The following is a 55,375-nucleotide window of genomic DNA, read 5'->3' as shown; positions in this document are numbered from 1 at the left end:
CCTCTCCGCCCGGCCCGACGAGCTCATCGGCACGGCCGCGCACCTCACGGGCCTCCTCGCCGGGTACGGGATCCTCGTCATGCTCTTCCTGATGGCGCGCGTACCGGCCGTCGAGCACGGAGTGGGCGCCGACCGCCTCGCCCGCTGGCACGCCTTCGGCGGCCGCTGGGTCCTGCTCCTGTGCGGTGCCCACGGGCTCTTCGCCCTCGTCGTGTACGCCCTGCGCACCGGCACCGACGTGCTGACCGCCACGGCGGCCCTCTTCGGGTACCCGGCCCTCGCGGCCGCGTTCATCGGGGCCGCCCTGCTCGCGGCCGCGGGCCTGTGCTCGGTCCGGGCCGTACGCCGCCGGGTCTCGCACGAAACGTGGCGCGGGGTGCACCTGCTCACCTACCTCGGCGCAGCACTGGGCTTCGCCCACCAGATCGCCGGCCCCGACGTGTGCACCACCGGGTTCACCACCTGGTTCTGGGCCCTCCTCCACACGGCCGTCGGCGTCCTGCTCGCCTGGTACCGCGGCATCGTCCCGGTCCGCCAGGCCCTGCGGCACGGGCTGCGCGTCGCCACCGTCGAACAGGAGGGCCCCGGCGTGGTGTCGGTCACCATCGAGGGGGGCCGGCTGCGAGAACTGCGGGCCGAACCCGGCCAGTTCTTCCGGTGGCGCTTCCTGGCGGGCGGCCTGTGGCACACCGCCCTGCCGTTCTCGCTCTCCGCGCCCGCCCGCGACGACCGCCTGCGCATCACCGTGAAGGCGCTCGGCGGCCATACCCGCCGGATCCGCGGGCTGCGCCCCGGGACCAGGGTCCTCGCGACCGGCCCGTTCGGCGCACTCACCCAGCGGCGGCGCACCCGCCCCAAGGTGCTGCTGATCGCCGGCGGCATCGGGATCACCCCGATGCGCGCGCTGTTCGAGTCCCTGCCGGCCGCCCCGGGCGACCTCACGCTGCTCTACCGCGCCGGCGAGGCCGACCAACTCGTGCTGCGCGACGAGCTGGAGTCCATCGCGGCGGACCGCCGGGCCGCACTGCACTACCTGGTGGGGCGTTCGGACGCCGCGTACGACCCGCTCGCACCCCAGGCCCTGCGCCGGCTCGTCCCCGACCTGTCCGACCACGACGTGTACCTCTGCGGGCCGCCGGGCATGGCCGAGGCGACGACCGCGTCGCTCATCAGGGCGGGCGTCCCCGCTGCCCGCATCCACACCGAGTGCTTCACCTACTGAGGACCCCTGCCCCACGATGAACCGGTACCGCACACCCCCCGAGCCCGCCCCCCTCGGCGGCGCCGCCGCACCGCTTCCGGCCGACCGGCGCCCGCAGCCCGGCCGGGCGAAGGCCCGGCACCGCAAGGCGCCGCGCTCCCGCCTGCTCGCTGCCGGCCTCACCCTGGTGAGCATGGCGTCCGCCACCGCCATCACCCTGACCGTCGACCCGGCCGCCCCGGCGCCCGACGCACCGCAGCACCGACCGGGCGTGCAGTCCGCCCGCTGAGCACCCGCTGAGGCCGCCCCGCCCGGGGGCAGGGCGGCCCGGCGGGGTCATCGGCTGTCGGCGCTGGGTACGGTCAGCGGATCCCGCGGGGCCTTCGCCTTCTCCGCCTCCATCCGCTCGCCGAGCTCGGTCAGCCGGTTGCGCCCCATGGCCTTGCGCACGTCGGGGAACCAGTCCTTCTCCTCCTCCTCGACGTGGTGGCGGACGTTTTCCATGAGCACGCTCATCTTCGCCTTGAAGCGCTCGTCGGCCGGGTCCATGTCCTTCAGCTCGGACAGCATCCACACCACCGCGTGGTGCTCCTCCACGCTTTCCAGCACGTGGTCGGTCGTGTCCGGTGCGGCCTCCCGGGCGGCCGGGTAGAAGATCTGCTCCTCGATCCACGCATGGACCGTCAGCTCCTCGATCACCGAGTCCGCGATCTCGCGGCGCTCGGCCACGTCCTCGTCCCCGGTCTTCTCGAAGCGCTTGAACAGCTTCTCGACGGTCTTGTGGTCCTCACGCAACAGCACGATCGCATCCATCGGAGCGCTTCCCTTCGGTCCTTCACGCCACAGGAAAACGGGGCACCCGAGCGGCCGGAACGGAGTCGGCCGGGGCGCGGCGCCCGCGCTCGCACCCGGGGATCTGCCCCACATCCGGCCGCCTGCACCTGCCGCGGACCGGACCGTACCCGTATACCCGGATCCGCACCTGTATGCGACGCGACACGGCCCATGTTTGACCCGGCGGGAACGGGAAAGACGCCGAGCGCATCCGAAAGGCCATGCCCGCACCGTGCGTGGAGCACGGGCGGCCCCCGGCGCCGACCGGTCCTTGCCCCGACCCCGGCCGGCGCCCGTCCCCTTCCGCAGGGGACGCCGCATCGGACCTGACGGCCCGGCAGGGTCCGTCGGGTCCGTTGCCGTACCTGCCCCTCCGCGCCGGGTGCCGTCCGCCCCGGCGCAGGGCGCCCGCCGCATGAGCGGGCCGATCGGGGGCAGACGCAGCTTCCCGCGGGCGCGCCCCGCGCGCCGCGCGGCAGGTCGGGGAGCGGAACCGATCAGAGGAGTGGATCACGATGCCGGCCACCGCGAGCAGCCACCGGGGCGGGACCGTTCACCGCTCGGACGAGAATCCGGCGACCCCCTGGCACGATTTCGGCTCGGTCATGGAGCAGATGCTCGACCTGCTGGATGCGTGCCACTCGCCCGGACAGCGGTCCGAGGCGGAGGAGGACGAGGCGTACGCGCGCGACCTGTGAGTCCGCGCACCGGGCGGCGCCGGGCAGGCGCGGAGCCGGTGAACACCCCCCGAAAGGAGGCAACCGCCATGAGCGGGACCGAAGCCCAAGGAGACGGCGTCTACCAGCCGCAGGTGGAGGCCGAGCCCGGCGAATCGCAGCCGGACATGGAGAACGCCCTCGGCGAACCGGACCTGGACGACACCCTGGACACGGGCTACTCGCCGCCCGACCGCCCGCTCGCGGCCACCCGGCACGGCACCACCGCCGGAGAGCAGCGTGCCGGCGAGACCCTCGACCAGCGACTGGCCCAGGAGGAGCCCGAACCGGAACCGGGTGCCGAGGCGGAAGCAGGCCGCGGTTCGGAGACGGAGCCGGGGGAGGACTTCGACGCGAACGGCGCTGCCGCGCCGGCGGCCGCGGAGCAGTCCGGCGACGAGGAGAGCGAGGACCTCACGGGCGACCCGGCCGGGGACGCCTCCACGGCCGGCCGGGAGCGCGCCGGGCGGATGGCGGCGGCCGAGGAGACGGCGCCGGTCCGGCACATCTCCGTACTGGGCCGGGACACCGGGATCGACGGCGGGGCGGCGTCCGCCGAGGAGGCCGCCGTCCACGTCGTCGAGGAGGAACCTCCGCAGTGAGGCGGAGCCGGCGAGCCGGCGAGCCGCAGCTGCGAGGCGGAGCGGCACCGGCCGCGAGCGGCCCCGCCCCCCCCGGCCGGGGCCGGCCGGGGTCGGCCGGCCCGCGCGGGGTGGCCGTCCCCGGTCGGGAGGCCAGGGGGCCGGAGGTCACGGCAGGGGAGTGCCGCCCGTGGCGTTCAGGATCTCGGCGGTGATGTAGCTCGCCCGCTCCGACGCCAGGAACACGTACGCCGGAGCCATCTCGGCGGGCTGCGCCGGCCGCCCGAGCGGGCTCTGCTTCCCGAACTCCTGCGGGTCCGGCATGGTCGCGGGGATCAGCGGCGTCCACACCGGTCCCGGCGCGACCGCGTTCACCCGGATCCCGTCCTCGGCCAGCATCTGCGCCAGCCCCTGGGTGAAGGTGACGATGGCGCCCTTGGTCATGGCGTAGTCCAGCAGGGCCGGGCTCGGCTTGTAGGCCTGCACGGACGCCGTGTTGATGATGCTGGCCCCGGCGGACATGTACGGCAGGGCCTTCTTGCACAGCCAGAACATGGCGTACAGGTTGGTGCGCACGACCCGGTCGAACTGCTCCGTGCTGATGTGGGAGATCCCGTCCGGCTGGGCCATCTGGTGCGCCGCGTTGTTGACCAGGACGTCGATCCGCCCGAACTCCGAGACCGCGTGCCCGATCACGGAGTCGCACTGCTCCTCCTCCCGCAGGTCGCAGGGGACCGCCACCGCCCTGCGGCCGCAGTCCTCCACCAGGCGCATGGTCCGGTCGGCGTCCTCGGCCTCCTCCGGGAGGTACGTGAACAGGACGTCGGCGCCTTCGCGCGCGAACGCGAGCGCCACCGCCCGCCCGATCCCGGAATCCCCGCCCGTCACCACTGTCTTGCGGTCCAGGAGCAGACCGCTGCCGCGGTAGGAGTCCTCGCCGTGGTCGGGGGCCGGCTCCATGGGCCGGGTCAGACCGGGCGGCTCCTGTTCCTGCTCCGGGAAGTCGGGCCGGGGGTACAGGGTGGTCGGGTCCGGTGCGGCACCGTCCCGGTTCGTCGGTGTGCTGTTCACGGGTGCTCCTCCTTCGCGTGGACCGCTTGCGGACGCAGCCACGTGACCGCGCCTACCCCTGCCCGGCCTCGGGACACGTCACCGGCGGCCGGACGGGTGGCCGGGCGGGTGGCCGGGCGGGTGGCCGGCGACCGGACGGGTTGAGCCGGAGCCGGCGGGGCAGGCGCAGCCCCGAGGGGGACCCACGAGAGGAGGAACGGCCCATGTCCAGCACCCCGAAGTCACACGTACCGCACGGTGAGGGGCCGAGTCGGCACGAGGGGACCGAGCAGCACGGCTGGTCGCCCGACGTCGACTCCACCCACAAGCAGGACAACCCCAGCGCACGGCGCTCGTTCGACTCCCCCGAAAAGCACGCGCCGGGCTCGGCCAAGGCCCGCAAGGGCAAGTCGTCCCGGGGGCCGGCCGACGAGGGAACCCCGCTGGAGAGCATCAACCCCAGCGGCGAGGAGCACGCCCGCGGCGGCCAGAAGGGCCACCACGACATGGGGACCCGCGGCCGGTCCGGTCGGCCCAGCGGAGGCAAGGACGACTCGGCGTTCACGGGCATCGACCCCGAGGGCGGATCCAAGAAGATGCGACGCGGCTGACCCCCGGCGGCGGGCGACGGGCCGACAGCGCGCCCGCGCGCGGCGGGGTGCCAGGCTGCGGCGGCCGAGCCCCGCCGTCCGGGTGATCCCGGGCGGGTTCGTTTTCCGGCTCGCCCGGGCGTCCTGCCGGCAGCGTCCGCAGCGCGCGGGCCGCGGAGCGAAACCGCCGACGGGCGCGGCCCCGCGTGCGGGGCCCGGCGGCGCGGCGCCGTGCGCGGTACACCTGGACCGACCCCGTGCAAGGAACAAGGAGGAACGTTCGTGCTGCAACGTAGCGCCCGCAAGAACCGCACCGAGGTGACCTTCGTCCTGCCCGCCGACGAGCCCGCGGGCGAGGTCAGCGTCGTCGGCGACTTCAACGACTGGACGCCGGGCGCCCACTCGCTCACCCCGCGCCCCGACGGGACCCGTGCCGTCACCGTACGGCTGGAACCGCAGCGGGTGCACCAGTTCCGCTACCTCGCCGCCGGCGACTACTGGTTCAACGAGGACGAGGCGGACGGCCGGGAGGGCCCGAACAGCCGGCTGACGACCTGAAGCGGTGCCCCGCGCCCGCCATGACCGTGGCCGAAGCGGGTAGACGCCCGACCGGACCGGCAGGGAGCCGGTCCCGACCAGGAAGGTGAACACCATGCCCCGAGGGTCCTCCCCGAAGCGGGAACGACAGTACGAGCACATCAAGGACTCCGCGCAGGACCGCGGCGAGTCCGAGAAGCGGGCGAAGGAGATCGCCGCCCGCACGGTGAACAAGGAGCGCGCCCGCTCCGGCGAGTCCAAGACGGCGAGCCGGTCCTCCACCCAGGACACGTCCTCCTCCAAGCGCGGCGGCCAGCGGTCACACAGCGGCTCCGGGGAACCGACGAAGGAGCAGCTGTACAACGAGGCGAAGCAGCGGAACATCAAGGGCCGCTCCCAGATGGACAAGGCCGAGCTCAAGGAGGCCCTGGGCCGCTGACCGGACCGGCCCCCCTGCCCCCGGCCACCGGACGGGGGCGCTCCCATGGGCGCTCGGCCGAACCGCGAACGCGTGACCGCGGCCCTGCGCCGTGGCCGTGAGCCGTGAACCGTGACCGGGGAACCGTGACGTGAACCGAACCGTGACGTGAACTGACGTGGTGACCAGACTGCGCACCAGCGACCCGCACCGGCCCGGCCTGCGGAGGGTCCGGCACGGCCGGGGCTTCCGCTACCTCGACGCCGACGGCCGTCCGGTGAGCGCGCAGGAGCGCGAGCGGATCCTGCGCCTGGCCATTCCGCCGGCCTGGAAGGACGTGTGGATCTGCCCGTGGCCCAACGGGCACATCCAGGCCCTCGGCACGGACGCGGCGGGGCGCCGCCAGTACCTCTACCACGAGCGCTTCCGGGAGCAGCGCGAGGAGGCCAAGCACGAGCACGTGCGCCGCGTGGCCCGCAGCCTGCCCCGCCTGCGCAAGGCCGTCGACGAGGACCTGGCCGGCCGAGGACTCGGCCGGGACCGGGTCCTCGCCTGCGCCGCACGCCTGCTCGACCTGGGGTTCTTCCGGATTGGCGGCGAGCGCTACGCGCGCGAACACGACAGCTACGGCCTGACGACCCTGCTGCGCGAGCACGCCCGGTGCCGGCGGGGCGAGGTCTGCCTGGACTTCCCCGCCAAGTCGGGCCGCCGCCAGCACCGGGCCCTCGTCGACGACGCGGCCCTCGCCGTGGTCCGGGCCCTGCTGCGCCGGCGGGAGCCCGGACCACGGCTCTTCGCCTACCGGGAGGGCGGCGCCTGGCACGGGGTACGGGCCGAGGACCTCAACGCCTACCTGCGGGAACGCTCCGGGCAGGACATCACCGCCAAGGACTTCCGCACCTGGCACGCCACCGTCCTGGCCGCCGTCGCGCTGGCCGTCTCCGCCCGCACCGCCCACGCCGGCCCGTCCGCCCGCAAACGGGCCGCCGCCCGGGCGGTGCGCGAGGTGAGCGACTACCTGGGCAACACCCCCGCCGTCTGCCGCGCCTCGTACATCGACCCGCTCGTCTTCGAGCGCTACGAGGAGGGCGTCACCATCGCGGCCGCCCTCGGCCACCTCGGCGAGGACACCGACCTCGGCACCCCGGCCACCCGGGGCGAGGCCGAACGGGCCGTCCTGCGGCTGCTCCGCGACTGACCAGCGCTCCGACTGACTGCCCCGCCCGCGCCCCCGGCGTGGCCGGTCAGGGCCAGGACGGCTCCCTGCGGGGGACCACCACGACTTCCGGCACCGCGCTCCCGCCCGGCACCGTGAGGGCGTACATCACCGTGTCGGCGACGACGTCGGGGCTCTGGAGCATCGAGACGTCCGTGTCGGGGAACCGCTCCATGATGAAGGCGGTCTCCATGCCGCCCGCGATCACCCCGGTGATCCCGATGCCCAGGCAGTCCCGCTGCGCCTCCTTGAACAGGGTGTGCGTGAACGCCCGCAGCCCCGACTTGCTCGCCGAGTACGGGCCGGCCTCGGTCCAGGTGCGGTTGGCGGCGGTGGAGAGGATGTTCACGATGTGGCCGCCGCCCCGGGCCACCATGCGGCGGTAGGACTCCAGGCACAGGTACATCGGGCCCAGCAGGTTGGTCGTCACCACCCGGGTCACCTCGTCGGCCGTCAGGTGCTCCGCGGACTTCGACACGTCCACCGCGGCGCAGTTCACCAGCACGTCGAGCGCTTCCGAGCCCTCGTCCAGGTCACGGAAGACCTCCGCGATCCGCGCGGGCTCGCGGACGTCCAGCCCCACGTAGCGGGCCCGCCCGCCGCGCGCCGTGACGTCCCCGCACAGCTCCTCCGCGAGGTCGCGCCGTACGTCGGCCACGAGCACCGAGGCTCCGGCCGCCGCGAGCCGGCGGCAGATCGCGGCGCCCAGGCCCCGCGCCCCACCGGTCACCAGGGCCTGCTTGCCGCGCAAGTGGGGTGCCGAGCTCTTCATCGCGGTCACACGCCTTTCGTCGCTCCACGGGACGCCGGACGGGCGCGGGCGCGCCCCGGCCGTGGCCGTCCCCGGCCCCTCCACTCTTGCCTGCCCCCGTCCCGCGGGCACTCCGGGTTAGGCCACTTGCGCCGCCCTCCGGCGCAGCGGTGCGCGGGGCGGGTGTGAGCAAGCCCACCAGAAGTCCAACCCCCCTGCCCGGCCGCGGGGTTGGGAGTCGGCCCGGGGGAAGGGTGAGCGCGGTCACGTACGCCTCGCGCACCGGGTCTGCCAGCATGGTCGGACGGGACGATCCCGCCGCACCCGCCCGGTCCCACCGGGGCGGGTGCCCGCAGTGCTGCGCCGGATCCGCCCGTCCCCGACTGCCCCGCCCTCCCCCCGCTCCCCGGTACCCCTGTGTCCTTCACCGCTTCCGGCGCGCCCTCCGCCGCGCCCTCCGCCATGCCGTCCGCCGCGTCCTCGGCCGCTCCCGCTCCCGCTCCCGCGCCGGCGCCTGCGCCCGCTCCCGGCCCGCGCCCCGACCGCTCGCCGTGGCGTTCCCTGCGCCACCGCGGCATGCGGTGGTGGGCCGGCGCCAACTTCGTCTCGAACGTGGGCACCTGGACCCAGCTGACGGTGCAGAACCTGCTGGTCCTGCAGCTCACCGGCTCCGCCGCCGTCACCGGCCTGTCCGTGTCCCTCCAGGCGGCCCCCGGACTGCTGCTCGGGCTCGCCGGAGGAGCGGTCGTCGACCGCTGGTCCCACAAGGTGACCGCCGCCGTCTGCCAGGCCCTGCTGGGCGCGGTGGCCCTCGTCACCTGCGTCCTCGTCGCGCTCGACCGGCTGGACCTGCCGGTGCTCATGGGACTCGCCCTGGTCACCGGCGTGATCGCCACCGTCGACGGACCGGCCTGCTCGCTGCTCGGCAACGGCCTGGTCCCGCCGCAGGACGTCCCGTCGGCCATCGGGGTCGGCTCCCTCGTGCACAGCGCGGGCCGCCTCGTCGGCGCGGCCCTGGCCGGCGTGACCGTCGCCGCGTTCGGCACGGCCGCCGCGTACGCCGTCAACGGGCTCTCGTTCCTCGCCGTCGCCTGCGTGATCCCCTTCCTGCGGCCCGCCCCGGGCGCCGAGCCGGCCGCCCCGCAGCCGCCCGCCCGGAAGGGCCGCGCCGCCGAGTCCGCCGCGGCGCCGGAGCCGGCCGGCGGCATGCGCGCGGGCCTGGCCCACTTCATGGGCCGGCCCCGGCTGGTCGCCCTCGCGGTCCTGAACGGCGTCAGCGCCCTCTTCGGCCGGAACTACTCCCTCACCCTCGTCGTGCTGGTCACGGGGCCGCTCGCCGGCGACGCCGCCTCCTTCTCGGGGGTGTCGACGATGCTGGCCGCCGGCGGGATCGTCGGCGCCGTCCTCGGGGCCCGGCTGCGGCGTCCCCGCGTGCGCCTCGTCGCCGCGCTCACCGTGGCCGGAGCGCTGCTCCAGGTCCTGGCGGGCCTGACGCCCTCGCTGGCACTCCTGCTCGTCCTCGTGCTGCCGATGGCCGTCGCCGAGTCCGTGGGCGACACCGCCCAGTCGACCCTGCTGCAGACCGATCCCCCGGCCCGACTGCGCGGCCGGGTGCTCGGCGCCTGGTCCACCGTGCGCACCGGCTGGGGTCTCGCCGCCCCGCCGACGCTGGGCCTGCTGATGGAGCTGCTCGGGGTGCGGGCGGCCCTCGTCGTCGGCGGCCTCGTGATCGCCCTCGCGGTCGGCGCCGGAGCCCTCACCCACCGCCGCCGCACCCTGCGGCCCACGCCGCTGGGCAGCCCGGTCGGCCCGGCGGTGACCCCGGAACTGGTCCCGGCCGCCTGACCGCCCCGGCCCCGGGGACCCGCAGCGGGGGTGTCCGTCGGCGCCGCCCACCGGCTCGGGGAGTGCCGTCCCGCAGCCCGTCGGCGCACGTACCGCGCCCGCGCGTGGTCGGACGCATCTGCCCACGCCTCCGTCGGCCGGGGGCCTGGTCAGTGCCGGGCCGCCGGTTGCGGCACGGGCCGGGCGCCGCGAACCGCGCGTGCAGCGGCCGGCGCGGGTGGGGCGGCGCGGGGGCCGCTGCTGCCGGCTGTCGCCTCGGGGCTGCGGCAGTCTGGGGTGCGCGGTCGGAGTCGGCCGCAGGGGGTTGCCCGTGCCGTTGCCGTCGCCTCCCGAAGGGACGCGCGGCAGCCGGGAGGGCGGGAGCCGCCCCTGGCATCGGGCGGAGCACAGCCGGTCCCGCCGCCGGCGGCGGAACCGGCGCGCGCAGAGGCTGCCGCCGCTGTCGGCGCGGTGGTGCCGTACGGTCGTCGGCGCCTGGGGGGACTGACGCGCTCCAGCCGGACGCCGGGCGACCGTTCGTGGTTGCGGGCGGGGGCGAAAGGCCGATCACGGCATGGGGCCGGCGTCGGCGGGGCCGTACCGTCCGCCTCGGCGACGGCCGGCCGGACGCGGGAGCCGGGGCTTCCGTCCACGTCGGGGGCGGTACGGGCGCGGTGGCCGGCGGCGGGGAGCCGCCCGGGGCATCGCGCGGACGCAGGAGCGCGCGGCGCCGGGGGAGGCGGCAGCTCAGTGGCGGACCTTCGGTTCGGGAAGTGACCGTACGGCCGCCAGCACCTCGGGGACCGAGACGCGCAGGAGCCGGGCGTCGGGCACCCGCCCGTGGGCGTCCCCCGGGCGCAGGGGGTCGTCGGACGGGGCCGGATGCCACAGCACGCGGTGCGGACCGTTGCGCGGGGGCCCCCACAGCCGGGGTGCCACCGGTCCGAACAGCACGACGGACGGCGTCCCCAGCGCCGAGGCCAGGTGGGCGACGCCGCTGTCCCCGGCCACCACGCACCGGGCGTGCGCCACGACGGCGGCCAGGCGGCCGAAGGACAGGTCCTGCGCGCCTCCCGTCACCGCACCGGGACCCAGCCCGGCGTACTCGGCCACCCGGCGCGCCAGCGGTCCCTCGCCCCGCCCGGCGACGACCACCACCCGGTGGCCGTCCGCGGCCAGGGCCCGGCCCACCGCGGCGAAGCGTTCCGCCGGCCAGCGGCGGGCCGCGGCGTCCGCCCCGGGGTGCAGCACCACCGCACCGGGCACCGGCGACGCCTCCGCGGGCGGGGGCAGGGACAGGTCGCCGGGGTCGGCGTGGAGCCCGTACCAGCGCAGCATCCGGCACCACCGCTCGCGCTCGTGCTCGTCGGCGCGCCAGCGCGGCCCGGGCGCGCCGGCCGGGGCGAACACGAACATGCGGCGCGGGCGCAGCCCCGCCAGCAGCAGCCGCGACGGCGGCCCGCAGCCGTGCAGGTCCACGGCGAGGTCGGGCGGCGGCCCCGTCCAGGGCAGGCCGGCGGGGACGTCGCGGCCCGCGGCGTGCGTCGGCAGCAGCCGGTCCACGGCGCCGATGGCCCGGACCGCATCCGCGAGCCGTTCGGGCGCGGCGAGCACCAGCTCGTGCCCGGGCAGGGCGGCGCGAAGGGCCCGCAGGGCCGGTACGGCCGTCAGCAGGTCCCCGAGCCCGAGGGCGCGGAGCACGGCCACGGTGGGCCGGCCCCCGCCCCGGCGACCCCGCCCGCGCCCCGCCGGGCCCGCCGCCCCGGGCCCCGCGGCCGGGGGACGGGACGGCCCGGCGCGGTCGGGGCGGGGGTGCGGCCGTGGTGGGGTGGTGGGGTGCTCCGGCGGGGCGGGGGTCATGGGACGCGGGCCCCGGGCTCGGAACCGGTGGGGCCGGGGGAAGAGGCGCGAGCCGCCCGGCGGGCGAGGACCGTGGTGGAACGCCCGTCGAGGTACGGCAGGACGACGGCCTGCCCGCCCCACGCCCGGACCTGGGCCGCCTCGGGCAGGTCGTCGACCGCGTAGTCGCCGCCCTTGACCCAGATGTCGGGCCGCAGCAGCTCCAGCACGTCCGCCGGGGTGTCCTCCTCGAAGGAGATCACCGCGTCCACGCAGCCGAGCGCCTGCAGCACCCGCGTACGGTCGGCCAGCGGGTTGAGCGGGCGGCCCGGCCCCTTCAGCCGGGTCACCGACGCGTCGGAGTTCAGGCACACCACGAGGCAGTCGCCGATGCGCCGGGCGCTCTCCAGCAGGCCCACGTGCCCGGCGTGCAGCAGGTCGAAGCAGCCTCCGGTCGCCACGACCGTGCCGCCGCGCGCCCGGACCTCGCGGACCAGCGTCAGCGCGTCGCCGCGGTCGGGGAGCGCGGGCGCCGGGCCCGGGCGCCGCCACAGCGACAGCCCCGAGGCACCGCCGGCCGCGACGAACGCGGCCGCCTCCGTCACGGCGTGCCACACCGCTTCCTCCGGCAGGGCGCCGTCCGCGAGGGCGGCGGCGGTGTGCGCGGCGAAGCAGTCGCCGGCCCCGCAGGTGTCCCCGTACGCCCGGAAGGGGGCCGGTACCAGCAGCGGTGCGTCGGCGTGCGGCCGGGTCAGCAGGGCTCCGCGCTCGCCCAGGGTGACCGCCACCGAGGCGGCCTGCCACCGGCCGGCCAGCAGGGCGCCGCGCCGGGCGTACGCCCCGAGGGAGCCGCCGTTGCCCTCCTCGGGGCACAGCGCCCGGGCCTCCGCGGCGTTGGGCGTGACCAGGCGGGCACCGGGAACCGGCGGCCCGCCGCGCGGATGGGGGTCCCAGACCAGCGGAACCCGCCGCGCGGCCTGTTCCAGCAGGGGACGCAGCGCCTCGGCGGTGCCCCGGCCGTAGTCGGCGACGAGGACGGTGTGCGCGGCCGCGAGCAGCTGCGCGGACTCCTCGGTGGGCGCCCCGGCCCGCCCGCCGCCGCGGTCGATGCGCACCAGGGGCCGTCCGGAGGCCAGGACCCGCGTTTTGACCGGCAGCGTGCCGGTCATCGGGAGTTCCACCAGCCGGACCCGGCCGCGCAGTGCCTCGCGGACCCGGCGGCTCGCGGCGTCCCGGCCGAGCGCGGTCACGAGGACCACCTCGCGCCCGGCGCGCCCGGCCGCCGCGGCCAGGGCGGCGGCGAGCCCGGCGCCGCCGGGCCGGGAGCGGTCCGCGGTGACGTCGACGACGGGGGCCGGCGCGTCCGGCGCGAGCCGGTCGGACACCCCCTCGATGTCCCGGTCGAGGAGGACGTCGCCCACGACGACCAGGGGTGCGGATGCGGTCACGGCGTCCTCCCGTGCACGGCGGGAACGGGACCGTCGGCCGAGGCACCCGCGCCATGGGAGGCAGCGGCCGGCGCGGACTGCCGGTCGAGGACCTCGTCGAACGCCTCGCACAGCAGGTGCACGGCCACCAGGTGCGCCTCCTGCACCGTGGCCGTGGACGCGGCGTCGATGCACAGCGCCTCGTCGGCGGCCTGGGCCAGCGGGTTCGGCGCGGGACCGGTCAGGGCCCACACCCGCAGCCCCTGGTCCCGGGCCGTGGCCGCGGCCGACAGCAGGTTGCCGCTGCGCCCGGAGGTCGACAGGAGCAGCACCACGTCGCCCGGCCGCCCGTGCGCCGCCACCTGGCGGGCGAAGACGTGGTCGTAGCCGTAGTCGTTGCCGATGGCGGTGATGCTGGACGTCTCGGCGTGCAGCGCGATGGCGGAGAAGGGGGGCCGCTCCCGCCGGTAGCGGCCGACCAGCTCGGCGGTCAGGTGCTGGGCCTGGGCCGCACTGCCGCCGTTGCCGGCGGCCAGGAGCCGGCCTCCCGCGGGCAGGGACCGCGCCAGTTCACCGCCCCACCGTTCGAGCAGGTCCGCGCTGTCGCGGCACATCCGCTCCAGGGCCGAGTGCAGGGAGGAGCAGTGGGCCCGCACGCCCGGCCCGGGAGGGGAGCCGCGGGGCGCGGTGCCGGGGCCCTGGGGACCGGTGGGCCCGGAACCGGGACGCTCGACGGACGTGTAGGGGGAGGGGTACGGGTTCATGGTGTCGGCCGGCCCGCGCGGACGCGGACGGCCCCACCTCCTTCGGGGAAGCGGTCGCGGGACGGGGTCAGGCGGGCGCGGGGCGCCGTACGCGGTCGGCGGACGCGGCGGGGCGCCGGCGGCCGGCGATCACCGACCGGTACGACCGCTCGGTGGCGGCCGCGACGCGGTCCCAGCCGTAGCGGCCGAGGGCGCGGCGCCGGGCGGCCGCCCCGTACGAAGCCCTCAGCGCGGGGTCGGCCAGCAGGACGGACACGGCGCGGGCCAGGGCCTCGGGGTCGCCGGGCGGCACCAGCAGCCCGGTCTCCCCGTGGACGACGGTGTCCAGCTGTCCGCCGACGGCGCTGGCCACCACCGGCCGGCCGCAGGCCATGGCCTCCAGCGGGACGATGCCGAACGGCTCGTAGTCCGCGGGGCACAGCACCACGTCGGCGCTGCGCAGCACGGCCGGCACGTCCTCGCCGCACAGCCCGCCGAGGAAGCGGACCCGGTCGGCCACCCCCGCCCGGCGGGCCGCCTCGCGCAGGCGCAGCGCCTCGGGGTCCTGGTCCAGGCGCCCCGCCGGCGGCCCGCCGGCGATGACGAGTTCGGCGTCCGGCAGCCGGGTCAGCGCGGCGATGGACACCGCGGCGCCCTTGCGGGGGACCAGCCGGCCCAGTTGGAGCAGCCGGTACGGATGGCGGCCCTCCCGCGGCGCAGCGGGGCCGTCGGGCCGGAACCGCAGCGGGTCCACGCCGCAGGGCACCACGTCGGCCCGGCCCGCGGGAATGCCCATCCGGACCAGCTCGCCGACCTCGTCGCGGCAGGTGGCCAGCACCCGGTCGCAGCGCAGCCCGACGTCGCGCTCGCAGGGGATCCGCCGGGGCGGGCTGGTGTCCGCGGCGCCCTGGTGGCGCCTCTTGACGATGCCGAGGGCGTGGTAGGTGTGCAGCAGCGGGATCTCGAGCTCCCCGGCCGCGGCCAGGCAGGCCAGGCCGGACATCCAGAAGTGCGAGTGCGCCACGTCCGGTGGTCGCGCACGCCATTCGGCCAGCAGGCACGCGCCGAACGCGGCCATGTGCGGCAGCAGGTCGTCCTTGGGCAGCGGCTCCGGCGGCCCGGCCGGCACGTGGCGCACCCGTACGCCCGGGCGGAGCTCCGTCGTCCCGGGCAGCTCGCGCGCATCGCGCCGGGTGTACACCGTCACCCGGTGCCCGCGGTCCGCCAGCGCCCCGGCCAGGCAGGCGACGTGGACGTTCTGGCCGCCCGCGTCGACGGTGCCGAGCGCGGCCAGCGGGCTGGCGTGCTCGGAGACCAGGGCGACCGACAGCGGCCGGGGGCGGGACGAGTGGGCGGTTGGCGTCATGACCGTACCTCCGTCAGCAGGAGCTCCCAGTCGGACAGGAAGCGTTTGAGGCCGTACCGGTCGAGCGCGGCCCGTCGTGCCCGGGAGCCGTCCTCGGCGGCGGCCTCCGGTTCGTTCAGGTAGTGACGGGCCGCCCGGGCGAGCTCCTCGGGCCGGGTGGACAGGGTTCCGGCGCCGGCCGGGACGGCTTCCACCGCCTCCGTGGTGGCCAGCGCCACCACCGGCATGCCGAGGTGCATGGCCTCCAGCAGCGACAGCCCGAGGGAGGTCCAGCGCACCGGGTGCAGGTACAGGCGGCGGTCGGCCATCGCCGGGTGCAGCTCGGCCTGCGGCAGGTCCTGCCCGCGGCAGCGGTCCTCGGCCAGGCCCAGGTGCCCGGCGAGGCCCTCGGTCCGCATCCCGAAGACGTCCAGGGGGGCCGCCTCGGCGAGGGCCGGCAGCAGATCGGTGCCGGTGTACCGGCCGCGCCGCACCGGGTCGTTGACCACCACCGCGGCCCGGGGCAGCCGGCCGGTGTACCGGTGGCCCGGATCGACGATGCCGTGCTCGATGACCCGCGTGCGGGTGCTCCCGCCGTCCCAGAACAGCCGGTTGAAGTGGGTGACGTGGACGAGGACGACGTCGTCGCGGTCGGCGGCCGGGTGCCGGGTGCGGGGCACCGCGCCGTCGGGCGCGTTGTGCTCCAGGTAGACGGCGGGCAGGTCGCGACCGGGCCGGCGGCCGCCGAGCCACTGCTCGGCGAGCAGCCACTCGTGGGGCCGCTGGAGCACCACCACGTCGACGGGGGTTTCGGCCAGCTGTTGGGGTGTCACCTCCACCACGGATCCGGGCCAGTCGAAGGTACGGGCGCGGCCGAGGCCGTCCGGTCCGCGGTCCGCGGTCACGGGCACCAGGTAGGTGTGCGGGCCCTGCACGAAGGCGGTGGTCCACGATCCGTGCACGTGCCACAGCAGGATGTTCACGGTGCTGCTCCTCGGTCGTGGGCGTCGGCCCGGTCGGGGGCCGCGGCGGGCACGGCGGCGCCCGCCCGGCCGTCGGCGCCGGCGAGGAGCGCGGACACGGCCGCGAGGACCTCCTCGTCGCGCACCGAGTCCAGGCAGGGGTGCCCCGGCACCGGACACGTCCGGGCCCGGGTGGCGGCGCAGGCGGCGCGCTGGTCGCCGAGCAGGACGTGCGCGACGCCGTACGGGCGCCAGCGCTCGACCGGGACCACCGGGGCGAACAGGCAGGCCACGGGGGTGCCGACGGCGGAGGCCAGGTGCGCGGGACCGGTGTTGCCGGTCACCACGGCCTGCGCGCCGGCCAGGACGCCCGCCAGCTCGCCGAGGTCCCGGGTGCCGCCGCCGAGGTCGAGTGCATGGCGTCCGGCCACCCGGGCGGTCAGTTCCCGCTCCGCGGGGCCGCCGGTGACCACCACGCGGTGGCCGGCGCCGTGCAGTGCGGCGACCGCCGCGGCGGCCCGGCCGGGGCTCCACGCCCGTGCCGGGACCGCGGCCCCGGGATGCACCACCAGGTACGGATCGGGTCCGGTGAGGCGGACGGTCTCGGGCGGCTCCAGGATCCGCAGCGCCCCGTCGTCGCCGGCGGGCAGCGGGAAGCCGAAGTCCCGGGCCAGGTCCAGGGCGGCCTCGGCCTCGTGCCGGTCAGGGCGCCGCCGGTGGCGCAGCGTCAGCAGGGAGCCGGGGTAGTCGGTGCAGTCGGCCGCGACCTCCGCGATCCCGGCCAGTGCCAGCAGCAGGGCCGCGGGCAGCGGGCTCTGGTGGTGCGAGACGAGGATCAGCGCGCGGTCGAACCGCTCGGCGGCCAGGGCGTCCAGCAGCAGGTCGCACTCCTCGCGCGAGGTGCGCGGCGGCGTGAAGCCCACCCAGGCGGCGTCGTGGACGTAGATCCGCTGCACACCGGGCAGGAGCGCGGCCGCCGGGGCGCCCTGGGGCCCGCACAGCAGCGCCGTGTACGAGGACCCCGCCGCCACCGCCCGCACGGCGGGCCCGGCCAGGAGCACGTCCCCCGCGCTGTCGAGGCGCACGACGAGGGTGCGCGGGGCCGTCACCACCGGCCACCTCCCCCGTGCCGGACGCGGGCCGGGCCGGCTGCGCCCTCCCGCGCGAGCGCGAGGGCGATCCGTACGGCGCCCAGCAGGTCGGGGGCCGTGTGCCGGGCCGCGCGCACCTCCTCGGCGCGGGTGGCGGCGGTCGGTACCAGCACCGCCGCGGCGCCCGCGGCCCGGGCGGCTTCCGCATCGGCCCCGATGTCGCCGATGACCACCGCACGCCGGGGATCGGCGCCCAGGGCGGCGCAGGCCGCGAGGACCAGGCCGGGGGCGGGCTTGCGGCAGCCGCAGCCGTCGTCCGGGCGGTGGGGGCACACGGCCCACAGCCCGAGCGGGCCCAGCAGGGCGTCCACCCGGTCGGCGACCGCCCGCACCTGGGGGCGGGTCAGCAGGCCGCGCCCGACGCCGGACTGGTTGCTGACCACCGCCACGGGAACGCCGAGTCCGCGCAGGAGGGCCACGGCCTCGCGCGCCGCGGGCATCGCCCGGACCCGGCCCGGATCGCCGTTGTAGGGGACGTCCTCGACGAGCGTGCCGTCCCGGTCGAACAGGACCGCCGACGGCAGCGCACCCCGTACGGGGGCCGCCCCGGGCGCCGGCCCGCCCGTCCTGCGGTCGGCCGCCCGCCCGCGCCACAGCCACGGGCCCCGGTGCCGCCCGGCTCCGGCCGCCCCTGCGGGGCGCGGCGCGACGCGGGGCGTCACGGCGCACCTGCCGCGGCCGCGGCGGGCTCCCGGCCGGCCGGGGACGGGGCCGGCGGGGGAGCGGCCGGCTGCGCGGGCGGCACCCGCCGGTGCACGGCCAGCCCGCGCACCCAGTGCCAGGTGGCGGCCGGGGGTATGAGGACGCTGGTCACGGCCATGGTCAGGACCTCGCCGCGGGTGCGGGGTCCCGGCGCGATCCTGGCCCCGGCGAACTCGGCGGTTCCGGCGAGCCAGGCCCCGGCCCACCAGGCGGCCGCGCGCCGGCGGCCGAGCAGGGCGCAGGCCACCGAGGCGCATGCGGCGGCGGTCACCGCCAGATGGCCGGGGCGACGGCCCAGCGGGGCTCCCGCGCGGGCCCGCCAGCGGCGGCCGTGGAGCCGGGCCATCAGCGCGTCGTCGGCGTTGCCGGCCTGGGTGCGGACCGAGACCCAGCGGTCCGCGGGCCGTACCGGGTGGCGGGTGCGGCGGGTTCCCTCGGCCAGGGTCCAGCCGCCGCCGAGCAGGCGCAGCGCGAGGTCGGCGTCCTCCCGGAAGGCCCGCGGGAAGCGTTCGTCGAACCCGCCGGCCGCCTCCAGCGCCCCGCTGCGCACGGCCATGTCGGCGGTGATCCAGCGTGCGCTGGCCAGGCCCGCCGTGCACCGCTCCCAGTCGGTGGGCCGCCGGTCGGCGGGCAGCGGGACCTCGATCCGTGCGGCGACCGCCGCGGTCGAAGGGCCGGCGGCCGCGAGGTCGCGGGCCAGTTCCGCGCCCCAGTCGGGGCCGGGGACCACGTCGTCGTCCAGGAACACGATCCAGGGCGCGTCGCCCGCGGCGCGCAGGCCCGCGTTGCGGGCGGCGGCCGGGCCGCGGGCACCGCCCGCCACCACGACCGTCAGCGGCCGCAGGGCGTCGGGTATCTCCAGCGGCGGGACGGTGCCGCCCGGTTCCGGCCGGTCGTGCACGACGACCACCCGGCAGGGGCCCGGCCCGCGCGTGCCCGCGAGCGCCTCCAGGCAGGCGCGCAGCTGCGGACGGCCGACCGTGGGCACGACCACGGCGTAACGGGGCGCCTGCGCTGGGGCGTTCACGCGGACCACCCCTCGGGCGAGGTGCGGTACATCCGGCCGCGGCGGACCGCGTACGGGCCGATGGCCAGCAGGTCCACCGGTGCCGAGCCGAAGCACTCCAGGGCGTCGCGCGGATCGTCGACCATGGGCCGGCCGGCCGTGTTGAGGCTGGTGTTGACCACCACGGGCAGCCCGGTGAGCCGTTCGAAGGCGTGCAGCATCCGCGCCACCAGCGGTTCGCGCTCCGCGTCCACGGTCTGGATGCGGGCCGTTCCGTCGACGTGCACCACGGCCGGGATCCGCTCGGCCCAGCCGGGCCGCACGTCGTGCACGAAGAGCATGTACGGGCTGGGCAGCGGGCCGTCGAAGAGCTCGGCCGCCCGCTCGGCCAGCACCATGGGCGCCACCGGCCGGAACTGCTCGCGGCCCTTGACGTCGTTGAGCCGCTCCAGGTTGCCCGCGTGCCCGGGATGGGCGAGCAGCGACCGGTGCCCGAGCGCGCGCGGGCCGTACTCCGAGCGGCCCTGGAACCAGGCCACCACGGCATTGTCGGCCAGGGCCTGCGCCACGGTCTCGGCGATGTCCGCGGGACGGTCGAAGGGCACGCCCGCGTCCTTCAGCCAGGCCCCGAGCTCCGCGTCGGACCACTCCCGGCCCAGGTCGGCCCCGTCCATCGGCTCGGGGTCGTCGCCCGCGCCGGCGGCCAGGAGCAGGGCGCCGCCGAGCGCGGTGCCGGCGTCCCCGGCGGCGGGCTGGACCCACACCCGGGAGAACGGCCCCTCGCGGGAGATCCGCGCGTTGGCCACGCAGTTGAGGGCGACGCCGCCGGCCAGCGTGAGCACCTCGTCGCCGGTCCGGCCGTGCAGCCAGCGCACCAGGTCGAGCAGGGTCTCCTCCAGCACGGCCTGCGCGGAGGCCGCGGTGTCGGCGTGGTCGCGGGTCCAGGCCTCGTCGGGGCCGCGGGGCGGGCAGAACTCGTGCCAGGGCACGGCGTTGGCCCGGAAACCGCCGTCGCCGGTGGGGTGCACGTACCGGCGGAGCTCGGCGAGCATCCGCGGGGTGCCGTGCGAGGCGAGGGCCATCACCTTGAACTCGTCGGAGGAGCGCAGGAATCCGAGGTGCGCGGTGAGCTCCTCGTACACCAGGCCGAGGGAGTGCGGCAGCTCCTGGGCGTACAGCGGCTCCAGGGCGGCGCCCGTGCGCCGTGCCGCGAGGTGGGAGGCCCGTTCGCCGCGGCCGTCGAGCACCAGGACCGAGCTGCGTGCGGCGCCGTCCGCGGCGAACGCGGCGGAGGCCGCGTGCGCCATGTGGTGCGGGACGAAGCGCACCAGCCCGGGGTCGAGCCCCGGCAGGGCGGTGGCCAGGAAGCCGGGGGCCTCGCGGGCGTACGTCTGGCGCAGGTGGTCCCACGGGTCGTCGAGCCCGAGGTCGGCGGCCGGGCGGGCGAGCCGCGGGTCGTAGGAGTACGCGACGGCGTCCAGGTCCTGCGGGCGCAGGCCGGCCTTGCGCAGGCACCACCGGGCCGATTCGACCGGCAGTTCCCACGCGGAGAACGGCACCGGCCGCTTGCCGTGCTTGCGTCGGGTGAACCGTTCCTCCTCGGCGGCCGCCACGGTGCGCCCGTCGATGACGAGGGCGGCCGCGGGGTCGTGGAAGAGGGCGTTGATACCGAGGATGCGCATGACTGCCGCCCTTCAGGATCCGCCGGTGCGGTCCGGCCCGGGCCGGACCGGATGGCCGTTGCGGGAGCGGAACCAGGCGATGGTCCGCCGCAGCCCGTCCTCCATCCCCACCCGCGGCTCCCACTGGAGCTTCCCGCGGGCCAGCGTGATGTCGGGACAGCGCACCGCCGGGTCGTCCACGGGCCGCGCCACGTACCGGATCTCCGAGGACGAGCCCGTCAGCTCGATGATCCGGCGGGCCAGGTCGGCCATGGTGATCTCCTCGGGGTTCCCGATGTTCACCGGGCCGCGCAGGCCGTGGGCGGCCGCCGCCAGGATCCCGGCCACCGTGTCGTCGACGTAGCACAGGGAGCGGCTCTGCAGGCCGTCGCCGGTGACGGTGAGCGGGACGCCGTCCAGCGCCTGCCGGATGAACGTGGGGACCGCGCGCCCGTCATGGCCCCGCATGCCGGGGCCGTAGGTGTTGAACAGCCGCACGATGCAGGTGTCCGTGCCGTGGACCGCGGCGTGCGCCGTGGTGAGCGCCTCGCCGAAGCGCTTGGCCTCGTCGTACACGCTGCGCGGCCCCACGGGGTTGACGTGGCCCCAGTACGACTCGTTCTGCGGGTGCTCGTGCGGGTCCCCGTACACCTCCGACGTGGAGGTCAGGACGAACCGGGCGCCGCTGCGGCGGGCCAGCTCCAGGGCGTTGCGGGTGCCCAGGCTGCCGGCGTCCAGCGTCTGCAGCGGGAGCCTCAGGTAGTCGGCGGGGGACGCCGGCGAGGCGAGGTGCAGCACCAGATCGGGCGGACGGTCCACCGTGAACGGGCGGGTGACGTCGGCCCGGCGCGGCGTGAAGCCCGGATGGTCCAGCAACGCGGCCACGTTGTCGGGCAGCCCCGTGCTGAAGTCGTCGAGGCACGTGACCTCCGTGCCCGCATCGAGCAGGGCCGCGCACAGGTGCGAGCCCACGAATCCGGCGCCGCCGGTGACGACGGCGTGCGCCCAGCGGTGGTCCGGCGAGAAGGCCATGGGGATCTCCTGGGAGGGGCCGGCGCGGGGCCGGCGCTCGGAAGGCGGCCTCGGCGCGGGCCCGGTGGCCGGGGGAGCCGCCGGACGGGGTGAAGCGCCGACGTGACCCACCCTGCCCGTGGTCCACGGGGCTCGGCGCGGCGGGGACGCCATTGGAGTGAACGGGCGGGCCGCCCGCGGCGCGCGGTCCGCCGACCGACCGCCGGTGCCGTGGGCCCGGTCGGGACGGCCCGGGGCCGGAGGGTGGCCGGCGGCGGTGCCCGCCGCCGGCTGGCGCTTCGTTCCGGGCCCCGGCCGCGCTTTTCCGGGGATCGGTTCCGCGGCGGGTCCCCGGGCCGGGAGCGCCGTCCCGGGCGGTGCCGTGCGGTGGAACCCGCCGACCGGGCAGCGCCGTGGCACGTGCAGGGCCCGGGCCCGTCCCGGGGCGGACCGGAGCGCCCAACCGGCATGGCGTGCGGCCGATATGGGCCGGATCCGGCGGGGCGGCCGGCCTTCGGGTGGAGGTCCTGCGCTCCGCATGGTCCGGGGGCGTCCGGGTAGACGCGGTGCGATGCGTCAGGAGGGAGCGAAGGAGGTGTCGGCCGTGGGGCCGCAGGGCGCCTTCGGAGACGCGGGACCGCAGACCGCGGTGGGAACAGGAACGCGAGGACAGGAAACGCAGGGAGGCGGCACGATGGCCGGGCTCAAGCGGCTGGCGATGGCGGTGCACGAGGAGTACCTGGTGACGGACGCCCGCGGCCGCAGCCTCACCGACCGGGGGCCCCGGCTCGTGGACGCGGCCCGCTGCGAGCTCGGCGACCTGGTGACCGCGGGCCCGCACCCCGCCGAGGTCGGAGTCGACACCGAACCGACGGCCGACAGCGCGGGACTGCGGGCAGAACTGGCCTGGCTGCGCGGCACGGTGGCGCTCGCCGCCCGGGAGGCGGGCTGCCGGTGCGTCGCCGCCGGGGCTCCGGTCCTGCCCGTCGAGCGGCCGGCGGCCCCGCCCCTGCCGGCGGCGGCCACGGGATCCTCCCCGATCCCGCTTCCGGCCGCGTCCGCCGCCTCCGCCGACCACCGCTCCGGCCCGGTGTGCGGCTGCCTCATCCACATCGGCCCGCTCGACCCGGAGCAGGCCCTGGACCTCGCCCGCCACCTCCGGCCGTGGCTGCCCGTGATCGTCGCCCTGGCCGCCAACTCGCCCTTCGCGTACGGCCGCGACGCCGGATGCGCCAGCTGGCGCTCGGTCCGGTTCGGCCGCCCGCCCGTCCCCGGCCGCCCGCCCGTCCCCGGCCGGGTGCCGATGCCCGCCACCGCGGACCCCGGGGACGCCGCCCCGGCCTCCGCACGCCGCCGCGCACGGGGGGACGCGGAGCTCTGCTGCACCGGCCCCTCCCCGCACCGGCCGACCCTGGAGGTGCTGGTACCCGACGCCAACGCCGACCTCGACACCGTCGTGCTCCTGGCCGCCCTGCTGCGCGGCCTCAGCGCGGCCCTGCTGCCCGCCGTGGCCGCCGGGGCTCCGCCGGCGGCACCGCCGGAGCCCCGGCTGCGCCGCGCCTACGCCTACGCCGCGGTCCACGGCCTGGAGGGCCCCGGCCTCGACCCGGTCACCGGCGGCGAGGTGTCCGCACTGCTGCTGCTGGACCGCCTGGTGGCGCTGGCCGCACCGGGACTGGCCGCCACGGGTGACCAGGAGCTGGTGGCGGGTCTGCTGCGGCAGCTGCGCGCACGGGGGTGCGGGGCCGCGCGGCAACGGGCCGTGCGCGAGCGCTGGGGCGGACTCGACGCCGTGGTCGACGCCCTCGCCCTCGCCACCTCGGGTGCCGACACCAGCCTCCTCACCCCCGCGGCGTGAGGCGTCCGGGCCGCGGCGGCTCCGGCCGCAGCCTCGTCGCCCGGCGGGCGAACAGCCGCGGAGCGAACTCCTGTGGCGGCCCTTCGTCCGCAGAACGAATGATTGGCGTGCCCGGTGCACCCGGCGACGTACCGCGCGGGAAGCAGGGCAGGTACCCCTGGAGCGAGGGAGGACGAGTGAGGAGGCGGTCCACGTGAGCGAGCTGCGGAGCGACCGCGCGGGATCCGACGGTGCAGGGCCGGACCGCAGCGGAGCGGTGCTGGTACGGGCCGCCGGGCAGCTGGACCAGGACACGGTGGGCCCGTTGGAAGCGGAACTGCTCGACGCCGCCCGCAAGCACTCCGTCGTCGTCCTGGACACCGCCGGCGTCACCTTCGCCGACTCCAGCTTCCTGAACCTCCTGCTGCGCGTACGCCGGATGACCCGGCTGCGGCTCGTGGAGCCCCCGCCGAGGCTGCTGAGGCTCCTCGAAATCGCCGGCGTGCAGGACCTGTTGACCATCAGCCCCGGCCTCGAGGAGGCCATGCGGCTGCCGTGAGCGGCGCCGCATCAGCCCTACGTCCCCCCACGGAGGCATCCGATGACCGAGCCCGAGACGGCGACCGGCCCCGAGACGGCGTCCGAGCCCGAGACCCAGACAGGAACCGGGACCCGCGAGCGCCGGATCGTCCTGGTACGGCACGGCAAGGCGGTGCCCAAGGACGCCGCGCCCGACCCGGAACGGGAGCTGACCGAGCGCGGACGCCGGGACGCGGCGGGGGCCGGGCGCTGGCTGGAGGAGTCGGGGCACCGCGTCGACCTGGCCCAGTCCTCGACCGCCGTACGGGCCCGGCGGACCTGGCAGCTGATGATCCCCCAGCTCTCCGACCCCCCGCCGGCCTACTACGCGGAACGGCTCTACCACGCCGACGGCGAGGACCTCCTCGCCGTACTGCGCGAGGAGGCCCCGGACCTGACCGGCGTCCTGCTCGTCGGGCACAACCCGGCCGTGCACGAACTGGCGACCACCCTGTGCGGAAGCGGCCCGAAGCAGCTGCGCCGACGGCTGGAGGAGGCCTTCCCCACCGCCGGCGTGGTCGTGCTGACCGTGGCCTGCCCGTGGCACGAACTCGCGCCGGGCGCGGCGCACCTGACCGACTTCTGGGCCCCGGGCGACGACGGCTGACCGACGGACCGGCCGGCCTGCCCGCCCGCAGCGTCAGGCGCGACGGGTCCTCGTCAGGCCCCGCGGGCCGAACAACGCGGACCGTACGGACCGGGCCTGCGCCGCGCGGTGCCGCACCGAGTGCAGTCCCGCCCGGTGCAGGGCCGAGGCCACCGCCTCGTAGAGCACCTGCTCCGCCCCGGCGCCCGCGGATCCTCGGGCCACCGGCCAGGTGACGGTCGCCGCGTCGCCGTGGATGCGGATCCGCAGGCAGTCACCCGGCGCCCACCGGGCCGCGGACCACGGCGTGCCGGTGGCCGCCAGCGCCCGGCGCAGCTCGGCGGTGACGAGGAGCGACCCGGCTGCGGCCGCATCCGTGCCGATCAGGCGGCCCGCGCAGCCCGTGGCCCGCAGCAGCCGCAGGAGCGCCGGCGAAAGGGCCGTCACGGACAGGCTCCGCCCGGTCGCCGTGGCCCGGGCCCGCAGCTCCAGCAGCAGGTGCAGACCGGTGATGTCGCAGAAGCCCACGTCCGACAGGTCGAGGTCGAGGCCGCCCGAGGAGGAATCCAGCGCGGCCGTCAGGCTGCGCCGCAGGCGGGCGAGGGAGCCCTCCGTGATCTCGCCCGCGACCAGGGCCGTGAAGCGGCCGGGGGGCAGGCCCTCGACGGTGACGAGCACCCGGGCGGCCGGGTGTGCCTCGACGGCGGCGTCAGGCTGCGACCGTGCGGCCATCGGGATCTCACCTCCACGGCGCCGGGGACGGGGGACTCCACTTCATGGTCCGCGCCGCCGCGGGCCGCCGCAGCCCCCCGAACGAACAGGTGCGCCCGGACCGGCCGCAGAACGAACCACCGCCGGGAACGGGCCGGGCTGCCGCCGCCCGACCGGTGGGCCCGTGCTGGTTTCGGGCCATCCGCCGAGGACAGACGCGCCTACGAGGACCCGCTGCACTCGTCCCGAGGGGCCCCGCAGGGCCCCCGGAGGCCGAGGAGGGCCGGGAAGTCCGGGGCCGGCGACCAGGGCCCCGGAGGCCGGGGGGCACCGTTGCGGAGGCGACGCCGGAGAAAGGAGGCGACCATGGAACCGCGAGCCACCGGTGGCCCGACCTGCGAGCAGGCCCGGGAGGTGACGTGCGCGGTGCTGGCCGCCCACGGCGTCACCGGTCCGGACGCCGACGACGCGCTGCTGGTGGTCACCGAACTGGTCGCCAACGCCCGCCGCCACGCGGGCGGGGCCACCGCCTTCCGGATCCGCTGCCGGCCCCCCGAGGCACTCGTACAGGTGTCGGACGCGGACCCGGAGCTGCCCGTCGACCGGCCCACTCCAGCCGATGTACCCGGACGGTTCGGCTGGCTCATGATCAACCGGCTCGCGCAGCAGGTGACGGTCGAGACCGGGCCGTCCGGCAAGACGATCACCGTCGTGGTGGCCGCACGCTCCGCCGAGGAGGGCGGGCAGCAGCGGTTCGCGGCCCACCACGGCCCCCGGGGGAACGCCGACCGGACCTGCGACCGGACCGGCGGGCCCCCCGACCCCACCCACGACCGAGCCGACGGCAGAGCACAGGGGGACGACCGATGAGGGAGAACGAGGTCAAGCTGAAGGCCATCGCCGCCATCACCGCCGCCAGGTCGGGCGCCGGGGACGAGTTCGTCTCCGACCTGCTGGGCGAGGCCATCCCCGACCAGTTCCTCGTGCCGGTCGAGGCCACCGCCGCGGAAGCGGGCTGGGCGGTGCTGGAGCAGCTGTCCGAGCCCTTCAGTGCGCTCGTGAACGGATTCCTGCTCGCCTTCGACGCGCTGGCCGACGCCCACGACGACGCCGATCCGCGGGAGACCACCGAGGAGATCCTCCAGCAGCTCGCCCTCGCCCTGGCGCGCGAGGACGCGGACGAGGCGGAGGACCCCGGCGACCCGGAGCGCCAGGACCCGGGCTGATCCGCGCCTGGATCCGGCCGTCGCGGGTAGGCGCCCCCTGAGGGCGGTGACGACATGACCGACAGCGCAGCCGTACGCACGACGTACACCACCCGTGACCCGGAAGCGGCCCGGGAGCACCTCGAGGCCGCCTGCGGGGCCGCCGTACGGATGGAGGTCCGCCTGGCCGCCGGCGCGTACGAGGTCACCCGGATCGACGCCGGGCCCTTCGCCCTGACCGAGCTCTGCCTCCCCGGCCGGCTCAGCACGGCCTTCTCGCCGGCCGGGCTCCTCACGGTCGGCTGCCTGCGGTCCGGGTGCGCGGAACTGCGCAGCGGCGACCGGTCCGAGCGGCTCGGGGCCGGCGACGTCTGCCTGGAGGGCCGGCCCGAGGAGGCCCGCACCCTGGTGAGCGAAGACCTGCGGATCTCCTCGGTCCTGCTGCCCGCGGACCTGGTGGAGCGGGCGGCCGACGACCTCTCGCCGCGGCGCAGCCGCCCCGTGCAGTTCACCGGCCTGCTCCCCGCGGGCCCGCGGATGGCCGCGCTGTGGCAGCGCACCGCGGACTTCGCCCGGGGCGCCGTCCTGACGCCCGGCGGGCTCTGCCCGCCGGTGGCGGGCGAGACCGCACGGCTGCTGGCGGCGACGGCGCTGGCCGTGTTCCCCACCGACCTCGACATCGGCCCGCCGTCGGCCGACCTGCGGGACGCCGGCCCGGAGACGCTGCGCCGGGCGAAGGCGTTCATCGAGGCCAACGCCCAGCACGACATCACCCTCGCCCACGTCGCCGCGGCGGCGTACGTGACCCCGCGCGCCGTGCAGTACGCCTTCAGGCGGCACATGGACACCACGCCGCTGCACTACGCCCGGCGCGTCCGCCTCGACCACGCCCACACCGAACTCCAGGACGCGGACCCCGGCGCCGGTGCGACCGTCACCGACATCGCCGCGCGCTGGGGCTTCACCCACGCGGGCCGGTTCGCCGCCGCCTACCGGCGCGCGTACGGCGAGCCGCCCAGGACCACGCTGCGCCGGTGAGGCCCGCTTCTGCGGTCCTTCCGGCCATCCGGCCCGCGATTCCGCTGCGGCCGTGGACCGGCCGGGCCCCGTGCCGGTGCAGGGCCGCCCGCGTACGGGCCGGCAGGGCGTGCACCGCGAGTTCCCCGGCCCGGGTCGCTGGGGAGCCCGCCACGACCCGGGCGCGGCCCGCCGCCATCGCCCGGCACGCCTGCCGGGCGACGAGGGCCGGATCGTCCTTGCGGGTGCGGCCGAGGCGGGTCCCGAGCAGGCCGGCCCGGGCGAAGAACGGGGTGTCCGTCGCGCCGGGCAGCAGCACGGTGACCGAGACCCCGTACGGGGCCAGCTCCTCGTGCAGGGCCAGGCCGAAGGAGTACAGGAAGGCCTCGGAGGCGTTGTGCACCGCGTGGTACGGCCCCGGCAGCTCGGCGGCGACGGACGAGGTGACGAGCAGCCGCCCCGCACCCTGCGCGGCCATCTCCGGCAGGAGCCGGCGGGCCAGGTGCACGGTCGAGGCGATGTTGAGGTCGATCACCCGGGCCGTGTCCGCGAGGGCGGTGTCCAGGAAGCGCCCCGCCCTGCCGACCCCGGCGTTCAGCACGAGCACGGCCACCGGCCGCCGCCGCAGGTGGACCTCGTGCACCAGGGTCTCGGCGCCGTCGTAGGTGGCCAGGTCGGCCCGGACCGCCCGGACCTCCTGCGCAGGGCGGGCCGGGTGGCGCGCGGCGAGGCGGCGCGCGGCGAGGTGGATGTCCGGGCCCTCGGCCGCGATGACGAGGTCATGGCCCCCGTCCGCGAGTTCCCGCGCGATCTCGTAGCCGATGCCGGTCGAGGCCCCCGTGACCACGGCCAGCGGACGCTGAGTGTTCATGGGCGGCGCCTACCCGTGCCGTGTGCGGCCACACGCGGCGCCCCGCCGGGCAGCGGACACCGCCGGGCCTGCCGGCAGGGCCGGCAGTCCGCCCCTCGCGCGGACAGGCGCAGCGCCGGCGGCGTGGGCGGGGCCGGACCGGGCAGACGCCGGGCAGGCCCGCCCCGCGGGCACGGGACTCCCGGGGCCTCGGGCCCCGTCCAGGTGGTGGTGACAGCAATGGAAGACGCCGAGTTCAGCCGCCTTCTGGCCAGCCTTCTGGCCGACAGCCACCGCCTGGGGCCCGGAGACCTCCCGGGCATGGTCCGTACGGCCGCCCAGGCCGTCGGCATGAGCGACGCCGTCATCTTCCTCGCCGACCTGCAGCAGATCCGCCTCGTCCCCCTGCCGGACGGCGTCCGTCCCGGTGGCGAGGCGGTGTATCCCGACGCTGCGGAGCGGGAGCGGGACATGGCGGTGGACGGATCGCTGGCCGGTTGGGCGTACCGGACCGGCACCGTGCAGCTGACGTCGGGCCGTCAGCTGGTGCTCTGGCTGCCGCTGGTCGACGGGGTGGAGAGGCTCGGAGTGCTGCGGCTGACCGCCCCGGCCCTGGAGTCGGCAGCCCTGGAGCAGTGCAAGTCCCTCGCCTCGCTGACGGGGCAGCTGCTCGCGACCAAGAGCCGGTTCGGCGATCTGATGTCGCGCCTGATCCGGAGCCGGCCGATGCTCCTCCAGGCCGAACTCGCCTGGGCGTTCATGCCGCCGCGCACGATCGGCTGCCCGGAAGCGACCTCCAGCGCGATCCTGGAGCCGGCCTACGAGATCGGCGGGGACGCCTTCGACCACAGCCTGAGCCCCACGGCCCTGCACCTGACCGTCGTCGACGCCATGGGCCACGACCTGGCCTCCGGCCTGTGCGCCGCCGTCGCCATGGCCGGCTGCCGCGCCACCCGGCGCTCCGGCGGCGGCCTCGCCGACATCGCCTCCACCGTCGACGCAGCCCTCCACCGGTGGCTGCCCGACCGGCTCCTGACCGGTGTCTTCGCCGACCTGGCGCTGGCCACCGGGGCTCTGACCTGGGTGAACTGCGGCCATCCGCCCCCGATGATCATCCGACACCAGCACGTGGTGCACGGCGCCCTCGAGCGCCCGGTACAGCTCCCGCTCGGCCTGCCCTCCGGCCACGAGGACCGCCCCGGCGCCGTGGTCCACCACGCCCAGCTGGAGCCGGGCGACCGCCTCCTGATCCACACGGACGGGGTCACCGAGGCCCGCTCGGACGCCGGCGAGCTGTTCGGGGAGAACCGGCTCATCGACTCGATCATCCGCGCCACCGCCGCCGGCGAGCCCGCGCCCGAAGCGCTGCGGCGCCTGGTGCGCGCGATCCTCGCCCACCACAACGGCCACCTCGCGGACGACGCCACCATCCTCCTTGCCGAATGGCACCCCGTTCTGGAGACGGGCCGTTAGGGTGGGCCGCTTGCCGGTCACGGTGGCGAGAGGACGCGGATGGCCCCCCGGGAGCAGCTCGAGATCGACCCGAGGCGCAGCCGGGTCTTCGGGGAGGTGGCCGAGCTGTACGACGCCACCCGACCCGGATATCCGGAGCCCCTGGTCAGGGAGGTCCTGGCCTACGCGGCCCTCGGCCGGCGTGCGGCCCTGGAGGTGGGCGCGGGCACCGGCAAGGCCACGGTGCCCTTCGCCGCTGCCGGAACACCGCTGGTGTGCATCGAACCCGACGAGCGCATGGCCGACGTCCTGCGCCGCAACACCGCCTCCTCCCCCCAGGTCCAGGTGGAGGTCGGACCCTTCGAGGACTGGCTGCCGAGCGAGAGCCGGTCCTTCGGGCTCCTCCTGGCCGCCACCTCCTGGCACTGGCTCGACCCGGAGCGGCGCTGGGACCTGGTCCACGGCGCCCTCGCCCCCGGCGGCGCGGTCGCCCTGTTCTGGAACCTGCAGGGCGTACGGGACGCAGAGCTCCACGCCGCTCTCGCCGAGGTCGACCGCAGGCACGGGATGGCGAACGCACCGCACGGCGAGCCGGCCTCCTCCTTCGGCGACGTCCCGGGCAACGGGGGCGCCGTACCAGGCTCCTGGCCGGACGCCGAATGCCGGCGCGACGGCCGGTTCACCGACCTGCGCGCGCACCGGTTCCGCCGGGAGCACCACTGGGCCACGGACCGCTACGTGGGGCACCTGGCCTCGCTCTCGCACTACCGCGTCCTGGCGGCCGAGCAGCGCGAGCGGCTCCTCGCCGGGACCGCCCGTGTCCTGGACGCCCACGGCGGCGGCATCGCCATGGAGCAGATCAGCGACCTGTTCCTGGCCCGGACCCGGTAGGCGCGCCGGGGCCCTGGTCCGGCCGTCGGGGGCTCCGGGTCCGGCCCCCGGGGCCCGCTCAGGACACCAGGGACTGCTCCTCCAGCTCCGTCAGCCTCACGGTGCACAGGCCGCCGCGCTCGCTCCGCACGTCCGTCACCTTCAGCTGGGTACCCGGCGAGAGGATGAACTCCTCCTCACCGGTGAACGCGGAGAAGTTCCGGATCCCCACCGCCCTGACCGGGACCACCTCGAAGAGCGTCCGCTTGCCGCGGCTGCCGAGGAAGCCCCGGGCCACGCCGGGCTCGGACGTGCACGAGGAGACGCCCCACCAGGTCACGGTCCGGCCGAGCGGGTACTGCGCCCGCAGGTCCAGCGGGACGCCGCGCCACAGCGGCTCCGTGCGGGCCGGCAGCTGCGACACCGCCGAGAACAGCAGCCGCAGGTACGGCAGGTACGGCACGAGCCGGGCCCGGTCGGGGGAGCGCAGGACGGCGTTGATCTCCCGGTAGAACGCCGATTCGCAGGTGTACAGGTGGAGGGCGGCGATGGCGTCCGCGGACAGGCCGCCGCCGGCCGTCCCGCCCGCCCGGCTCCTGCCGAAGTCCTGCGACCGCTCGACGTGCCGGCCGAGACCGGACAGCAGCTCGGCGACCGGCCCGACGGCGTCCGCGAAGGGCAGGATCGGGGTGTCGAACACACCGGTGATGGGCGGCAGGACGAGCCCCTCGTCCTTCACCCCGGCGAGCCGGTCCAGGTACAGCTGGTGCAGCTCCATCGTGGAGGTGATGAACGCACCCATGCGTGCGGCGACCCCGCCGTCCGCCCCGCCGGCCTCCACCGCCCGCTGGTCCCATCCCTTGCTCGGCAGCCAGTCGACCGGATCGGCGCCGACCGACGCCAGGGCCTCGTTCACCACCGCGAAGTGGTCGCCTTCGCAGAAGACGTCGCCCTGCGCCGCGGGATTGGGGTGGTCGATGTGGCGGACCTCGACGTCCGGGTACTTCTTCTGGAGCCGCTGGACGACCCTCTTCAGGCTGCGCGCGTGCGCCCCCCACCAGGCGAACACCACGCCGCGGTCCTCTTCTCCGGCCTCCTGCTTGGCCTGGAGGATCTCCTCGACGATCCGTTCGGCGACCGGTCGCCAGAACGCGGTGTGGCGGTCGGGACCCGACCCGTCGCTGCCGGCGGTGAGCGCCGCGTTCAGCAGCAGCACGCCCTGGGTCAGCATCGCCTGGAACCACTCCGGCGGCTGGACGGTCTCGTGCTGCTTCAGCAGCGCACGGACGTCGGCGATCGGGGTCTTCTTGGGTATGCCGTACTTCCACATCGCCGCCGCCTTGATGATGCAGCGGATGCTGACGACCCTGCCGAACTGGCTGTCCTTCCAGTCGTGGAAGGTGTTGTCGAACATGGCGATGCCCGTGGCGCTCTCGGGGCGCGGGTACGGGTTCTGGCCGAAGACCACGACCTTCCACCGGTGCGGCGGGTGGGGCTTGAGCGCCTGGAAGGTGAGCTCGCGGACGGGGACGACGTCCTGCCCGCGGCCCGGCCCGATGAACGCCGAGGCGTCGGGCTGCGCCTCGATGACGGGCTTGAGGAGCGGAAGCCACGGCTCGCCGCCCCCTTGGAACAGCTCGGCCAGGGCCAGCGGGTCGTTCGGGTCGGGAGTGGCGGGGGCCGGGGTGCGGGAATCGCTCACGGGGACAGGACTCCGATCGTCAACCGTACGGAAAGGGCTGCCGGGGCGACTGGGCGCCGACGTGTCCGAAGACCTATCACCGGCCTCTGACACCGCCCGTGACGGGACGTCACCGCTGCGGGCTCCGGGGCGGGCTCCGAGCCGGCGTTGTCAGTGGCCGCCGCTAGCGTCGTGATCGAAGCAGGAACGCATCGGACGAAAACCCCTTTCGCGATCGGAGTCACCCATGCCCGAAAACCCCGTGCGGACGCCGCTGGACGTGGTGCTGACGGACATCAACCCGGACGTGGTGCACGCCTGGCGGGCGGCGTTCGCCGGCACCCCCGGCATCGCGATCCGCCAGGGCTCGATCCTCGACGAGCAGGTCGACGCCTGGGTCAGCCCGACCAACTCCCGCGGCCGGATGGACGGCGGCGTCGACGCGGCCATCAAGCGGCACCTCGGGGCGGGCATCCAGCTGCGGGTCCAGCGCGCGATCCGCGACCGGTTCGCAGGAAGCCTCCCCGTGGGCAGCGCCGTCTGCGTCCCCTCCGGGGCGGCGAACCCGAGGTTCCTGATATCGACGCCGACGATGGAGGCCTCCTCGCAGAACGTGAGCGAGACCCTCAACGTGGCCCTGGCCTGCGCCGCCGCGTTCCAGGCCGTCCACCAGCAGAACCGGTCGGCACCGGGCAGCATCGCCTCGGTGGCCCTGGTCGGGATGGGAGCCCGGACGGGCCGGGTGCCGGCCCGGGTCTGCGCCAACCTGATGTGGACGGGCCACACCCTGTTCCAGGACCACCGCTTCGAGGACTACGACGACCTGCGCAGCACGGTCACCGCCCAGCTCGACGACATGGAGAGCGCGCCCGCCGACCGGCCGGTCCGGATCACCCCGCCCGGTCGGGCCGCCCGCCGGTCGCACCGCTCCTGACCGCACCGGAGGGCCGCTTCCGGGACCGGACCGTCCGCACCAGCAATCCGAGCAGGAAGGCCTGGAAGGTGTAGGCGAACACGAGGAGGCACACCGTCACGGCATCGCCCTGCGCCCAGGACCCGAGCGAGCCGGCCACCGTCAGCACGACCAGAACCGTGGGCATGCCCAGGAGACCGCCGAGCAGTCCGCCGACGTAACTGCCGTGCACGGCGAAGCCGAACAACAGGAAGAAGGCGGCCAGGCCGAGGTAGGACCCGGACCACCGGTTGCCGAAGGCCAGGCGCGCGAACGTCCGCAGTGCAGCCGGCATGGTCCTCCCTGAGCAGCGTTCCGGCAGGCCAGCGTACCCGCCACCGGAATCGCAGGTTCACGGGCGATCGGGCCGGACGATTCGGTCCGATCCGTGGTGCGATACCTGACATTCTCCGGTTTCGGCCAAGCGCTGCCCTCCGCCTGTCCGGATTATGAGGGAAGGCGTTCGCCACACGAACACCAGTGCGCATCCTCACCTTTCCCAGGAGGACACACCCATGGTCACCAGAAGACGCATGCTCGTCGGCACCCTCGCCACCACCGGCGCGGGCCTGATCACCGGTGCAGGGCTGCTGCCCGCACTGCGCACCGAGACCGCCCGGGCCGCCGACGGCCCGGGGGCGGTCGCCCTGCCGGCGCCCTTCACCGTGAAGATGCCGCAACTCCCCGTCCTGGCGCCGTACTCCACCCAGGGCGGCCAGGACGCCTACCGCGTCACCGTCAAGGAGATGACCCGGGAGATCATCCCCGGCATCCAGACCAAGGTGCTCACCTACGACGGCCACTTCCCCGGCCCGGTCATCCGGGCCCGCAGCGGCCGCCAGGTCACCATCCGGCACCGCAACAACCTGGACATGCCGATCTCGCCGCACCTCCACGGCGGGAACGTCACCCCCGAGAACGACGGCGGCCCCATGGACACCGTCGCCCCGGGGTCGGCGCGCACGTACACCTACCCGAACCAGCAGCCGAACGCCACGCTGTGGTTCCACGACCACGCCCACCACATGGAGTCCGAGCACGTCTACCGCGGCCTGTCGGGAACGTACCTCCTGACCGACGAGACCGAGCGCGCGCTGCCCCTGCCCTCGGGCCAGTACGAGATACCCATCGCGCTGCGCGACGCCCGCTTCGACGAGAACGGGCAGCTGGTCTACCAGATGGACGACTTCCGGGGCCGCACCACCCTGCTCGCCAACGGCCGCCCCAGCCCTTACCTGGAGGTCGCCGCCCGCAAGTACCGCTTCCGCCTGCTCAACACCTCCAACCTCCGCTTCTTCAGGCTCCGCCTCGCCGACGGCGGCCAGATCGTGCAGATCGGCTCCGACGGCGGCCTGCTGGAGCGGCCGTTCACGACCGACACCATCCGCCTGTCCCCGGCGGAACGGGCCGACGTGGTCATCGACTTCTCCCGCTACCCGGTCGGCACGAAGATCGTCCTGCAGAACCTGCCCGGCGCGGGCGCCACCGAGCCCGGCAACGTGCTCCGCTTCGACGTGGTGCGCACCGCCCCCGACCCGAGCAGCATCCCGGAGGTGTTGCGCACCCTGCCGCCGGTGGACACCCTGCCCAAGCCGGCGGTCGAGCGGAAGATCGTCCTCAGCATGGACGAGGACGGCCGCGTCGACGCGCGCGGGTTCATCGACGGCCTGCAGTGGGATCCGGACCGGATCGACCAGACGGTCGCCTTCGGGACCTCCGAGACATGGACGGTGACCAACGCCAACCAGCGGATCCCGCACAACTTCCACATGCACCTGGTCCAGTTCCGGGTGCTGGAGCGCAACGGCGTCCCGGCCGGGCCCGCGGAGGCGGGACTGAAGGACACGGTCGAGCTCATGGCCGGCGAGACGGTGAAACTGCACGCCACCTTCGGCACGTACCGCGGCACCTACGTCTACCACTGCCACCTGCTCGACCACTCGGCCATGGGCATGATGGCAAACTTCCGCGTCCGCTAGAACCGCACCGGCAGGCCGCCGCAGGCCCCTACCAGGAAGTCGGCTTCCCGGACGAGGCGGTCGCGCCCCTGCGGCGCGGCCGCCGCCCGCGCCTGCTGCCGCAACGCGCGCCCGGCGCGCAGCAGGGTCGCCGGGGGAACGGGCACCCGCTGCCCGGGTCTCTCCGTGTACGGCCGCAGTGCGGCAGCGGCGTTGCGGGCCTCGGGCGAGTTCCCGCGGTGCAGTGCCAGGAAGGCCGCGGCCAGCCGGCTCGCTTCGATCTTCACCATGCCACGGTCCTACCCGGCCCGCACCGCACCGCACCCGCCGGCCACCGCTGATCCGTCACCTCGCGCACCCCATTCCCCCGGCCGCCCGACGGAACGGCCGGCGGCTCACCGATCGGAGGCATCAGCGGTGTGTCTGCGCCGGCGGGCGCGCCCGGCTCGCGAGGGTGGCGGACATGCGAGGAACGAGCCCCGGATCCCGACCGTGGACACGGTGCCTGCTCGGCGGGGCCGTGTTCGCCGTCTGCATGGCGGGCACCACCCTGCCCACCCCGCTCTACGGCCTCTACCAGGAGGAGTTCGGCTTCTCCGAGCTGACGGTGACCGTCGTCTACGCCGTCTACGCCTTCGGGGTCATGGGCGTGCTGCTCCTGGCGGGCAATGCCTCGGACGCCGTGGGCAGGCGGCCTGTCCTGCTGTGCGGCCTGCTGTGCGCCGCGGCGAGCGCCGTCTGCTTCCTCAGCGCCACCGGACTGGGCTGGCTGTACGCGGGGCGGCTGCTGTCGGGGCTGTCCGCCGGCCTGTTCACCGGGGCCGCCACCGCATACGTGATGGAACTCGCCCCGCCGGGCGGGGCCGCCCGCGCCACCCTCGTGGCGACGGCCGCCAACATGGGCGGCCTGGGCTGCGGCCCGCTCCTCGCCGGAGTCCTCGCCCAGTACGCCCCGATGCCCCTGTACCTCCCGTTCCTCGTGCACCTGGTCCTGGTGGCCTGTTCCGCCGCCGTCCTCCTCCGCCTCCCGGAGACCGTGCGCCGGCGCCGCCCGCTGCGGACCGTAAGGCCGCAGCGGCCCGGCCTGCCCGCCCCGGTGCGGCCCGTGTTCGGGCCCGCGGCGACCGCCTCGTTCGTGGGCTTCGCGCTCTTCGGGGTGTTCACCTCGGTCAGCCCGGCCTTCCTCGCGGAATCCCTCGACGTGCACGACCGCGCCGTCAGCGGAGCGGTCGTCGCCCTCGCCTTCATCGCCTCCACCGTCGGGCAGTGGGCGGTCGGCCGCGTCGGCGTCGCGCGCTCCCTGCCGCTGGGCTGCGCGGCGCTCCTCGCCGGCCTGGCGCTGCTGGCGGCCGCGCTGCGATGGGACGTGCTGGCGCTGGTGGTGCTGAGCGCCGTGGTCGGCGGGGGCGGGCAGGGCCTGGCGTTCCGCGGGGCGCTGTCCGCGGTGGCCGCCGCCTCCCCGCCGGACCGCCGCGCGGCGGTGATCTCGACGCTGTTCGTGGTGGCGTACGCGGGCATCTCGGTTCCGGTGATCGGGGTCGGTGTGCTGGCCGGCCCGCTCGGCCTGGAGGGCGCCGGGCTGGTGTTCATCGCCTGCATGTCCGCCCTGGTGGCCTCCGCGGCCGCCTACCTCCTGCGCCGCCCGGTCCCCGCGGAGCCGTGACCCGCCCGGCCCCGGCCGCCGCCGGGCCGAGGCCGTCCCGCAGGGGGACAAGCACGCGGGAGGACGCGCGGGGGAGTGCGCCGGAGCAGCGGGCGACCCCGCCGCATCCGGCTATGCGGGATGACGCCCCATCACCCTGCGCGCCGCCTCGCTCTCGGCGGCCGCCGGCGACAGCTCGTCGAGGACGTCGATGTCCGTGTCCTGCTCCAGCTCCTCCTCCCACTCCGCGGCGAGGCGCTCCTGCTCCTCGCGCGGCTTGCCGCTGACGGCCTCCCGGTGCGCCGGATCGAGGGCGGCCAGGAAACGTCCGACGGTGTCCAACGGCATCGCGTGCTCCTTGCGTCGCGGGGCGGGGCGGGCGAACCGGCGGTTCCCCGTCCCCAGCATGTGAGCCGCGGCCGGGCCGGTACACCGGACACGGCCCGCACCGGCCCGGTATCGCCGCCCCGGCGGAGCCCGCTCAGCCCGGATGGCCCAAGACGGGGGCCGCGGCCCGGCTCCCCAGGCGTGCCGGGCGGTGCGTACGCCGCCCGGTCGCCCCCCGCACGCCCGGCAAGCACCCGCGCCGCCACAACGGCGCGCGGACGCCCCTGCGTTGTGCCGCCCGAGCGCCGCGCCGCCCCCTGCGCAGGGCCCCTTCCCGCGCCCCCGGGGCCCGCGGAGGGCGATGTCAGTGCGGTGTGGCAGGGTGCGGGGCGTGGACGAGAGCATGCACGGAGCAGCATTGATCGACCGGGTGATCGAACGGGTGGGACGGGAGGGCTGGCCCACCGCGGACGCGCCGGACCTCACCGACCCGGTGCCGCTCGCACCGGAGGCCATCGACCACCTGCGGCTGCCCGGCGGCAGGCCCCTGCCGCCCAGCCTGCGCCGGTGGCTGTCCTTCGACAGCTCCTGGCTGGCCGACGTCGGCTGGTACGAGGACCCGCTCGACCCCGTCTTCGGCGAGCAGGGCCTGGGCGCGACCGCGGAGGAGATGTACGGCAGCGGGGGCGTGATGCCCGGCGCGTTCGCCGGCTTCGAGGAGCTGCTGCCCGCGGTGTGCCTGCCGCTCGTCGGCGGCTGCGACTCGCGCCGCCTGCTCTACCTGGGCGCGCCGGACTCCACCGGCGAGTACCCGGTCCTGGTCACCGACATCGACGACCTGCCGTACGTGGCCGTGATGTACCCGGGCCTCGACGTGTACCTCGCCGATCTCGCCGGCGTCCTGGACCTGGACTTCGACACGTACACCTCGCTGGCCGAGCACCCGGAGTACGGGCCCCGCATGCGCGAGCACGCCGAGAACACCGAACTCGGCCCCGACGGCCTGGAGATCCAGGACCTGGACGGGTGGGACTGACGGGGCCGGGCCCTCAGGGGCGCGCGGCCGCTGCGGCGGGCGCGGACGACACGGCGGCGCCGGGCCGCCAGGTCCAGGCCAGCAGCAGCACCCCGGGGGTCGTGCCGGCCACGGCGGCGATGACCGCGGGGGGCGCCCCGAAGCAGGCCAGGGCCATCCCGCCGAGCCCGCAGGCCGCCATGGCCGCGCCGAGCGTGCGCAGCGACGGGAACCGCCAGGCGGTCGCGAGCCCGAAGAAGTGCACGCCGACCACGAACGCGATCCAGCCCACGGTGGCCTGCGGGGCGTGCAGCACCGGGTTGATCAGCACCAGCCCGGCGAGCAGTGCCACGGCTTCGGCGGCCACCACGTACCAGTACCGCCGTCCGAAATCCACGCGCGGGGCGGGCGCCGCGTCGTCGGCCGGCCGGGCGGCGTCCACGCGCCGCCTCACGACGAGCATGCCGACGAAGGCGGCCACGGCGAGCACGCGCAGGGGACCCCCCACGGCCTTCGGCAGCGTCCCCGCACTGATCTGGACGAACACCACCCCGAAGGAGCCGCCTATGATCCTGCCCACACGTTCCTTGTTCATGATCACAAGAATGCCATGCCGCCCGCCCGCCCCTGACGGGCCGGGAGCGGGGTCGCAGGGGAGTTCGAGCCGTCGCGACACATCACAAAAAAATCGGGCAAAGTTCGCAAATCTGGCGTGCCGCACTTTCCCGGCATATGCCGCTTGATGGTGTGTCAGGCAAAAACGCGCGGGGCATAATCGGGCCCGGTCGTCTCCGGAAGCGGTGGAGCCCTCGGGACACCGACTCCCCCTCAGGGGAATTCCGCACCGGATCGATCCTCAAGGCGCTATCAGATGTCCCTGGCCAGCCGCAGCAGCCGCATCGCGGCCCTGCTCGCCGTCCTGTCGGTCGCCGCCGCAGGCGTGACGACCTGGGCCTACGGCTACGGGACCGCGCTGCAGCCGGAGGCCCCAGACGCAGGCGTCCGCCCGAGTGTGACCGACGGCACAGTGCTCCAGGTCGTGGCGCATCCCGACGACGACCTCTTCTTCATGAACCCCGACCTGAGCCGCTCCATATCCGCGGGCGTCAAGGTCGCCACCGTCTACCTGACCTCCGGCGAGTCCGACGGCAGGAACGAGGCCCACAGCCCCCTCCTGGAGGACCCCGCGCGCCCCGCCGACCGCGCCGCCTACGCCGAGGCCCGCCAGAACGGCATCCGCGCCGCCTATGCGCAGATGGCCACCGGCGACCGCACCAGCGCCTGGCAGCGCCGGTCCGTACCCACCGTCGGCGGCGGCAGTGCGGAGGTCGACGTCCTCGTCGCCCGGCCCGAGGTCAACCTCGTCTGGATGCAGCTGCGCGAGGCCCGCAGCATCTCCGGCGACAACCCCGACAGCCTGCGCGGCCTCTGGGACGCCAAAGTGCCCGCCCTCGGAGCCCAGCTGACGTCCGGCACGCCGGTCAAGACCCCGTTCTCGTACACCAAGGACCAGGTCGTGGACGCCATCGCGACCGTCTTCGCGAGGTACCGCCCGACGGCGATACGCACCCAGGACCCGACCCCCGGCCGGTCGGCGAGCAGCGGCGCGTTCCTCGACCACCAGGACCACATGTACGGCGCCCGCTTCGTGCAGGCCGCGGCGGAGCGCTACGCGAAGTTCGCGGACCGGCCGCACTTCTCGGTCCAGAACTACGTGAGCTACCCCAACAGCTCCCTGCCCCCCACGCTCGACCCGCAGACGGCCGCGGAGAAGCTCGTCTACCTCAAGACCTACGCGTGGATGGACCACCAGGACTGGTGCGGCAGCCCGGCCGGCTGCGGCGACCGCAAGACCGCCACCCGCCCCACCGGCGCCGGCTGGAACCAGACCATCCGCTACGCCCGCGGCGACGGCACCTCCTGGATGGCCGAGGGCGCGGGCGGCCGGCTGTGGGCCTTCTCCGTCCTGGACGGCCAGATGGCGTACTGGTCGCGCAGCGGCCCCCGGGCCCCCTGGCAGGGACCCCGCTTCCTTCCCGGCACCGGCATCGACACGGGTGCCAGCGCGGTCCGGCTCCCCGACGGCAGGATCGCGGTCTTCGCCACCCGTACGACCCTGGGCGCACAGGCCGAGGAGTACGGCCGCGAGCTCGTGTACGCCGTCCAGGGCGCGCCCGACGGCGCCTTCGGCCCGTGGCAGTCGCTGGGCACCCCGGACACGGCCGACATCTCCGGCACCTCGGCCCTCAGCGCGCCCGCCGTCTCCGTGGATCCCACCGGCCGGATGACGGTGTACGTACGGGATTCGCGGCGCACCCTGCGCGCCCGTACCCAGACGGCCCCGGACGGCTCCTTCGACGCGTGGCAGGACCTCGGCGGCGCCGGCCTGCTCGGCGACCCGGTGACCGCCACCGACGCGGCGGGCCGGCGCCACGTCTACGCGGCGACGGCCGCCACGGTGCTGACCTGGCTCCAGCCCGCCCCGGACGCCCCGTACGGCGACCCCGTGCCCACCGGCCTGCCCGCGACCACCGGCGCGCTCTCGGCGAGCCCGCAGGGCGACGGGGTCCGCCTGTACTTCCGCCGGCCCGGCACGGGCGCCGTCGGCACGAGCCTGTCCGGCGCGGACGGCTCGGGCACGGTCGCGCGGTTCTCCCCGGTGACCGAGGCGGGCGGCGACGGCGGCTACGGCGCGGTCGGCGCCGCGGGCCGCCTCCTCGCCGGCCGCGCCGGCGCGGGCACGGTCAGCGTGTCGGGCACCGACGGCCCGCCCTCCTGGTACGAGTCCCAGATGCTCTACACGGGCGCACCGGCGGCCGTGGCCGAGCCGGACGGCACGGCCGTCGCGGCGGCACTCGGCCTGGACGCCGGCCTGCACATCACGGCGGCTCCCCCGACCGGGTCCCGGCCGGACGGCAGCCGCCCCGCCACCCCGTGGCACCGGGCGGTCCAGCCCTGGATGGTCGCCCTGGCCGGGCGGGCGCAGGGCGCCTCCGGCGGCCGGCAGCCGTAGGACCCCGCCGGTGGCCGGGGACCGGCCCCGGGCCCCGGGGTGTCAGAACGGCGAGGGAGGCGTGGGCAGCCCGGCGCCGGCGCCCGCCCCGGTGTGCGCGCCGGTGTGCGTGCCGGTCCCCGCCCCGTCGAGCGCCACCAGCGAGAGCACGACGATCGAACCCGTCCACGCCAGCGGGGCGATCGACGACGGCCGCCCCTGCCGGTCCACCTTCTCCGGCAGCTCGCCGAGCGCGTTCCTCTTGGACAGCACCCAGTCCAGGACCCGTTCGGCCTTCGCCGTCCTGCCCGTACCGGCCCACGCGAGCGCGAAGAACGACGTGCTGGGCGTCCACGCGTTCCCGCCCCACGGCGCGGCGGGGTCGTTCCCCGGTGTCAGGCCGCCGTTGGGCAGCAGCAGCGCCTTGTACGCGGCGTCGAGGGCCCGCGGCAGGCCGGCCGGAGCCGTGTTGAAGGGCGGCGCCATGAACGCCACCGCGCTGTCGTACCCGTGCCGCCCGTCGACGGTGCGCTGGTAGCCCAGGGGAGCGAACCGTGCGGCGATCCCCGCGGACAGCCGCCGCGCGGCACCGGCCCACCGCGCCGCATCAGCGGGCCGGCCCGCCTCCCGGGCCAGGTCCGCGGAGGCGTTGAGGCCTGCGAGCAGCGGAGCGGCCGTCCCGATGTTCGGGGTGGCCGTCATCAGCTCCCAGTAGTCGGGGGAGGGCGGGGGCAGCCCGTCCGCCCGCAGGGACGCCGCCGCGCGGTCGGCCGCCTTGCGGACCATCGGGTACAGGGCGTTCAGCCGGGCGCGCCGGGTGTCGCGCGGGGCCGCCTGGTACCACTGCCAGGCGGCCCAGGGCACCCAGCCGTTGGCGTCCAGCTGCCACGGCCTGCGGTCCGGCGGGCCGGATCCGTCGAGCTTGGTCCGCGCCTCCCAGGTGCCGTCCCTGCGCTGGGTGGCGGCGCTGTGGCGCAGGATCCGGTAGGCCTCGGCGTCATGGCCGGTGTGCGCGAACGCGGCGGAGACGAAGCTCGCGTCGCGCGGCCAGGAGTACTTCCAGCCCGGGGTCCACCCCGCCGCCACCGCGCCGTTCGGCTGCAGCAGGGCCCGCATGGACAGCAGGGCCCGCTCGGCCGCCGTCCGCTGCACCGGCGTCCGGCCCGGCACCCGGCCGGAGTCCAGCCAGGCGCGGCTCTGCGCGATCTGCCGCCGCGCCGCCGCGTGGTCGCGCAGGACCACGGCCGACGTGCTCCTGCCCGCCGGCAGGTACCTCCACCCGCCGGACGGCAGGTGCAGCACATTGCTCCGCTCGACGTAGCGCGCACCCCTGGCGGTGGCGAACAGGACGCCCTCGACGGCGGTCGTGTTGGAGAGCAGGCCGACGGTCGGGGCGGCGAGCACCGACAGGGGTGCATAGCTGCCCTCGGCGTCGCCGCGGGCCTGGTGCCCCACGGCCCCGACGAAGAGCGCCGGCCGGGGAGCACCGGCAGGCCGCCCGGCGTGCAGCCCCGCGGCGCACACCGGCAGGGCGGCGCCCGCCACGGCCACCAACGCGACCGCCCACCGAAGAAGCCGGACACCGGGCATCACCACTCCCTCCGTCGGCCCTCCCTGGAGGCGGACCCGGATGCCCATCCTGGAAGAGCCGCACGGGGGCCGCCACGGAACGCCGCCGCCCGGGTGACCGGGCCCCGCCGCCCGCCCGGCTGCGCACGCCCCGTCCGCCCGGCCGCGTCACCCGTCCTGCCGCCCCCAGGGTGCCGGCGCCCGGCCCCCGTGCACACCATGGATGCCCGGCCGGCCGAGCCCCGCTGCGAAGGGGTGGTGAATGAGCACTGCTCCGACAGCGCGCGACGAGGTCCGCACGCACCCCTCGCCAACGGGCAGGACCCGTGCCCCCGTTCTGCGGCGACTGCTCCTGCCCGGAACCTGCGCCGTCCTGGTGTCGGCCGCGGGAGCCCTGCTCGCGGTCGGCTGCTTCCTCGGCCTCTACGTACGCCCCACGTCCGACGACTGGTGCGCCGCCTGGAAGTCCCGCGACCTCGGGGTCCTCGGCATCACGTCCGACTTCTACTCGACCCAGAACGGCAGGGTCACCAACGCCTTCCTGAGCGGTGTCGTCTACGCCGGCGGCCTGACCGCCGCCAAGCTCCTCCCCGCCCTGATCGTCGCCGCCTTCACCGCTGCCCTGGTCCTGCTGGCCCGGGAGTTCACCCGTGCCCTGGGCGGCGCCCCCGTCCTGCTCCTGCTGCTGAGCTGCTCCCTGCTCCTGCAGGCCCTGCTGTACTTCGCGGGCACGCGCACCTACCAGGTCCTCCTCTGGGCGCCCGCCACGATCTCCCACACCCTCCCGAGCGTCGTCGGAGCCTGGGCGCTCGTGCTGGCCGTCTTCACCGTCCGCCAGCGCAGCCCCGCCGTCCGCGCGGCCGGCTTCGCCGGGGCCTTCCTGACCGCCTTCGCGATCGGCATGCTGAGCGAGCCGTTCGCACTCGTCAGCGGCCTGCTGGCAGCGGAGGCGGCCCTGTTGGCGCTGCGGCACCGGCGGGCGTTCACCTGGTGCCTGCTCTGGTGCTCCGGCCTCCTCTGCGGCCTGCTGGTGCTCTACACGTCCCCCGGTGCCCGCCGTCGGCGCGCCCACGAGCCGGCGGGGGAGGCGCTGCTCTCCGCGCACGGGCTCAGGGGGGCCGTTGGGGACTGGCTGCACATGTGGGAGACCGTCAGCGGGCAGTGGGCCTACCTCGGCGCGGCCGCAGTCGGCCTCCTGCTGGGCCTCGGCACCGCGCTCGGGCCGCCGCCCCCCGGGCGACTGCGGATCCCGCTGCTCCTCCTGCCCGTGCCGGTGGTGGTGCTGGGCTCCTTCGTGGTCGTGCTGGGCCTGCGCAGCGGCTACGGCCCGGCCGGCTGGACGTACGCCCGTGCCTGGACGAGCTACCTCGTCCCGTTGGAACTGGCCCTCTGCGGCTACGGCGCCCTCCTCGGAGGATGGGCCCGCCGACGGCTGGCGGACCGCCGCGGGGCCCTGGCCGCCGTGACCCTGGCGGCGGGCGGCGCGGCGGTGGCCTCGGCGGCCGCACTCGTCCCCAACGTCCAGCACCTCACGACGGCGACGGTCGCCCACGCCGCGGCCTGGGACGCCCAGGACGCCCGCATCCGCAGGGAAGCCGCCCGAGGCGCCACCGACATCGGCTACACCCCCCTGCGCATCGGAGGCCTGGCCGAACCGTTCTTCACGGCCGACTACGAACGCGACTGGGTCGCCGCCTGCGTGGCGAAGTGGTACGGGATCCCCCGGATCCACCGGCGCTGAGGCCCTGCGGCTGCGCCCGGGAGGGAGCGGCGGCGACCGACCGTGTCGCCGTCCTCCTCGGCGGGCGCGACGTGCAACCGTTTCCCCATGACCGAAGGCTCAGCACCCCACATCTCCCCGGCACGGATCACCGTCCTGGGCGTACAGCCCGGCAATCCGCCCTTCCGCATCGTGGAGCTCGACGGCGAATTCGTCGGCAGGGCGACCTCGATGACGGATGTGCTGCTGATCGCCGCGGAGCTCGGCATCCCGATCCACGACCTGGACGACCTCGACGAGGTCCGCTGGGTCGGGGGCGGCAAATTCACCTGGTCCCCATAGCGTCCCGCTGGCAGCATGCTGCCGTGACCGCTCCCCGCATCCGCATACCCGCGGCCCTCGCCGCGTCCCACCGCTCCTTCTTCGGGGCGTCAGGCGCCGCGTGGATCGCAGGGCTCCCCGCCCTGGCCGCCGCCTGCACTGCCCGCTGGCAGCTGCGGCCCGACGGGGAGCCCACGCACGGAGCGATCGCGCTCGTCCTCCCCGTGACCCGCGCCGACGGCACCCCGGCCGTCCTGAAGCTCCAGCCGGTGGACGAGGAGACGAGGCACGAACCCCTGGCCCTGCGTACGTGGGCGGGGCACGGCGCGGTCAGGCTCCTGGAAACCGACCCCGGCACGGGCGCCATGCTGCTGGAACGCCTCGACGCAGGCCGCTCGCCGGCCGGCGTCGAGGACGAGGTGACGGCCGTGCAGATCCTCTCCGAGGTGCTGGCCCGCCTGGTCGCGCTCCCGGCCCCGGAGGGAGTGCGCCGCCTGGGGGACGTCGCCGCGGCCATGCTCGACGCGGTGCCCGGGGCGATGACGCGCCTGGTGGACCCCGCAGACCGCCGCACGGTGGCCACGTGCGCGGCGGCCCTGCGGGACCTGCTCGAGGAGCCGGGCGATCGCCTGCTGCACTGGGACCTGCACTACGACAACGTACTGGCCCCCCTCGAGGCCGACGGGCGGGACCCCTGGCTGGCCATCGACCCCAAACCCCTCGCCGGGGACCCCGGCTTCGAGCTCCTGCCCGCACTCCAGAACCGCTGGGACGACGTGGAGGCCTCGGGAGACGTCGCCCGATCGGTACGCCGACGCTTCGACCTGATGACCGAAGTCCTCGCCCTCGACCGCCGCCGCGCCGCCGGCTGGACCCTCGCCCGCGTCCTGCAGAACACCCTGTGGGCCGTCGAGGACGGCGCCGCCCGCACGCCCCCCGTCCAGACGGCCATCGCCCGGGCGCTGCTGGCGCGCACCTGACCGTGCGCCTGCCGAGGCAGACGCGCGGTCAGCGCGTGGCCGCGTTGCGCAGGGCGAGGGTGGTTCGGGCGGCAGCGGCGAGGTCGGTCTCCCGCACCAGCCGCACCATGGCGAAGGTGGTGGCGTCGCTCCAGGCGCACACGGCCCGGTCGCCCTCGGGACCCGCGGCGAGGCCGCAGCTCAGACCGCCGCCGTGCTGCCCCGCGTCGAAGCCGGCCACGTCGTGCGCCCGAGCGCCGGCGAAGGCGCTGCCCAACTCCTGCGGGATCGGCTCGTTCGCCTTGTCCCGGCGTATCGACGGGTCCCACTGGGCGCTGCGGATGGCGACGAAGAGGTCGACGGAGCCGTCCCCGTCGCGGTCGTAGGAGGCGGTCCTCAGTCCCTCGGGCAGTTGGCGGCCCCCCAGCATCTCGGTCTCGGCGCGCTCGGCGGCTTCGCCCGTCAGCCGTTGGAAGTCCTGGAAGCCGTTCGGCGGAGCGCCGGTGTGGGGCTCGTTCTCTTCGGCACCGCTCCAGGCGGACGCGGGAGCCTGCGTTCCCGAGGCGAGGGGCGCGGTGTCGTGGGAGACGGACAGGGCGGCCTTCACGCACGCGGACACGGCGATCAGCACGCTCGCGCCCACGATGATCAGGTGCCGCTTCCTCGCCTCCCGCAGGGTGTCGGCGGGATCGCCGCCCGGCGGGGTGTACGGCGAGCGCCAGTCACGGGTCTGCCGCCAGACCACCACGATGGCGATGAGGGCGACGGCCAGAACCCCGACCACCTGGCCGAAGGCGTATTCCGGCGAGGCGGTGTCCACAGAAGCGACGATCATGCCCGCCATCGTAGGGGCGATCGAAACTCCGTTCGGTCACGATTCAACGACCATCAGGTCGAGGCGGCCGGCCACTGCCAGGCGAGGCGATCCCGATAGGTCCTTCTGCTGACCCGGCGTCACCCTCCGCCGAGCTGCGCCGCCCCGGGCCGGTTCAGCGCCGTGGCGGGTGGGTGGCGAGCCAGTGGCGGGCGATCTGTTCGCGGGTGGCGAGCCACGCCCCGCCGCGCTGCGCCACGTGCTCCAGGAAGCCGTCGAGCGCGCGGATGCGGCCCGGCCGGCCGGTGATCCGGCAGTGCAGGCCGACGCTCATCATGCGCGGCCGGTCGGCGCCCTCGGCGTGGAGCGCGTCGAACGTGTCGACGAGGTACGCCAGCATGTCGTCGGCGGTCGTGAAGCCGTGGACGATCAGGAACTTGAAGTCGTTCGCGTCGAGGCTGTAGGGCAGCACGAGGTGCGGCCGGCCGGCTGCCTCCACGTAGAACGGCAGGTCGTCCGAGTAGTCGTCGGAGTCGTAGAGGAACCCGCCCTCCTCGGCGACGAGGCGCCGCGTGGCAGGGCTCGTCCGGCCGGTGTACCAGCCGACGGGCCTGCGCCCGACGAGCCGGTCGATCGTGGCGACCGTGCGCGCGACGTCGGCCCGCTCGACCTCCTCCGGCACGTGGCGGTAGTCGATCCAGCGCCACCCGTGGCCCGCCACCTCCCAGCCGGCGGCGCCCATCGCGCGTGCCGCGGCCGGATTGCGCTCGAGCGCCTGGCCCACCGCGTGGACGGTGAGCGGTGCGCCGCGTGCCGCGAGCGTGCGGTGGATGCGCCAGAAGCCGGCGCGCGCACCGTAGGCGAACATCGACTCGACGTTCAGCTCGCGCCCGCCCACCACCGGCGGCGCCCCGACGAGCTCGTGGAGGTAGCCCTCCGACGCGGGATCGCCCTCCAGGACGCTGCGCTCGCCGCCCTCCTCGTAGTTGAGGACGAGGCTCACGGCGACCCGGGCGCCGCCGGGCCAGGCGGCGTGCGGCGGCTCGGCGCCGTAACCGACGAAGTCGCGCGGATGATCGGACACGGGCGGCACCCTACCGAAGGAGCAGGGCGGGCCGTGCGAGCGACGCAGCGCGGCCGCGACCGCCGGAGCGCCTAGTTCCGCCACGGCGGTCCGTCCGCGATGATGTGCGCTCGTCACCCACCGACGGAAAGGAACGGAGCATGGCCACACTGTGGTCAGAGCAGGGCGCACTCCGTCGTAAACCGATCGAGCACATCGAGGAGCCCGAAGGCGCACCCAGCGAGCAGCTCACCCGCACCCTCGGCCTCTGGCAGCTCACCGCCATCGGCGTCGGCGGCATCATCGGCGCCGGCATCTTCACGCTCGCCGGGACCGTCGCCAACGGCGTCGCGGGGCCGGCCGTGCTCGTGTCCTTCCTCATCGCCGGTGTGGCCAGCGCTGCCGCGGCGTTCTCCTACGCGGAGTTCGCCGGCCTGATCCCGAAGGCCGGCTCGGCCTACACGTACGGGTACGCGGTCCTCGGCGAGCTGGCGGGCTGGTTCATCGGGTGGGACCTGCTGCTGGAGTACACGGCCATCGTCGCGGTGGTCGCCATCGGCATCTCGGGGTACTTCAACTTCCTCCTGGCCGAGACGGGCGCCTCCCTGCCCACCTGGATGCTCGGCGCACCGGGCACCGGCGAGGGGCACCGCTTCGACCTGATCGCGGCCGTGCTCTGCCTGTTCACGGCCTACCTGCTCAACCTGGGCATCAAGAGCGCGGCCCGCTTCGAGACGGTCGTCGTCGTCCTCAAGGTGCTGGTCGTCCTGCTGGTCATCGTCGTCGGCTTCTTCCACATCAACACCGACAACTACACGCCCTTCTTCCCGTACGGGCTGGGCGGCGCCTTCACCGGCGCGGCCACGGTCTTCTTCGCGGTCTTCGGCTACGACGCGATGAGCACGGCGGCGGAGGAGTCCAAGGACGCCCAGAAGCACATGCCCCGGGCGATCGTGTACTCCCTCGCCATCGCCATGGTGCTGTACGTGCTCGCCTGCCTGGTCCTGACGGGCATGCAGAACTACACGGAGATCGACCCCGAGAGCGGGTTCTCCTCCGCCTTCAAGGCGGTCGGGCTGCCCGTGATCGCCGACATCATCGCGGTCGGGGCGATCATCGGCATCCTCACGGTGATGTTCACCTTCATGCTCGGCGTGACCCGCGTGTGGTTCTCCATGAGCCGTGACGGACTGCTGCCGCACTGGTTCGCCAAGACCCACCGGACCCGGCACGTCCCCACCCGCGTCACCTGGATCGTCGGCGCGGCCTCGGCGGCCATCGCGGGCTTCGTGCCGATCGGCGAGGCGGCGGAGCTCACCAACATCGGGATCCTGCTCGCCTTCGCCGTCGTGTGCACCTCGGTCATCGTGCTGCGCTACCGGCGTCCCGAGCTGCCCCGCACCTTCCGCACGCCGCTGATGCCGTTCACCCCCGCCGTCGGCGTCATCGCCTCGATCTGGCTCATCACGTACCTGCGCGTGGAGACGTGGATCCGGTTCGTCGTCTGGTTCCTGATCGGCCTGGTCATCTACTTCGGCTACTCCTACCGGCACTCCAAGCTGGCCGCGCCGGGGTCCGGGCCGGACACCACGGCGGGCGGGGCCCCGCGGGTGTAGGCCGGAGGTTCACCGTGCTGCCGGAAGCTCCCACCTGACCTCGCCCTCGTGCACCTGACCGGTGGGAGCCAGGCCCGCGCCCGCGGCCACGGCCGCGGAGGCGTGGTGGCCCGGATGGATGTGGGCGCGGACCGCCCGCACGCCGTGCGCCCGGAGCCACGCGACGAGTCCTCGCGCCGCCTCTCCGGCGATCCCGCGCCCCTGCCACGGAGTGCCGACCACCCAGGCGACCTCGGCCGCCCACCCTTGCCCTGCGGGCGTGAGCGTCGCCTGCACCGTGCCGGCCAGGCGCGCGTCCCCGCGGAGCCGGATGACCCAGTTCCACCACTTCACGGCGGGATCGGGGGAGCCCGCCACCAGCCGTTCGTAGCGCGCCCGCAGGGCCTGCGGGGAGTGCGGGGCGCCGCCGGTGAAGACGTGGAGAGCCGGGTCGCCGAGCACCACCGCCATCTCGTCCGCGTGCTCGACGACGAGCGGCACGAGGCTCAGCCCCGGCGTCTCGATGGTCCCGATCCGCAGTGCGTCCGCGCCCGCCGCACCGTCCCCGTGATCCAGGTCGCCCATGCCGTCCCCCCTCCGCCCGCTCCCACCGCGGTACGGCCAGACCCTACGGGGCCGCCCCGGCCCGGCGTCGTCACCCCCGCGCCCCTGGCTGTAGGTTGCTTGCCCCACCCTCTGTGCAAGGAGCGCCACACCCATGTCCATACCGCCGCAGCCGCCGTACTCCGGGCCGTACCCGCCGCCGGGCCCGTACGGGCAGCCGGGGCAGCAGCCCGGGCCGTACGGCGGCCCGCAGGGCTGGTACCCGCCGCCCCCGATGGCGCCGCAGAAGATGAACGCCCTGGCCGTGGTGGCGTTCTGCATGTCCATCCTCTGCGCACTGCCGACGGTCCCGGTGATCCTCGGCATCATCGCCCTCTCCCAGATCCGCAGCCGCGGCGAGAAGGGCAAGGGCTTCGCCATCGCGGCCATCGTCATCCACAGCGCCACCATCGCGTTCTACGCGATCATGCTGGCGCTCGGGTTCTCCGGAGCCCTGGACGACGACACGGCGCCCCGGCGCGACACCAGCGGCCGGGTCACCACCCCGGGTTCGGTGAGCCTGGAGGACATCCGCACGGGGGACTGCTTCGACACGGGCGGCAAGCTGGCGCAGTACAACGACGACAAGGACGGCGGCCAGGGCGGCTCCTCGGTGAAGATCGTGCCCTGCACCCAGCCCCACGAGGGCGAGGCGTACGCCGTCTTCCGCCTCGACGACGGTGCCTACCCGGGCAAGGACAAGGTCGTCTCGCTCGCCGAGCAGAAGTGCGCCGGCAACGAACTCACCGACTACGTCGGCAAGAGCGCCAAGCTCCCCGAGACGCTGGAGGTGTTCTACTACTACCCGCAGTCCACCACCTGGATCCGCGGCGACCGGGAGATCACCTGCTTCATCGGCAACACCAGCGGCCCCACCACCGGTTCGCTGCGCGCCGCCGGCTCCTGAACCACGGGCGGCAAGGGCCGGGCGCAGGGCCGCTTTCCACGAGTGGCCCCCGGGCCGGCCAGCGGCGATCACCGCCCAGCGCCCGGCCGTTGCCCGATGCCCGCGCCGAGCGGTCCGCACCGCGCCCGGATCGCCTTCTCCGACTCCGCGACGAAGCACCCGGACGTCACCGAGCTCCGCACCGTCGGCGATCACGACGGTCCGCATCACCCCCCGGGCCTCTGGGGCTGACCATTCGGACGGACGCATCCCCATCACAAGATCATCCCGGTGGTGCATTGGGGCGAACTCCGCTTCCGAAGGCCGAGCCGCGACATCCGATCCGTCTCCTTTTGTGCTGGTCTGTGTCGGTCGCATCCGGCAGGTAAAGGGGCCACCCCGGCGGGGCGCCCCTGCGCTCAGCAGTGAAAGGTGCATGTTCGTGAGTCGAGGAACCTACAGGCCGAACCACGGAAAGCGGCGGCTGCGCACGCTGGCCACGCTGGGCGCGATCGGCATCGTCGCCGGGCTCGCTTCCGGGCTGCCGGCGTCGGCGGCCGGTGCCGGCCCGCTGCCGATCCCGGCGGCCGCGGTCGCGCAGCCGAAACCCGGGGGGACTCCCGTAGCCTGCGACGGCCGGGTCTACGTCTCGTTCGGAGACCCGGACCAGCTCTACACCGCCGACCGCGGGCCCGGCACGGTCCGGTTCACGCCCCTCGGCGACCCCACACCGTTCCTCTTCAACGCCATCGGGGTGAACCCCCAGGACCGCTTCCTCTACGGGACCACGTTCGGCACCGCCACCAACGAGCTGGTCCGCTTCGACGGCAACGGGGACTTCACCGAGCTCGGTCCCATCGAGGGCCTGCCGCCCGCCGTCTACATCTCGGGAACGTTCGACGACGAGGGCAACTACTACGTCCTGGCCGACAACTCGGAGAACATCTACCGGATCGACGTCACCACCCGCTCGGTCACCGGTGTCATCAACGTCCCGGGGCTGGCCGACCCGGAACTCGACGTCTTCGACATCGCGTTCCGCGACGGATTCCTGTGGGGCTCGACCGACGACGGCGCCCTCGTGCGGATCGACGTAGCGACCGGGAACGCGGACTTCTTCCCGGGTGTCCTCCCGGGAGGCGAGGACTTCGGCGGCGTCTTCGTCTACGGCAACGGAGACCTCGGCTTCTTCCGCAACTCCGGAGAGCTCATCCGGGTGCGTGTGCACAACGCGACCGGCTCGCACCCCGACTTCACCGTGCTGTCGACGCAGACCACGGCCCCGGTGATGAACCTCGACGCCACCTCCTGCTTCCTCGACTCGTCCGCCGACCTGTCGGTACGGAAGGACAGCCCCGAGCGGGTCACGGCGGGCGACGCGGTCACCTACCACATCACCGTGAGGAACGAAGGGGACGCCGAGAAGGGCCAGGGCAAGGCCGAAGAGCAGGACAAGGGCAAGGCCAAGGCCAAGGCCGATGGCAAGGCCGCCGACAAGGGCCAGGACAAGGACAAGGACAAGGGGAGGGAGGGGGCGAGCGGTGATTCCTCCGGCTGGTCCCTGACCGACGACCTCCCGGCGAAGATCGTCTCGCCCACGACGCAGACGGAGGGCTGCGAGATCACCGACGGCACCCTGTCCTGCACGGGCGGTCCGCTGGCGGTGGGCGAGGAGGTGGAGATCGAGGTGACCGGTACCGCCGCGGACGTCTCCCAGCCGACCAAGGTCAGGAACACCGCCACGGTGTTCGGGGACGACGCGGACCCGAACAAGGACAACGACAAGGACACCGCGCACACCGAGATCGTGCCGGCGGTCAAGCGCTAGCCCGACCGATGACCGGCCCGGCCGGGCGGAGGGACGGCAGCCCTTCGCCCGGCCGAACCGGCGGCGATCATGTTCGCGGCCGGGACAGGCGGCTGGACCTGAGCCGCTTCATACGACTCCGAGGAAGCCCGGGTCAACGCCGTCGAGCTGAAGGCACGCATCGCGGCTCAGCGCAAGGAGTTCCGCCACGGGCACCGTGCGCCGTCCGGTCGCCGACAGATCCCGGCGGGCCTCGGCCGACCACAACGGCGGGAAGAACGACAGTCCCTGCCGGCCGTTCAGCACGGAGACCTCACTGCGCCAGCCGTCCCACCGCAGGCCTTCGTAGAACTCCTGGAGTCCTCCGGAAAGGATCCAGGACAGCCACGCCGAATGGCCGGCGCCCAAGGCCTCCCAGCGGAGCGCGTCAGGGGCGAAGTACAGGATCTCGCCCGGCTCGCCGGGCCGACCGGCCTCACGGGGGTCACCCCCGTTGAGGACGAAGACCCCGCCCAGCACGTCGTGCGCAACCACGAGACCACCATCAGGGCGCCAGGAGGGATCGAATGCCGAGGGCATCGCGTTGACCTCGGCCAGGCCGGGCAGCCCCGGGTCGCTCGGGCTTGCGAAGATCCGAAGCCATCCGCCGTCGACGAGCAGGCCGCCGCAGTTCAGCACGATGCCGCCCAAGTTCGACCGGGCGGACACCTGCAATTGCAGCAGGGAGGCCCGACCCGCCACGGGATCGCCGAGCAGCACCTCAACCGGTACGTCGGTGCCGGACAGCTCCTGAAGAAGGAGCGGCCATGCAGGGTCGTCGACGTCGATCAGTTCACCGTGGTCGCGCAGCTCCGCATCGTCGCACCACGCCCGGAGGCGCAGTTCGCCGGGGCACCCGGACGTCCATCCGCCCCTCGAGACGACCTCTAGGGCAGCGGCTTGCCCCGAGCGGCCAGCCACAGGGCGTACCACTCCTCGTGCTCCAGCTCGGGGGCCCGGCCGACCGCGTCACGGCAGGCCCGGATGCGCCCCGGGTCGGACGTGCCGATCACCGGCGCGATCCGGGCCGGGTGCCGCTGGAGCCACCACAGCAGCACCGTCTCCGGGGCCACCTGCTTGCGTTCGGCGAGGTCCGCGACCAGCTCGGCGGCCGCGCGGTCCTGGGGGCTCGTGGGCCGTCCCGTGAACCGCCCCTGGGCCAGGGCGCCCCAGGCCTGCACCTGGATGCCCTGGTCCGCGCAGTGCTCCAGCGTGCCGTGGGGGAAGCCGTTGGCAGCCCCTTCGGGGGTGTTCAGCAGGACCCCGGCCTCCACCCAGTCGCGCTGGTGCAGGCTCATCTCCAGCTGGTTGGCCACGAGCGGCAGCCCCAGCCGGGACTGGAGGGCGGCGATCTGCGCCGCCCCCATGTTGGACACGCCGAAGCGGCGCACCAGGCCCTGGGCGTGCAGGGAGTGCAGGGCCTCCGCGATGTCGTCGGGATCCGCGAGCGGGTCGGGCCGGTGCAGCAGCAGGACGTCGATCACGTCGGTGCGCAGCCGGAGCAGGCTTTCCTCGACCCGGCGCAGCACGGACTTCCCGCGCAGGTCGTACATGCCGGGGTGCGTGCCGTCCGCCGGGCGGATCCCGCACTTCGTCTGCAGCGTGATCCTCGCGCGCAGCCCGTGGTCGCGCGCGAGGAGCTCGCCGAAGACCGCCTCCGACTTCCCGTGGCGGTAGATGTCCGCGTGGTCGAAGGCGGTGATCCCGATCTCCAGGGCCGCCGTGACCGCAGCCTCCGCAGCGGCGATCTCCGCGGCACCGTAGGGCTCGGGCCCCCAGGTGCCGCCCAGGCCCATGCACCCGTACAGGGGTCGGCTCGTCCTCGTGTTCGCTCGCTCCGTCACGCGCCGACTCTACGGGTTCGCCGTACCGCTCCGCCCCGTCCGCGCGACGGCCCGGCCTCCGCGGCCGACCCGGACGAGGGATTCGTGACCCCGGCCCTCCGGGGCAGATGGTGACAACCACCAGAGGCGGACGCGGCCGGTCCGGCGCGGCCGGCCTACTTGAGCTGGTACGAGCAGCCCTTCGGGTTCTTGCCGCCGTTGTTGTCGGCGACCTGCTTGCCGTCGACCTTGATGACGCACGGGGCCTGCTGGAGCATCCCGTCGGCGCCTTGGATCGAGCCGGGGATGACGGTCACCAGGTGACCCACCTTCTGCTCCGCGCCGGTGAGGCGGACGGTCTCCGTCTTCGTCCAGGGCAGGGTCTGCTGCTCGAAGCCGCTCGTGTCGGCGTTGTACATGATCTGCGTCCTGCCCTGGCCGGAGACCTCCAGCGTCACCTCGTGGGTCGCGCCCTCGCCGGCCCCCTTGCCCGCCGGGGCCTTGCCGGTGGCCGTGGCGGTGGCCGACGGCGACGGGGTCTGCGCTGCCGACGCCTTGGCGCCCGCCCCGTCCGTCCCGCCGTCCGCCTTCTTCCCGCCGTCACTTCCACAGCCGGTCAGCACCGCTGCCGCAACGACCAGCGCCACCCCGGTAACCATCCTGCGCATGTCTTCCCGCTCCCCGTTCCTGGACTTCACATGGCCGCCTCCCCTCCGGACGGGGGGAGGCGGAATCCGAAGATCCAATCACGCCGGGCGCAGCCGGTGCGCCCCGGGGCCTCGGCGGCCTTCGGCCGTCCCCGCCTCCTGCGTCCCTGCCTCCTGCGTCCCTGCCGAACGCGACTCGCCGTGGCCTCGGGGCCAGGTGGGGGGAACGCGCGCCCCCGAGCCCGTCGCGCCTTCGCGGCCGAGGCCCCGGCTGCGAAAGCCGGGGCCTC

The 55,375-nt window shown here is 75.4% G+C and carries 55 protein-coding genes (1 of these 55 cut by a window edge); 28 read left to right on the top strand and 27 right to left on the bottom strand.

The features are described 5' to 3' along the window. Together AB0953_RS22645 and AB0953_RS22640 are read left to right on the top strand one after the other, a co-directional pair. On the top strand, positions 1-1,222 hold the 3' portion of the coding sequence (locus AB0953_RS22645) for a ferredoxin reductase family protein (RefSeq protein ID WP_366861339.1). 83 nt of this gene lie to the left of the window's left edge; 1,222 of the gene's 1,305 nt are visible here — the last part of the coding sequence; its start codon lies off the left edge, out of view; its stop codon occupies positions 1,220-1,222. 16 nt (positions 1,223-1,238) lie between these two features. Beyond that, positions 1,239-1,490 carry a hypothetical protein gene (locus tag AB0953_RS22640; RefSeq protein ID WP_366861338.1) on the top strand — a complete coding sequence of 84 codons (252 nt, stop codon included), beginning with the start codon at positions 1,239-1,241 and terminating at the stop codon, positions 1,488-1,490. A gap of 47 nt (positions 1,491-1,537) precedes the next feature. On the opposite strand, the gene AB0953_RS22635 is transcribed toward AB0953_RS22640, so the two are convergent. Next, complete coding sequence (locus AB0953_RS22635) at positions 1,538-2,014, bottom strand: hemerythrin domain-containing protein (protein ID WP_366861337.1); 477 nt, start codon at positions 2,012-2,014, stop codon at positions 1,538-1,540. 536 nt (positions 2,015-2,550) lie between these two features. Between AB0953_RS22635 and AB0953_RS22630 the strand changes: the two genes are divergently transcribed. Both AB0953_RS22630 and AB0953_RS22625 read left to right on the top strand, forming a co-directional pair. Then, on the top strand, positions 2,551-2,733 hold the full coding sequence (locus tag AB0953_RS22630) for a hypothetical protein (RefSeq protein ID WP_366861336.1): 183 nt from the start codon (positions 2,551-2,553) through the stop codon (positions 2,731-2,733). A gap of 68 nt (positions 2,734-2,801) precedes the next feature. After that, entirely contained in the window at positions 2,802-3,353 is a 552-nt protein-coding gene (locus tag AB0953_RS22625) for a DUF5709 domain-containing protein (RefSeq protein WP_366861335.1), read from the top strand. Positions 3,354-3,500: 147 nt separating this feature from the next. On the opposite strand, the gene AB0953_RS22620 is transcribed toward AB0953_RS22625, so the two are convergent. Next, positions 3,501-4,403 (bottom strand): SDR family oxidoreductase, encoded by a 903-nt coding sequence (locus tag AB0953_RS22620; protein ID WP_366861334.1) that lies wholly within the window; start codon positions 4,401-4,403, stop codon positions 3,501-3,503. A 203-nt stretch (positions 4,404-4,606) separates the two neighbouring features. Between AB0953_RS22620 and AB0953_RS22615 the strand changes: the two genes are divergently transcribed. The 4 genes from AB0953_RS22615 (at position 4,607) to AB0953_RS22600 (ending at position 7,125) form a co-directional block, all read left to right on the top strand. Next, a complete protein-coding gene (locus AB0953_RS22615) occupies positions 4,607-4,993 on the top strand; it encodes a hypothetical protein (protein ID WP_366861333.1) in 387 nt (128 codons plus the stop codon). A 261-nt stretch (positions 4,994-5,254) separates the two neighbouring features. Further along, a complete protein-coding gene (locus AB0953_RS22610; RefSeq protein ID WP_361919810.1) occupies positions 5,255-5,530 on the top strand; it encodes an isoamylase early set domain-containing protein in 276 nt (91 codons plus the stop codon). Positions 5,531-5,624: 94 nt separating this feature from the next. Next, positions 5,625-5,948, top strand: coding sequence for a plasmid stabilization protein (locus AB0953_RS22605; RefSeq protein ID WP_366861332.1), 324 nt, complete (start codon positions 5,625-5,627; stop codon positions 5,946-5,948). A gap of 160 nt (positions 5,949-6,108) precedes the next feature. Further along, a complete protein-coding gene (locus AB0953_RS22600) occupies positions 6,109-7,125 on the top strand; it encodes a DNA topoisomerase IB (RefSeq protein WP_366861331.1) in 1,017 nt (338 codons plus the stop codon). A 46-nt stretch (positions 7,126-7,171) separates the two neighbouring features. On the opposite strand, the gene AB0953_RS22595 is transcribed toward AB0953_RS22600, so the two are convergent. Beyond that, positions 7,172-7,915 carry an SDR family oxidoreductase gene (locus AB0953_RS22595; protein WP_366861330.1) on the bottom strand — a complete coding sequence of 248 codons (744 nt, stop codon included), beginning with the start codon at positions 7,913-7,915 and terminating at the stop codon, positions 7,172-7,174. A gap of 441 nt (positions 7,916-8,356) precedes the next feature. Here AB0953_RS22595 and AB0953_RS22590 point away from each other — a divergent pair, with 441 nt between their 5' ends. Further along, the gene (locus tag AB0953_RS22590) at positions 8,357-9,739 is read left to right on the top strand and encodes an MFS transporter (protein ID WP_366861456.1); all 1,383 of its coding nucleotides are present in this window, start codon (positions 8,357-8,359) and stop codon (positions 9,737-9,739) included. 726 nt (positions 9,740-10,465) lie between these two features. On the opposite strand, the gene AB0953_RS22585 is transcribed toward AB0953_RS22590, so the two are convergent. The 10 genes from AB0953_RS22585 to AB0953_RS22540 all read right to left on the bottom strand — a co-directional run bounded on the left by AB0953_RS22585 (position 10,466) and on the right by AB0953_RS22540 (position 21,586). Then, entirely contained in the window at positions 10,466-11,425 is a 960-nt protein-coding gene (locus tag AB0953_RS22585; RefSeq protein WP_366861329.1) for a glycosyltransferase family 9 protein, read from the bottom strand. Between the two features lie 149 nt (positions 11,426-11,574). Then, the gene (rfaE2, locus tag AB0953_RS22580; protein ID WP_366861328.1) at positions 11,575-13,005 is read right to left on the bottom strand and encodes a D-glycero-beta-D-manno-heptose 1-phosphate adenylyltransferase; all 1,431 of its coding nucleotides are present in this window, start codon (positions 13,003-13,005) and stop codon (positions 11,575-11,577) included. Next, positions 13,002-13,748 (bottom strand): SIS domain-containing protein, encoded by a 747-nt coding sequence (locus AB0953_RS22575; protein WP_366861327.1) that lies wholly within the window; start codon positions 13,746-13,748, stop codon positions 13,002-13,004. Before AB0953_RS22575 ends, rfaE2 begins: the two co-directional genes overlap by 4 nt. Before the next feature lie 67 nt (positions 13,749-13,815). Continuing rightward, a complete protein-coding gene (locus tag AB0953_RS22570; RefSeq protein WP_366861326.1) occupies positions 13,816-15,093 on the bottom strand; it encodes a glycosyltransferase in 1,278 nt (425 codons plus the stop codon). Next, the gene (locus tag AB0953_RS22565) at positions 15,090-16,055 is read right to left on the bottom strand and encodes a glycosyltransferase (RefSeq protein WP_366861325.1); all 966 of its coding nucleotides are present in this window, start codon (positions 16,053-16,055) and stop codon (positions 15,090-15,092) included. Before AB0953_RS22565 ends, AB0953_RS22570 begins: the two co-directional genes overlap by 4 nt. After that, complete coding sequence (locus AB0953_RS22560; protein ID WP_366861324.1) at positions 16,052-17,143, bottom strand: glycosyltransferase family 9 protein; 1,092 nt, start codon at positions 17,141-17,143, stop codon at positions 16,052-16,054. Before AB0953_RS22560 ends, AB0953_RS22565 begins: the two co-directional genes overlap by 4 nt. Beyond that, entirely contained in the window at positions 17,140-17,709 is a 570-nt protein-coding gene (locus AB0953_RS22555; RefSeq protein WP_366861455.1) for an HAD family hydrolase, read from the bottom strand. The genes AB0953_RS22560 and AB0953_RS22555 overlap by 4 nt, the downstream gene beginning before the upstream one ends. Before the next feature lie 134 nt (positions 17,710-17,843). Beyond that, complete coding sequence (locus AB0953_RS22550; RefSeq protein WP_366861323.1) at positions 17,844-18,914, bottom strand: glycosyltransferase; 1,071 nt, start codon at positions 18,912-18,914, stop codon at positions 17,844-17,846. Next, a complete protein-coding gene (locus AB0953_RS22545; RefSeq protein ID WP_366861322.1) occupies positions 18,911-20,575 on the bottom strand; it encodes a carbamoyltransferase C-terminal domain-containing protein in 1,665 nt (554 codons plus the stop codon). Before AB0953_RS22545 ends, AB0953_RS22550 begins: the two co-directional genes overlap by 4 nt. Positions 20,576-20,587: 12 nt before the next feature. Next, a complete protein-coding gene (locus tag AB0953_RS22540; RefSeq protein WP_366861321.1) occupies positions 20,588-21,586 on the bottom strand; it encodes an NAD-dependent epimerase/dehydratase family protein in 999 nt (332 codons plus the stop codon). A 673-nt stretch (positions 21,587-22,259) separates the two neighbouring features. Here AB0953_RS22540 and AB0953_RS22535 point away from each other — a divergent pair. The 3 genes from AB0953_RS22535 (at position 22,260) to AB0953_RS22525 (ending at position 24,588) form a co-directional block, all read left to right on the top strand. After that, the gene (locus AB0953_RS22535) at positions 22,260-23,423 is read left to right on the top strand and encodes a glutamate-cysteine ligase family protein (protein ID WP_366861320.1); all 1,164 of its coding nucleotides are present in this window, start codon (positions 22,260-22,262) and stop codon (positions 23,421-23,423) included. 193 nt (positions 23,424-23,616) lie between these two features. Next, a complete protein-coding gene (locus AB0953_RS22530) occupies positions 23,617-23,961 on the top strand; it encodes an STAS domain-containing protein (protein ID WP_366861319.1) in 345 nt (114 codons plus the stop codon). Between the two features lie 42 nt (positions 23,962-24,003). Further along, a complete protein-coding gene (locus AB0953_RS22525; protein WP_366861318.1) occupies positions 24,004-24,588 on the top strand; it encodes a histidine phosphatase family protein in 585 nt (194 codons plus the stop codon). Positions 24,589-24,621: 33 nt separating this feature from the next. Here AB0953_RS22525 and AB0953_RS22520 read toward each other — a convergent pair whose 3' ends face one another. Continuing rightward, positions 24,622-25,299: an STAS domain-containing protein gene (locus AB0953_RS22520; protein ID WP_366861317.1), complete on the bottom strand. Its 678-nt coding sequence runs from the start codon at positions 25,297-25,299 to the stop codon at positions 24,622-24,624. Between the two features lie 345 nt (positions 25,300-25,644). Here AB0953_RS22520 and AB0953_RS22515 point away from each other — a divergent pair, with 345 nt between their 5' ends. From AB0953_RS22515 to AB0953_RS22505, 3 genes are read left to right on the top strand one after another with little or no spacing between them, the layout of a single operon-like run. After that, the gene (locus tag AB0953_RS22515) at positions 25,645-26,148 is read left to right on the top strand and encodes an ATP-binding protein (protein WP_366861316.1); all 504 of its coding nucleotides are present in this window, start codon (positions 25,645-25,647) and stop codon (positions 26,146-26,148) included. Further along, complete coding sequence (locus tag AB0953_RS22510) at positions 26,145-26,504, top strand: hypothetical protein (RefSeq protein WP_366861315.1); 360 nt, start codon at positions 26,145-26,147, stop codon at positions 26,502-26,504. The genes AB0953_RS22515 and AB0953_RS22510 overlap by 4 nt, the downstream gene beginning before the upstream one ends. 54 nt (positions 26,505-26,558) lie before the next feature. Continuing rightward, entirely contained in the window at positions 26,559-27,521 is a 963-nt protein-coding gene (locus tag AB0953_RS22505; RefSeq protein ID WP_366861314.1) for a helix-turn-helix transcriptional regulator, read from the top strand. On the opposite strand, the gene AB0953_RS22500 is transcribed toward AB0953_RS22505, so the two are convergent. After that, positions 27,445-28,371 (bottom strand): SDR family NAD(P)-dependent oxidoreductase, encoded by a 927-nt coding sequence (locus AB0953_RS22500; RefSeq protein ID WP_366861313.1) that lies wholly within the window; start codon positions 28,369-28,371, stop codon positions 27,445-27,447. The genes AB0953_RS22505 and AB0953_RS22500 overlap by 77 nt on opposite strands. 219 nt (positions 28,372-28,590) lie before the next feature. On the opposite strand from AB0953_RS22500, the gene AB0953_RS22495 reads away from it, so the two are divergent. Both AB0953_RS22495 and AB0953_RS22490 read left to right on the top strand, forming a co-directional pair. Next, positions 28,591-29,823 carry a PP2C family protein-serine/threonine phosphatase gene (locus AB0953_RS22495; RefSeq protein ID WP_366861454.1) on the top strand — a complete coding sequence of 411 codons (1,233 nt, stop codon included), beginning with the start codon at positions 28,591-28,593 and terminating at the stop codon, positions 29,821-29,823. Positions 29,824-29,862: 39 nt separating this feature from the next. Continuing rightward, a complete protein-coding gene (locus AB0953_RS22490; RefSeq protein WP_366861312.1) occupies positions 29,863-30,693 on the top strand; it encodes a class I SAM-dependent methyltransferase in 831 nt (276 codons plus the stop codon). A 58-nt stretch (positions 30,694-30,751) separates the two neighbouring features. On the opposite strand, the gene AB0953_RS22485 is transcribed toward AB0953_RS22490, so the two are convergent. After that, entirely contained in the window at positions 30,752-32,374 is a 1,623-nt protein-coding gene (locus AB0953_RS22485) for an ADP-ribosyltransferase domain-containing protein (RefSeq protein WP_366861311.1), read from the bottom strand. A 226-nt stretch (positions 32,375-32,600) separates the two neighbouring features. Between AB0953_RS22485 and AB0953_RS22480 the strand changes: the two genes are divergently transcribed. Then, positions 32,601-33,287 carry a macro domain-containing protein gene (locus AB0953_RS22480; RefSeq protein WP_366861310.1) on the top strand — a complete coding sequence of 229 codons (687 nt, stop codon included), beginning with the start codon at positions 32,601-32,603 and terminating at the stop codon, positions 33,285-33,287. On the opposite strand, the gene AB0953_RS22475 is transcribed toward AB0953_RS22480, so the two are convergent. Next, positions 33,244-33,600, bottom strand: a complete 357-nt coding sequence (locus tag AB0953_RS22475) for a hypothetical protein (protein WP_366861309.1) — start codon at positions 33,598-33,600, stop codon at positions 33,244-33,246. The genes AB0953_RS22480 and AB0953_RS22475 overlap by 44 nt on opposite strands. 220 nt (positions 33,601-33,820) lie before the next feature. On the opposite strand from AB0953_RS22475, the gene AB0953_RS22470 reads away from it, so the two are divergent. Beyond that, complete coding sequence (locus AB0953_RS22470; RefSeq protein WP_366861308.1) at positions 33,821-35,284, top strand: multicopper oxidase domain-containing protein; 1,464 nt, start codon at positions 33,821-33,823, stop codon at positions 35,282-35,284. On the opposite strand, the gene AB0953_RS22465 is transcribed toward AB0953_RS22470, so the two are convergent. Beyond that, positions 35,281-35,553, bottom strand: a complete 273-nt coding sequence (locus tag AB0953_RS22465; protein ID WP_366861307.1) for a hypothetical protein — start codon at positions 35,551-35,553, stop codon at positions 35,281-35,283. The genes AB0953_RS22470 and AB0953_RS22465 overlap by 4 nt on opposite strands. A 173-nt stretch (positions 35,554-35,726) precedes the next feature. On the opposite strand from AB0953_RS22465, the gene AB0953_RS22460 reads away from it, so the two are divergent. After that, on the top strand, positions 35,727-36,926 hold the full coding sequence (locus AB0953_RS22460) for an MFS transporter (protein WP_366861306.1): 1,200 nt from the start codon (positions 35,727-35,729) through the stop codon (positions 36,924-36,926). Positions 36,927-37,037: 111 nt separating this feature from the next. On the opposite strand, the gene AB0953_RS22455 is transcribed toward AB0953_RS22460, so the two are convergent. Next, positions 37,038-37,253, bottom strand: coding sequence for a hypothetical protein (locus AB0953_RS22455; protein ID WP_366861305.1), 216 nt, complete (start codon positions 37,251-37,253; stop codon positions 37,038-37,040). A gap of 370 nt (positions 37,254-37,623) precedes the next feature. On the opposite strand from AB0953_RS22455, the gene AB0953_RS22450 reads away from it, so the two are divergent. After that, positions 37,624-38,268, top strand: coding sequence for a hypothetical protein (locus tag AB0953_RS22450; protein WP_366861304.1), 645 nt, complete (start codon positions 37,624-37,626; stop codon positions 38,266-38,268). 13 nt (positions 38,269-38,281) lie between these two features. Here AB0953_RS22450 and AB0953_RS22445 read toward each other — a convergent pair whose 3' ends face one another. After that, positions 38,282-38,842, bottom strand: coding sequence for a hypothetical protein (locus tag AB0953_RS22445; protein ID WP_366861303.1), 561 nt, complete (start codon positions 38,840-38,842; stop codon positions 38,282-38,284). Between the two features lie 276 nt (positions 38,843-39,118). On the opposite strand from AB0953_RS22445, the gene AB0953_RS22440 reads away from it, so the two are divergent. Then, positions 39,119-41,260, top strand: a complete 2,142-nt coding sequence (locus AB0953_RS22440) for a PIG-L family deacetylase (protein ID WP_366861302.1) — start codon at positions 39,119-39,121, stop codon at positions 41,258-41,260. A gap of 42 nt (positions 41,261-41,302) precedes the next feature. On the opposite strand, the gene AB0953_RS22435 is transcribed toward AB0953_RS22440, so the two are convergent. Continuing rightward, positions 41,303-42,829 carry a hypothetical protein gene (locus AB0953_RS22435; protein WP_366861301.1) on the bottom strand — a complete coding sequence of 509 codons (1,527 nt, stop codon included), beginning with the start codon at positions 42,827-42,829 and terminating at the stop codon, positions 41,303-41,305. A 241-nt stretch (positions 42,830-43,070) separates the two neighbouring features. On the opposite strand from AB0953_RS22435, the gene AB0953_RS22430 reads away from it, so the two are divergent. From AB0953_RS22430 to AB0953_RS22420, 3 genes are all read left to right on the top strand, one after another. After that, positions 43,071-44,549: a DUF6056 family protein gene (locus AB0953_RS22430; RefSeq protein WP_366861300.1), complete on the top strand. Its 1,479-nt coding sequence runs from the start codon at positions 43,071-43,073 to the stop codon at positions 44,547-44,549. An 87-nt stretch (positions 44,550-44,636) separates the two neighbouring features. Then, on the top strand, positions 44,637-44,870 hold the full coding sequence (locus AB0953_RS22425) for a hypothetical protein (RefSeq protein ID WP_366861299.1): 234 nt from the start codon (positions 44,637-44,639) through the stop codon (positions 44,868-44,870). A gap of 23 nt (positions 44,871-44,893) precedes the next feature. Continuing rightward, positions 44,894-45,829, top strand: a complete 936-nt coding sequence (locus tag AB0953_RS22420; RefSeq protein ID WP_366861298.1) for an aminoglycoside phosphotransferase family protein — start codon at positions 44,894-44,896, stop codon at positions 45,827-45,829. 28 nt (positions 45,830-45,857) lie between these two features. On the opposite strand, the gene AB0953_RS22415 is transcribed toward AB0953_RS22420, so the two are convergent. Continuing rightward, on the bottom strand, positions 45,858-46,643 hold the full coding sequence (locus tag AB0953_RS22415) for a hypothetical protein (RefSeq protein ID WP_366861296.1): 786 nt from the start codon (positions 46,641-46,643) through the stop codon (positions 45,858-45,860). 154 nt (positions 46,644-46,797) lie between these two features. Further along, on the bottom strand, positions 46,798-47,706 hold the full coding sequence (gene puuE / locus AB0953_RS22410; RefSeq protein ID WP_366861295.1) for an allantoinase PuuE: 909 nt from the start codon (positions 47,704-47,706) through the stop codon (positions 46,798-46,800). A 140-nt stretch (positions 47,707-47,846) separates the two neighbouring features. Here puuE and AB0953_RS22405 point away from each other — a divergent pair, with 140 nt between their 5' ends. Next, positions 47,847-49,301 (top strand): amino acid permease, encoded by a 1,455-nt coding sequence (locus tag AB0953_RS22405; protein WP_366861294.1) that lies wholly within the window; start codon positions 47,847-47,849, stop codon positions 49,299-49,301. Between the two features lie 9 nt (positions 49,302-49,310). On the opposite strand, the gene AB0953_RS22400 is transcribed toward AB0953_RS22405, so the two are convergent. Beyond that, positions 49,311-49,865, bottom strand: a complete 555-nt coding sequence (locus AB0953_RS22400) for a GNAT family N-acetyltransferase (RefSeq protein ID WP_366861293.1) — start codon at positions 49,863-49,865, stop codon at positions 49,311-49,313. A gap of 133 nt (positions 49,866-49,998) precedes the next feature. Here AB0953_RS22400 and AB0953_RS22395 point away from each other — a divergent pair, with 133 nt between their 5' ends. After that, positions 49,999-50,790: a DUF4190 domain-containing protein gene (locus tag AB0953_RS22395; RefSeq protein ID WP_366861292.1), complete on the top strand. Its 792-nt coding sequence runs from the start codon at positions 49,999-50,001 to the stop codon at positions 50,788-50,790. Positions 50,791-51,211: 421 nt separating this feature from the next. After that, the gene (locus AB0953_RS22390; RefSeq protein WP_366861291.1) at positions 51,212-52,597 is read left to right on the top strand and encodes a DUF11 domain-containing protein; all 1,386 of its coding nucleotides are present in this window, start codon (positions 51,212-51,214) and stop codon (positions 52,595-52,597) included. Between the two features lie 108 nt (positions 52,598-52,705). Here AB0953_RS22390 and AB0953_RS22385 read toward each other — a convergent pair whose 3' ends face one another. From AB0953_RS22385 to AB0953_RS22375, 3 genes are all read right to left on the bottom strand, one after another. After that, a complete protein-coding gene (locus AB0953_RS22385; RefSeq protein ID WP_366861290.1) occupies positions 52,706-53,536 on the bottom strand; it encodes a DUF2625 family protein in 831 nt (276 codons plus the stop codon). Further along, on the bottom strand, positions 53,503-54,459 hold the full coding sequence (locus tag AB0953_RS22380) for an aldo/keto reductase (RefSeq protein WP_366861289.1): 957 nt from the start codon (positions 54,457-54,459) through the stop codon (positions 53,503-53,505). Before AB0953_RS22380 ends, AB0953_RS22385 begins: the two co-directional genes overlap by 34 nt. Before the next feature lie 155 nt (positions 54,460-54,614). Further along, complete coding sequence (locus AB0953_RS22375; protein WP_366861288.1) at positions 54,615-55,106, bottom strand: hypothetical protein; 492 nt, start codon at positions 55,104-55,106, stop codon at positions 54,615-54,617. Positions 55,107-55,375 lie beyond the last annotated feature (269 nt).

Source organism: Streptomyces sp. NPDC046866 (genome assembly GCF_040704625.1).
In the GTDB taxonomy this organism is placed as follows: domain Bacteria; phylum Actinomycetota; class Actinomycetes; order Streptomycetales; family Streptomycetaceae; genus Streptomyces.
This window is presented reverse-complemented; position numbering and strand designations above follow the sequence as displayed.

Coding starts and splice junctions, on each gene's coding strand:
- AB0953_RS22640 (WP_366861338.1), top strand. CDS start 1,239: ATGAACCGGTACCGCACACCCCCCGAGCCCGCCCCCCTCGGCGGCGCC.
- AB0953_RS22635 (WP_366861337.1), bottom strand. CDS start 2,014: ATGGATGCGATCGTGCTGTTGCGTGAGGACCACAAGACCGTCGAGAAG.
- AB0953_RS22630 (WP_366861336.1), top strand. CDS start 2,551: ATGCCGGCCACCGCGAGCAGCCACCGGGGCGGGACCGTTCACCGCTCG.
- AB0953_RS22625 (WP_366861335.1), top strand. CDS start 2,802: ATGAGCGGGACCGAAGCCCAAGGAGACGGCGTCTACCAGCCGCAGGTG.
- AB0953_RS22615 (WP_366861333.1), top strand. CDS start 4,607: ATGTCCAGCACCCCGAAGTCACACGTACCGCACGGTGAGGGGCCGAGT.
- AB0953_RS22605 (WP_366861332.1), top strand. CDS start 5,625: ATGCCCCGAGGGTCCTCCCCGAAGCGGGAACGACAGTACGAGCACATC.
- AB0953_RS22595 (WP_366861330.1), bottom strand. CDS start 7,915: ATGAAGAGCTCGGCACCCCACTTGCGCGGCAAGCAGGCCCTGGTGACC.
- AB0953_RS22590 (WP_366861456.1), top strand. CDS start 8,357: ATGCCGTCCGCCGCGTCCTCGGCCGCTCCCGCTCCCGCTCCCGCGCCG.
- AB0953_RS22575 (WP_366861327.1), bottom strand. CDS start 13,748: ATGAACCCGTACCCCTCCCCCTACACGTCCGTCGAGCGTCCCGGTTCC.
- AB0953_RS22570 (WP_366861326.1), bottom strand. CDS start 15,093: ATGACGCCAACCGCCCACTCGTCCCGCCCCCGGCCGCTGTCGGTCGCC.
- AB0953_RS22545 (WP_366861322.1), bottom strand. CDS start 20,575: ATGCGCATCCTCGGTATCAACGCCCTCTTCCACGACCCCGCGGCCGCC.
- AB0953_RS22540 (WP_366861321.1), bottom strand. CDS start 21,586: ATGGCCTTCTCGCCGGACCACCGCTGGGCGCACGCCGTCGTCACCGGC.
- AB0953_RS22535 (WP_366861320.1), top strand. CDS start 22,260: ATGGCCGGGCTCAAGCGGCTGGCGATGGCGGTGCACGAGGAGTACCTG.
- AB0953_RS22525 (WP_366861318.1), top strand. CDS start 24,004: ATGACCGAGCCCGAGACGGCGACCGGCCCCGAGACGGCGTCCGAGCCC.
- AB0953_RS22520 (WP_366861317.1), bottom strand. CDS start 25,299: ATGGCCGCACGGTCGCAGCCTGACGCCGCCGTCGAGGCACACCCGGCC.
- AB0953_RS22515 (WP_366861316.1), top strand. CDS start 25,645: ATGGAACCGCGAGCCACCGGTGGCCCGACCTGCGAGCAGGCCCGGGAG.
- AB0953_RS22510 (WP_366861315.1), top strand. CDS start 26,145: ATGAGGGAGAACGAGGTCAAGCTGAAGGCCATCGCCGCCATCACCGCC.
- AB0953_RS22505 (WP_366861314.1), top strand. CDS start 26,559: ATGACCGACAGCGCAGCCGTACGCACGACGTACACCACCCGTGACCCG.
- AB0953_RS22500 (WP_366861313.1), bottom strand. CDS start 28,371: ATGAACACTCAGCGTCCGCTGGCCGTGGTCACGGGGGCCTCGACCGGC.
- AB0953_RS22495 (WP_366861454.1), top strand. CDS start 28,591: ATGGAAGACGCCGAGTTCAGCCGCCTTCTGGCCAGCCTTCTGGCCGAC.
- AB0953_RS22490 (WP_366861312.1), top strand. CDS start 29,863: ATGGCCCCCCGGGAGCAGCTCGAGATCGACCCGAGGCGCAGCCGGGTC.
- AB0953_RS22480 (WP_366861310.1), top strand. CDS start 32,601: ATGCCCGAAAACCCCGTGCGGACGCCGCTGGACGTGGTGCTGACGGAC.
- AB0953_RS22475 (WP_366861309.1), bottom strand. CDS start 33,600: ATGCCGGCTGCACTGCGGACGTTCGCGCGCCTGGCCTTCGGCAACCGG.
- AB0953_RS22470 (WP_366861308.1), top strand. CDS start 33,821: ATGGTCACCAGAAGACGCATGCTCGTCGGCACCCTCGCCACCACCGGC.
- AB0953_RS22465 (WP_366861307.1), bottom strand. CDS start 35,553: ATGGTGAAGATCGAAGCGAGCCGGCTGGCCGCGGCCTTCCTGGCACTG.
- AB0953_RS22460 (WP_366861306.1), top strand. CDS start 35,727: ATGCGAGGAACGAGCCCCGGATCCCGACCGTGGACACGGTGCCTGCTC.
- AB0953_RS22455 (WP_366861305.1), bottom strand. CDS start 37,253: ATGCCGTTGGACACCGTCGGACGTTTCCTGGCCGCCCTCGATCCGGCG.
- AB0953_RS22445 (WP_366861303.1), bottom strand. CDS start 38,842: ATGAACAAGGAACGTGTGGGCAGGATCATAGGCGGCTCCTTCGGGGTG.
- AB0953_RS22440 (WP_366861302.1), top strand. CDS start 39,119: ATGTCCCTGGCCAGCCGCAGCAGCCGCATCGCGGCCCTGCTCGCCGTC.
- AB0953_RS22435 (WP_366861301.1), bottom strand. CDS start 42,829: ATGCCCGGTGTCCGGCTTCTTCGGTGGGCGGTCGCGTTGGTGGCCGTG.
- AB0953_RS22430 (WP_366861300.1), top strand. CDS start 43,071: ATGAGCACTGCTCCGACAGCGCGCGACGAGGTCCGCACGCACCCCTCG.
- AB0953_RS22425 (WP_366861299.1), top strand. CDS start 44,637: ATGACCGAAGGCTCAGCACCCCACATCTCCCCGGCACGGATCACCGTC.
- AB0953_RS22415 (WP_366861296.1), bottom strand. CDS start 46,643: ATGATCGTCGCTTCTGTGGACACCGCCTCGCCGGAATACGCCTTCGGC.
- AB0953_RS22405 (WP_366861294.1), top strand. CDS start 47,847: ATGGCCACACTGTGGTCAGAGCAGGGCGCACTCCGTCGTAAACCGATC.
- AB0953_RS22400 (WP_366861293.1), bottom strand. CDS start 49,865: ATGGGCGACCTGGATCACGGGGACGGTGCGGCGGGCGCGGACGCACTG.
- AB0953_RS22395 (WP_366861292.1), top strand. CDS start 49,999: ATGTCCATACCGCCGCAGCCGCCGTACTCCGGGCCGTACCCGCCGCCG.
- AB0953_RS22375 (WP_366861288.1), bottom strand. CDS start 55,106: ATGCGCAGGATGGTTACCGGGGTGGCGCTGGTCGTTGCGGCAGCGGTG.